The sequence below is a fragment of the Pseudomonas sp. yb_9 genome (assembly GCF_043103635.1).
GTDB lineage: Bacteria > Pseudomonadota > Gammaproteobacteria > Pseudomonadales > Pseudomonadaceae > Aquipseudomonas > Aquipseudomonas monteilii.
Window position 1 is genome coordinate 1 of record NZ_JBICKA010000092.1, and the last position, 56,194, is coordinate 56,194.

The 56,194-nt window shown below is 62.6% G+C and carries 48 protein-coding genes, 5 pseudogenes and 1 riboswitch; of the genes and pseudogenes, 27 read left to right on the plus strand and 26 right to left on the minus strand.

From position 1 onward, the window contains the following. A partial coding sequence (locus ACF8MI_RS22825; RefSeq protein WP_392492907.1) for an acetolactate synthase large subunit occupies nt 1–1,257 on the minus strand: 1,257 nt, incomplete at its 3' end. A gap of 170 nt (nt 1,258–1,427) precedes the next feature. On the opposite strand from ACF8MI_RS22825, the gene ACF8MI_RS22830 reads away from it, so the two are divergent. Further along, nucleotides 1,428–2,309 (plus strand): LysR family transcriptional regulator, encoded by an 882-nt coding sequence (locus ACF8MI_RS22830; protein ID WP_016714070.1) that lies wholly within the window; start codon nt 1,428–1,430, stop codon nt 2,307–2,309. A gap of 15 nt (nt 2,310–2,324) precedes the next feature. Here the strand turns inward: ACF8MI_RS22830 and ACF8MI_RS22835 are convergent. Next, nucleotides 2,325–2,443, minus strand: a pseudogene (locus tag ACF8MI_RS22835) (alpha/beta hydrolase); the annotation flags it as partial. A gap of 254 nt (nt 2,444–2,697) precedes the next feature. On the opposite strand from ACF8MI_RS22835, the gene ACF8MI_RS22840 reads away from it, so the two are divergent. Beyond that, nucleotides 2,698–3,882, plus strand: coding sequence for an MFS transporter (locus ACF8MI_RS22840; protein WP_156866936.1), 1,185 nt, complete (start codon nt 2,698–2,700; stop codon nt 3,880–3,882). 203 nt (nt 3,883–4,085) lie between these two features. Then, nucleotides 4,086–5,051 (plus strand): endonuclease, encoded by a 966-nt coding sequence (locus tag ACF8MI_RS22845; RefSeq protein ID WP_060499921.1) that lies wholly within the window; start codon nt 4,086–4,088, stop codon nt 5,049–5,051. A gap of 49 nt (nt 5,052–5,100) precedes the next feature. On the opposite strand, the gene ACF8MI_RS22850 is transcribed toward ACF8MI_RS22845, so the two are convergent. From ACF8MI_RS22850 to ACF8MI_RS22885, 8 genes are all read right to left on the minus strand, one after another. Beyond that, nucleotides 5,101–6,075, minus strand: coding sequence for a D-glycerate dehydrogenase (locus ACF8MI_RS22850; protein ID WP_156866935.1), 975 nt, complete (start codon nt 6,073–6,075; stop codon nt 5,101–5,103). 10 nt (nt 6,076–6,085) lie between these two features. Continuing rightward, nucleotides 6,086–7,378 (minus strand): MFS transporter, encoded by a 1,293-nt coding sequence (locus ACF8MI_RS22855; protein ID WP_156866934.1) that lies wholly within the window; start codon nt 7,376–7,378, stop codon nt 6,086–6,088. 58 nt (nt 7,379–7,436) lie between these two features. After that, the gene (locus tag ACF8MI_RS22860; RefSeq protein WP_060499918.1) at nt 7,437–8,387 is read right to left on the minus strand and encodes a sugar kinase; all 951 of its coding nucleotides are present in this window, start codon (nt 8,385–8,387) and stop codon (nt 7,437–7,439) included. After that, nucleotides 8,380–9,153 carry a sugar phosphate isomerase/epimerase gene (locus ACF8MI_RS22865; protein ID WP_104834696.1) on the minus strand — a complete coding sequence of 258 codons (774 nt, stop codon included), beginning with the start codon at nt 9,151–9,153 and terminating at the stop codon, nt 8,380–8,382. Before ACF8MI_RS22865 ends, ACF8MI_RS22860 begins: the two co-directional genes overlap by 8 nt. A gap of 66 nt (nt 9,154–9,219) precedes the next feature. Beyond that, nucleotides 9,220–10,239 (minus strand): transcriptional regulator PtxS, encoded by a 1,020-nt coding sequence (gene ptxS, locus ACF8MI_RS22870; protein WP_200929369.1) that lies wholly within the window; start codon nt 10,237–10,239, stop codon nt 9,220–9,222. Nucleotides 10,240–10,459: 220 nt separating this feature from the next. Then, complete coding sequence (locus tag ACF8MI_RS22875; protein WP_060499915.1) at nt 10,460–11,707, minus strand: cytochrome c; 1,248 nt, start codon at nt 11,705–11,707, stop codon at nt 10,460–10,462. Between the two features lie 12 nt (nt 11,708–11,719). Further along, nucleotides 11,720–13,504 carry a GMC family oxidoreductase gene (locus ACF8MI_RS22880; RefSeq protein WP_060499914.1) on the minus strand — a complete coding sequence of 595 codons (1,785 nt, stop codon included), beginning with the start codon at nt 13,502–13,504 and terminating at the stop codon, nt 11,720–11,722. A gap of 3 nt (nt 13,505–13,507) precedes the next feature. Further along, nucleotides 13,508–14,257 (minus strand): gluconate 2-dehydrogenase subunit 3 family protein, encoded by a 750-nt coding sequence (locus tag ACF8MI_RS22885; protein WP_060499913.1) that lies wholly within the window; start codon nt 14,255–14,257, stop codon nt 13,508–13,510. 276 nt (nt 14,258–14,533) lie between these two features. On the opposite strand from ACF8MI_RS22885, the gene ACF8MI_RS22890 reads away from it, so the two are divergent. The 7 genes from ACF8MI_RS22890 (at nt 14,534) to ACF8MI_RS22920 (ending at nt 24,040) form a co-directional block, all read left to right on the plus strand. Continuing rightward, nucleotides 14,534–15,223 (plus strand): histidine phosphatase family protein, encoded by a 690-nt coding sequence (locus ACF8MI_RS22890; protein WP_200929370.1) that lies wholly within the window; start codon nt 14,534–14,536, stop codon nt 15,221–15,223. Between the two features lie 2 nt (nt 15,224–15,225). Beyond that, a complete protein-coding gene (locus ACF8MI_RS22895) occupies nt 15,226–16,044 on the plus strand; it encodes a phosphatase PAP2 family protein (protein WP_060499911.1) in 819 nt (272 codons plus the stop codon). Between the two features lie 246 nt (nt 16,045–16,290). Further along, complete coding sequence (gene icmH / locus ACF8MI_RS22900; RefSeq protein WP_060499910.1) at nt 16,291–17,139, plus strand: type IVB secretion system protein IcmH/DotU; 849 nt, start codon at nt 16,291–16,293, stop codon at nt 17,137–17,139. Between the two features lie 13 nt (nt 17,140–17,152). After that, a complete protein-coding gene (locus ACF8MI_RS22905; RefSeq protein WP_200929371.1) occupies nt 17,153–19,333 on the plus strand; it encodes a type VI secretion system Vgr family protein in 2,181 nt (726 codons plus the stop codon). Beyond that, entirely contained in the window at nt 19,333–20,211 is an 879-nt protein-coding gene (locus ACF8MI_RS22910) for a DUF4123 domain-containing protein (protein ID WP_104834692.1), read from the plus strand. The genes ACF8MI_RS22905 and ACF8MI_RS22910 overlap by 1 nt, the downstream gene beginning before the upstream one ends. 10 nt (nt 20,212–20,221) lie before the next feature. Beyond that, on the plus strand, nt 20,222–22,900 hold the full coding sequence (locus tag ACF8MI_RS22915) for a T6SS effector BTH_I2691 family protein (protein WP_200929372.1): 2,679 nt from the start codon (nt 20,222–20,224) through the stop codon (nt 22,898–22,900). Beyond that, the gene (locus ACF8MI_RS22920) at nt 22,901–24,040 is read left to right on the plus strand and encodes a DUF6708 domain-containing protein (protein WP_164524558.1); all 1,140 of its coding nucleotides are present in this window, start codon (nt 22,901–22,903) and stop codon (nt 24,038–24,040) included. A gap of 3 nt (nt 24,041–24,043) precedes the next feature. On the opposite strand, the pseudogene ACF8MI_RS22925 reads toward ACF8MI_RS22920, so the two are convergent. The 3 pseudogenes from ACF8MI_RS22925 to ACF8MI_RS22935 form a co-directional block, all read right to left on the minus strand. Beyond that, nucleotides 24,044–24,505, minus strand: a pseudogene (locus ACF8MI_RS22925) (OprD family outer membrane porin); the annotation flags it as partial. Continuing rightward, nucleotides 24,506–24,923 (minus strand): annotated as a pseudogene (locus ACF8MI_RS22930) (hypothetical protein); the annotation flags it as partial. A 32-nt stretch (nt 24,924–24,955) separates the two neighbouring features. Continuing rightward, a pseudogene (locus tag ACF8MI_RS22935) lies at nt 24,956–25,126 on the minus strand (LysR family transcriptional regulator); the annotation flags it as partial. 246 nt (nt 25,127–25,372) lie between these two features. Here ACF8MI_RS22935 and ACF8MI_RS22940 point away from each other — a divergent pair. The 6 genes from ACF8MI_RS22940 to ACF8MI_RS22965 all read left to right on the plus strand — a co-directional run bounded on the left by ACF8MI_RS22940 (nt 25,373) and on the right by ACF8MI_RS22965 (nt 32,107). After that, nucleotides 25,373–26,701, plus strand: coding sequence for a hypothetical protein (locus ACF8MI_RS22940; RefSeq protein ID WP_156866928.1), 1,329 nt, complete (start codon nt 25,373–25,375; stop codon nt 26,699–26,701). 32 nt (nt 26,702–26,733) lie between these two features. Then, on the plus strand, nt 26,734–28,965 hold the full coding sequence (locus tag ACF8MI_RS22945) for an Ig-like domain-containing protein (protein ID WP_200929374.1): 2,232 nt from the start codon (nt 26,734–26,736) through the stop codon (nt 28,963–28,965). A gap of 15 nt (nt 28,966–28,980) precedes the next feature. Continuing rightward, nucleotides 28,981–29,454 (plus strand): curlin, encoded by a 474-nt coding sequence (locus tag ACF8MI_RS22950; protein WP_104834689.1) that lies wholly within the window; start codon nt 28,981–28,983, stop codon nt 29,452–29,454. 16 nt (nt 29,455–29,470) lie between these two features. Continuing rightward, nucleotides 29,471–30,916, plus strand: a complete 1,446-nt coding sequence (locus ACF8MI_RS22955) for a curlin (RefSeq protein WP_060499902.1) — start codon at nt 29,471–29,473, stop codon at nt 30,914–30,916. A 109-nt stretch (nt 30,917–31,025) separates the two neighbouring features. Beyond that, nucleotides 31,026–31,673, plus strand: a complete 648-nt coding sequence (alkB, locus tag ACF8MI_RS22960) for a DNA oxidative demethylase AlkB (protein WP_104835455.1) — start codon at nt 31,026–31,028, stop codon at nt 31,671–31,673. A 146-nt stretch (nt 31,674–31,819) separates the two neighbouring features. Continuing rightward, complete coding sequence (locus tag ACF8MI_RS22965) at nt 31,820–32,107, plus strand: hypothetical protein (RefSeq protein ID WP_016714040.1); 288 nt, start codon at nt 31,820–31,822, stop codon at nt 32,105–32,107. Nucleotides 32,108–32,165: 58 nt separating this feature from the next. Here the strand turns inward: ACF8MI_RS22965 and ACF8MI_RS22970 are convergent, their stop codons facing one another. The 4 genes from ACF8MI_RS22970 to ACF8MI_RS22985 form a co-directional block, all read right to left on the minus strand. Continuing rightward, nucleotides 32,166–32,426, minus strand: a complete 261-nt coding sequence (locus tag ACF8MI_RS22970) for a DUF1652 domain-containing protein (RefSeq protein WP_200929375.1) — start codon at nt 32,424–32,426, stop codon at nt 32,166–32,168. Between the two features lie 232 nt (nt 32,427–32,658). Then, nucleotides 32,659–33,546: a pirin family protein gene (locus ACF8MI_RS22975; RefSeq protein ID WP_060499900.1), complete on the minus strand. Its 888-nt coding sequence runs from the start codon at nt 33,544–33,546 to the stop codon at nt 32,659–32,661. 96 nt (nt 33,547–33,642) lie between these two features. Then, the gene (locus tag ACF8MI_RS22980) at nt 33,643–34,515 is read right to left on the minus strand and encodes an alpha/beta fold hydrolase (RefSeq protein WP_200929376.1); all 873 of its coding nucleotides are present in this window, start codon (nt 34,513–34,515) and stop codon (nt 33,643–33,645) included. Between the two features lie 21 nt (nt 34,516–34,536). Continuing rightward, complete coding sequence (locus tag ACF8MI_RS22985; RefSeq protein ID WP_060499898.1) at nt 34,537–35,166, minus strand: LysE family translocator; 630 nt, start codon at nt 35,164–35,166, stop codon at nt 34,537–34,539. 124 nt (nt 35,167–35,290) lie between these two features. Between ACF8MI_RS22985 and ACF8MI_RS22990 the strand changes: the two genes are divergently transcribed. Further along, nucleotides 35,291–35,770 carry a GNAT family N-acetyltransferase gene (locus ACF8MI_RS22990; RefSeq protein WP_104834686.1) on the plus strand — a complete coding sequence of 160 codons (480 nt, stop codon included), beginning with the start codon at nt 35,291–35,293 and terminating at the stop codon, nt 35,768–35,770. Nucleotides 35,771–35,864: 94 nt separating this feature from the next. On the opposite strand, the gene ACF8MI_RS22995 is transcribed toward ACF8MI_RS22990, so the two are convergent. From ACF8MI_RS22995 to ACF8MI_RS23020, 6 genes are all read right to left on the minus strand, one after another. Continuing rightward, the gene (locus ACF8MI_RS22995; protein ID WP_016501425.1) at nt 35,865–36,248 is read right to left on the minus strand and encodes a YkgJ family cysteine cluster protein; all 384 of its coding nucleotides are present in this window, start codon (nt 36,246–36,248) and stop codon (nt 35,865–35,867) included. A gap of 126 nt (nt 36,249–36,374) precedes the next feature. Next, nucleotides 36,375–37,502, minus strand: coding sequence for a hypothetical protein (locus ACF8MI_RS23000; protein WP_164524559.1), 1,128 nt, complete (start codon nt 37,500–37,502; stop codon nt 36,375–36,377). Nucleotides 37,503–37,638: 136 nt separating this feature from the next. Continuing rightward, nucleotides 37,639–38,568 carry an aliphatic sulfonate ABC transporter substrate-binding protein gene (locus ACF8MI_RS23005; protein WP_060499895.1) on the minus strand — a complete coding sequence of 310 codons (930 nt, stop codon included), beginning with the start codon at nt 38,566–38,568 and terminating at the stop codon, nt 37,639–37,641. A gap of 3 nt (nt 38,569–38,571) precedes the next feature. Then, nucleotides 38,572–39,615: an L-glyceraldehyde 3-phosphate reductase gene (gene mgrA, locus ACF8MI_RS23010; protein WP_060499894.1), complete on the minus strand. Its 1,044-nt coding sequence runs from the start codon at nt 39,613–39,615 to the stop codon at nt 38,572–38,574. After that, nucleotides 39,612–40,946 carry an LLM class flavin-dependent oxidoreductase gene (locus ACF8MI_RS23015; RefSeq protein WP_104834683.1) on the minus strand — a complete coding sequence of 445 codons (1,335 nt, stop codon included), beginning with the start codon at nt 40,944–40,946 and terminating at the stop codon, nt 39,612–39,614. Before ACF8MI_RS23015 ends, mgrA begins: the two co-directional genes overlap by 4 nt. Before the next feature lie 70 nt (nt 40,947–41,016). After that, complete coding sequence (locus tag ACF8MI_RS23020) at nt 41,017–43,233, minus strand: TonB-dependent receptor (RefSeq protein WP_200929377.1); 2,217 nt, start codon at nt 43,231–43,233, stop codon at nt 41,017–41,019. A 261-nt stretch (nt 43,234–43,494) separates the two neighbouring features. Here ACF8MI_RS23020 and ACF8MI_RS23025 point away from each other — a divergent pair, with 261 nt between their 5' ends. The 8 genes from ACF8MI_RS23025 (at nt 43,495) to ACF8MI_RS23060 (ending at nt 51,400) form a co-directional block, all read left to right on the plus strand. Further along, nucleotides 43,495–44,541 carry a LacI family DNA-binding transcriptional regulator gene (locus ACF8MI_RS23025; protein WP_060499891.1) on the plus strand — a complete coding sequence of 349 codons (1,047 nt, stop codon included), beginning with the start codon at nt 43,495–43,497 and terminating at the stop codon, nt 44,539–44,541. Between the two features lie 53 nt (nt 44,542–44,594). After that, nucleotides 44,595–44,819, plus strand: a riboswitch (cobalamin riboswitch). A 92-nt stretch (nt 44,820–44,911) separates the two neighbouring features. Next, a complete protein-coding gene (locus ACF8MI_RS23030) occupies nt 44,912–45,100 on the plus strand; it encodes a CbtB domain-containing protein (RefSeq protein ID WP_060499890.1) in 189 nt (62 codons plus the stop codon). Between the two features lie 9 nt (nt 45,101–45,109). Next, a complete protein-coding gene (locus tag ACF8MI_RS23035) occupies nt 45,110–45,796 on the plus strand; it encodes a CbtA family protein (RefSeq protein ID WP_200929378.1) in 687 nt (228 codons plus the stop codon). After that, entirely contained in the window at nt 45,796–46,182 is a 387-nt protein-coding gene (locus tag ACF8MI_RS23040; protein WP_156866923.1) for a cobalamin biosynthesis protein, read from the plus strand. Before ACF8MI_RS23035 ends, ACF8MI_RS23040 begins: the two co-directional genes overlap by 1 nt. A 32-nt stretch (nt 46,183–46,214) precedes the next feature. Next, complete coding sequence (cobM, locus tag ACF8MI_RS23045) at nt 46,215–46,967, plus strand: precorrin-4 C(11)-methyltransferase (RefSeq protein WP_164524561.1); 753 nt, start codon at nt 46,215–46,217, stop codon at nt 46,965–46,967. Nucleotides 46,968–47,032: 65 nt separating this feature from the next. Continuing rightward, nucleotides 47,033–47,275 (plus strand): DUF1272 domain-containing protein, encoded by a 243-nt coding sequence (locus ACF8MI_RS23050; RefSeq protein WP_200929379.1) that lies wholly within the window; start codon nt 47,033–47,035, stop codon nt 47,273–47,275. Between the two features lie 221 nt (nt 47,276–47,496). Further along, complete coding sequence (locus ACF8MI_RS23055) at nt 47,497–48,111, plus strand: response regulator transcription factor (RefSeq protein ID WP_060499885.1); 615 nt, start codon at nt 47,497–47,499, stop codon at nt 48,109–48,111. A gap of 13 nt (nt 48,112–48,124) precedes the next feature. Next, a complete protein-coding gene (locus ACF8MI_RS23060) occupies nt 48,125–51,400 on the plus strand; it encodes a transporter substrate-binding domain-containing protein (RefSeq protein ID WP_104834681.1) in 3,276 nt (1,091 codons plus the stop codon). Here ACF8MI_RS23060 and ACF8MI_RS23065 read toward each other — a convergent pair. From ACF8MI_RS23065 to ACF8MI_RS23075, 3 genes and pseudogenes are all read right to left on the minus strand, one after another. Further along, nucleotides 51,375–51,869 carry a methyl-accepting chemotaxis protein gene (locus ACF8MI_RS23065; protein WP_371105382.1) on the minus strand — a complete coding sequence of 165 codons (495 nt, stop codon included), beginning with the start codon at nt 51,867–51,869 and terminating at the stop codon, nt 51,375–51,377. The two genes, ACF8MI_RS23060 and ACF8MI_RS23065, sit on opposite strands and share 26 nt — an antisense overlap. A 39-nt stretch (nt 51,870–51,908) precedes the next feature. Then, nucleotides 51,909–52,730: pseudogene (locus ACF8MI_RS23070) on the minus strand (PAS domain-containing protein); the annotation flags it as partial. 171 nt (nt 52,731–52,901) lie between these two features. Continuing rightward, nucleotides 52,902–53,921, minus strand: coding sequence for a LacI family DNA-binding transcriptional regulator (locus ACF8MI_RS23075; RefSeq protein WP_060499882.1), 1,020 nt, complete (start codon nt 53,919–53,921; stop codon nt 52,902–52,904). 207 nt (nt 53,922–54,128) lie between these two features. On the opposite strand from ACF8MI_RS23075, the gene ACF8MI_RS23080 reads away from it, so the two are divergent. Both ACF8MI_RS23080 and ACF8MI_RS23085 read left to right on the plus strand, forming a co-directional pair. Further along, on the plus strand, nt 54,129–54,668 hold the full coding sequence (locus ACF8MI_RS23080) for a gluconokinase (protein ID WP_060499881.1): 540 nt from the start codon (nt 54,129–54,131) through the stop codon (nt 54,666–54,668). A gap of 110 nt (nt 54,669–54,778) precedes the next feature. After that, on the plus strand, nt 54,779–56,131 hold the full coding sequence (locus ACF8MI_RS23085) for a GntP family permease (RefSeq protein ID WP_060499880.1): 1,353 nt from the start codon (nt 54,779–54,781) through the stop codon (nt 56,129–56,131). Nucleotides 56,132–56,194 lie beyond the last annotated feature (63 nt).

Sequence of the window (56,194 nt, forward strand, 5' to 3'; positions counted from 1 at the left end):
GTGTGCTGCCATGGCCGATGGCAGGCCGGCACCCATGGTCGCCAGGGCGTTGTCCAGCAGCACGGTGTTTGGCTTGTGCGCCTTGTAGTTACGGGCGAACCAGATCTTGTAGATGCCGTTGTCCAGGGCAACGATGCCTTCGGACGGCAGCACGCGACGGATGTCGGCAACCAGGCGCTGCGGGTAGACCGGGAAGCGGTTGTCGTCGGCGCCTTCGGCGATTTGCGCTTCGTTGGCTTCACGGATGGCCATCAGGCGAGTGAAGTCCCAGTGCGAGGTGTCGTTCAGCGCTTCGCTGATCTGCCACACGGCGTTGGCGATATCGCCGATCACTTCGACCTGCGGGAAGTACACGGCATCGACTTCGGCGGAACGGAAGTTGATGTGGATGACTTCGGTGCCACCACGCACCATGAAGAATGGCGGCTTCTCGATCACATCGTGGCCGATGTTGATGATCAGGTCGGCGGCTTCAACCGCACGATGCACAAAATCGCCGGACGACAGCGCGGCGTTGCCCAGGAAGCGTGGGTGGCGCTCGTCGACCACACCTTTACCCATCTGGGTGGTGATGAACGGGATGCCGGTCTTGTCGATCAGTTGCTTGAGAACCTTGGCGGTCATCTTGCGGTTGGCGCCAGCACCGATCACCAGGATCGGGTTACGGGCGTTGAGCAGCTTCTCGACGGCGGCTTCGATGGCCACATGCTCGGCCAGCGGGCGGCGGTGCAGGCTGCGCGGGATCGGCAGTGCATCGGTCTGCTCGGCGGCGATGTCTTCCGGCAGCTCCAGGTGTACCGCACCCGGCTTTTCTTCTTCGGCCAGCCGGAAGGCTTCGCGCATGCGTGACGGGATGTTGTCAGCCGAGGCGAACTGGTGGGTGTACTTGGTGATGGGGTCCATCATGCCGCACACGTCGATGATCTGGAAGCGGCCCTGCTTGGACTTCTTGATCGGCTTCTGGCCGGTGATCATCATCATCGGCATGCCGCCCAGGTAGGCGTAGGCACTGGCAGTAACCAGGTTGGTGGCGCCAGGGCCGAGGGTCGACAGGCTGACGCCGGTCTTGCCGGTCAGACGGCCATAGGTGGCGGCCATAAAGCCTGCAGACTGCTCGTGACGGGTCAGTACCAGCTTGATCTTCGACTTGCGCAGGGATTCGAGCAGGTCGAGGTTTTCCTCACCAGGAATGCCGAACACATACTCGACACCTTCGTTTTCCAGGCATTGCACAACGACATCGGCGGCCTTGGCCATTTGGGGTACTACCTCAAAATCTTTGTGGGATTGCAGCGTTATTCCACTGCGTGACTGAGATGTTGCAGGATGTCTCAGTGGCGCGCATCGTAGGCCCTCTGGTTAATAATAATAAATATATTGTTATGATGCTTAGCATCACAGCTTGTTATGAATGGTAGAACGCCTCAATGAACCTCAAGGCATTGCGCTGCTGCGTCGAGATCGTGCGCCAGGGCAGCTTCACCAAAGCCGCGCAGCACCTGCACATCGCCCAGCCGGCACTGAGCATGGCCGTAACCCGGCTGGAAGAAGAACTGGGCGTGACCCTGTTCAACCGCACCACGCGCAAAGTGATCCTCACCGCCGAAGGCGAACAGTTTCTGCCGCGCATTGCATCGGCCCTGCGTGAGATGGATGTCGCCCGGCAAGAACTGCGCGACATGGCCGACCTGAAACGCGGCGAAGTGCGTCTGGGTATTCCTCCGATGTTCGGCCTGCACTATGTGCCCGGCTTGATGAATGCCTTTCGCAAGCTGTACCCCGGCATTGCCATGACCGTGTTCGAAGGCAGTGCCGAGGACATTGGCCACCGCCTGGAACAGCGTGAGATCGACCTGGCACTGCTGGAATCCAGGCGCGTGCCGCCCGACAAGGAGTCGATCCTGCTGGGCAGTGACGAGATGCTGGCGTGCATGCACCCCGACCACGCCTATGCCGGCAAAGCCTTCCTCACGGCGGAAGACCTGCGCAATACCGACATGGTGGTGTTCGACCGAACGTTCGTGCAACGTCACCTGCTGGACGCGTTCTTCGCCGAACATGGCATTACTTACCAGGTGGCGCTGCAGAGCAACTTTGTCTCGCTGGTGGTGCAGGCCGCGCTGGACAACATGGGCGTGGCGACCCTGCTGCGCTCGGTACAGCAGCGCACACCCGGCATCGTCGGGGTGCCGTTCCGGCCAGCGCAGCTGATGAGCTTCCGCCTGTGCTGGCGGTCGGGGGAATACCTGTCGCTGGCCAGCAAGCGGTTCATCGATTTTGCCGCGCAGACACATTACCTGGAACGTTGAGGCCAGCCTGTTGCGGGGCTGTGGATGACTGACCAACACCTCCCCTTGGGTGGTCCGGCCGGATGGTCGATCAGCAGTTCGATCTGGCCGACCGGCCCATCGATCAGTAACGAGTTACGTGGTGTATCCGACATCGTTCTTGTCCATGCAAGCCAAATGAAAGGCGGGCCGGATGTCGGCGCACGCAAGCGGCAGTCTAAAAGAGCAGGCACAAGTATTGGAGTACGTTTGTACTCCTGCCGTCCACTCCGGTAAAAAATGGCTGTACGCAGAACCTGCCTGAACCCAACAGACGCGCGAGGAAGCCGGCCGGCTTTCTCGACGTTACGGCCGTAGATTGACTATGATCCCGCCTTGAACGTTTCAGCATGTTTCAGTAAGGATCCCGATGTCAGTCCAGGAACCCCCCCCTCTCCCCAGCACAACCACCGTCGCCAAGATGGAAGCCGCCATGGCGTTGGGCAGCTTCGCCATCGGCACCGGCGAGTTCGCCATCATGGGCCTGATGCCCGACATCGCCAACAACCTGCAATTGAGCGAGCCGCAGGTGGGCCACGCCATCAGCGCCTATGCACTGGGGGTGATGGTTGGCGCACCGACACTGGCGATTCTGGGTGCCAGACTGCTGCGCAAGCACATGTTGTTGCTGTTGATGCTGCTGTATGCGCTGGGCAACCTGGCAACGGCCTTTGCCCCCTCGTTCAGCGGCCTGGTCGCCTTCCGCTTCATCAGCGGCCTGCCCCACGGCGCCTACTTCGGCATTGCCGCAGTGGTGGCCTCGAGCATGGTGGCGAAGGACCACCGAGCGGGTGCCGTTGCCCGGGTGATGATGGGCTTGACCTTGGCCATGTTGCTGGGCAACCCGGTGGCCACCTTCCTGGGCCAGTACTTCGGCTGGCGTTCGGCATTCGTGCTGGTCGGCGCGATTGCCCTGTGCACCATCGCCCTGGTGTGGCGCTTCGTGCCCCAGCGCCACGACGAAGTCCGCAGCGACCCGTGCAAGGAGCTGCAAGCCTTCGCCCTCCCACAGGTATGGATGGCGCTGGCCATCGCTTCGATCGGCTTTGCCGGCATGTTCTGTGTATTCAGCTACCTGGCACCGACCATGCTGCAAGTAACCCAGGTGTCACCACAGTGGATTCCGTTCGGCCTGGCGGCGTTCGGCGTGGGCGGTATCGTCGGCAACATCGCGGGCGGCAATCTGTTTGATCGCCTGCAGTTCCGCGCGGTGGGGCTGGTGCTGGTGTGGTCGATTGCCGTACTGCTGTTCTTCACCTTCGCCGCCCAGGCGCTGTGGAGCCTGCTGTTGGGAATCGGCCTGGTGGGTACCATGATCGCCCTGGCAGCGCCGCTGCAGATCCGCCTGATGGACATTGCCCATGAAGCACCCAGCCTGGCAGCGGCATCGAACCATGCGGCGTTCAACCTGGCCAATGCATTGGGGCCGTGGCTGGGTGGCATGGCGATTACCGCAGGCATGGGCTGGACAAGTACCGGCTTCATTGGCGCGGCGACGGCACTGGTCGGGTTGGGGATTTATCTGGTGGCACGACGGATGAAAGGCGGCCATTGAAATACCCGCGCCCACCGGGTGCGCGAAACGCTGACTGGCGGGGTGATACGCCGGCACTGCGCTCGTTGCTGGCCACAGAGTTGCAGATGCTGGAGCGTTATGGCCAGCGATGACCCAGGCCGACCCCTGGTGTGGCTCCGCGAGCTGGCCAGCCCCGGGGAAACCATTACAATGCGCGCCCCATCCTGAAATATGTTTTTCTCATGAAATCACTGCTTTACGCCGTAACCTTACTGTTTTCCTTTACCCTACCCGCCTTGGCCAACCCGCCGGCAACCTTCACCGAAGCCAAGGTGGTGGCCAAGGAGAAGGTGTACCTGGACCAGGCCAGCAGCGCCATGGGCGACCTGTACTGCGGTTGCAAGTGGACCTGGGTGGGCAAGTCCGGCGGGCGCATCGATGCAGCCTCGTGTGGTTACCAGACCCGCAAGCAGCAGAACCGCGCCGAGCGTACCGAGTGGGAACACATCGTGCCCGCCTACACCTTCGGCAACCAGCGTCAGTGCTGGAAAAACGGCGGCCGCGAGCACTGTGTGGACAACGACCCGGTGTTTCGTGCCATGGAAGCCGACCTGTTCAACCTGTACCCGGCAGTGGGCGAGGTGAATGGTGACCGCAGCAACTTCAACTACGGCATGGTTGCCGGCAATGCCGGCGAATACGGCCAGTGCACCACCAAGGTCGATTTCGTCCAGCGCGCTGCAGAGCCGCGTGATGAAGTGAAAGGTCTGGTGGCGCGTACCACGTTCTACATGTTCGACCGCTACCAACTAAGCATGTCGCGCCAGCAGCAACAGCTGTTGATGGCGTGGGACAAGCAGCACCCGGTGTCGGCCTGGGAAAAAGAACGCGACCGCCGGATTGCCGCGATCATGGGCCATGCCAACCCGTTCGTGAGTGGAGAACGCAAATGGACTGCCGACTACAAGCCGGCGGGCAGTGGTGTGGTGCAAGCGGTGCCGGCTAAAGCGACCAAGGCACAGGCCAAACCGAGCCTGGCCAGCGCCGAGTCAGTCGGGGCTGTGCTTGGCAACCGCAACAGCCATGTGTATCACCTGTCTGTTGGCTGCCCGGGCTACAACCAGGTAGCCGCGAAGAACCAGGTGACCTTCGCCACCGAGGGTGAGGCGCAGGCTGCGGGCTATCGCAAAGCCGGTAATTGCCGATAAGTGCCCGCTCAGCTGCACAGCAACGGGGCCGTATGGCAGCCCCTTGCTCTCACGACCTGCACACCCCATTCACCAGGTTCGCCGGCCGTTCGCCGGCCAGCGCGCTGAGCAGGTTGTCTACCGCGCAACGCGCCATGGCCTGGCGTGTCTCCTGGGTTGCCGAGCCGATGTGGGGAGTCGCTACCACGTTATCCAGCTGCAGCAGCGGCGAATCTGTGGACAGCGGCTCCTGCACGAATACATCCAGCCCCGCACCCCGTATGCGCTTGGCCCGCAGCGCATCGACCAGCGCAGGCTCATCCACCACACGCCCTCGCGAGATGTTCACCAGGATCGCCTCAGGCTTCATCAGCGCCAGCTCCCGGGCGCCAATCAGGCCTTCGGTGCTGGCACTCAGCGGCACGGTCAGGCACACGAAGTCTGCCTGCTGCAACAACTCATCCAGGCTGCACTGGCGCGCGGCATAGCGCGCCTCCACCTCGGGCTTGGGCCGCTGGCTTTGGTAAAGCACGCGCATCCCGAAGCCGGCAGCCGCTCGCCGGGCCAAGGCCTCGCCGATGCGGCCCATGCCGATGATGCCCAGTGTCTTGCCATGCACGTCACAGCCAAAATGCGCCGGCCCCAGGTTGGCCTGCCAGTGGCCTTCACGTACCCAGTTCGCCAATTCCACCACCCGCCTGGCAGTGGCCAGGATTAAGGCAAACCCCGTATCGGCAGTGGTCTCGGTCAGCACGTCGGGCGTGTTGGTCAGCATCACGCCGCGCCGGCTGAGCTCGGCAATGTCATAGTTGTCCACGCCGACCGATACGCTGGACACCACTTCCAGCTGCGGCGCCAGGTCGAGCAGGCTGGCATCCAGGCGCAGGCTGGCACCCAGCAAGCCATGCGCGCCCGGCAACGCGTCGCGCAGGCGGGCCAGGCCGTCGGGCCGGGCGGTATCCACCCAGGTGACCTCGACGCGATCTTGCAGGCGGGTCATCAAGTCGTCAGACAGGCGTTTATACAGGACGATTCGCTTCTTCATTGCAGGTTTCCTAAGGGTTCATGGCCAGCCGCGTGCTGTTGCGCTTGGCCCGGCCGGATGTCTGTGACGTATTGAGTGCGGCGGTAAGCGCCACGGCGGTCAGCAACGCGCCGCACATGAACAGGTAAGAAGCGCCCGGCCCGCCGGTGGCGCCATTGAGGTAGCCCACCAGCCACGAGCCGCCGAACGAACCCAGCGCGCCCATGCTGTTGATCAGCGCCATGGCCCCGCCTGCGACGTTCGCCGGCAGGATCTCGGGCACGATTGCGAAGAACGGGCCATAGGGTGCATACATGCAGGCGCCGGCCAGCACCAGCAACGCGTACGACAGCCAGAAATGCTCACTGCCCAAGGCGTACGAGCCATAGAACGCCACCGCGGCCACCAACAGCGGCGGCCAGACAAAGCGCTTTCGCTTTTGCAGGCGGTCCGACGCCCAGGACACGCCCACCATCGCCAGTACCGCCGCCAGGTACGGCACCGAGGCCAGCCAGCCGGCCTGCACGATATCGACATTGGCCGCCTGCTTGAGGATCGACGGCAGCCACAGCACAAAGCCATAGACGCCGATGCTCCAGCAGAAGTACTGCAGCGCCAGGATGATTACCTGCGGCGAACGGAACGCTTCGCGGTAGTTCTTCACAGGCTTGATGCCCTGCTGCTCGGCAGCCAGTACCTGCTGCAGGGCTTCTTTTTCCTGCTCGCTCAGCCAGTTCACCTGGGCCGGGCGGTCGTCGACCAAGCGCCACCAGAAGAACGCCCAGATCACGGCTGGCAGGCCTTCGATGATGAACATCCAGCGCCAGTCGTAATGCTTGATGAGGTAACCCGACACCACCGACATCCACAGAATGGTCACCGGGTTGCCCAGCATCAGGAAGGTATTGGCACGCGAACGCTCGGCACGGGTAAACCAATGGCACAGGTACACCAGCATCGCCGGCATGACGGCGGCCTCCACCACCCCGAGCAGGAAGCGGATGCCAATCAGCATGTAGACGTTGCTGACCATGCCCGTGAGTGTGGCAAGGCCACCCCAGAGGATCAGGCAGACGAAAATCAGCTTCTTCACACTGCGCTTTTCGGCGTAGATGGCGCCAGGTACCTGGAAGAAGAAGTAACCGAGGAAGAACAGTGCGCCCAGCAGCGAAGACAGCACCGGGGTGATGTGCAGGTCTTCGGCCATGCCGGACGCGGCAGCGAAACCGTAATTGGCGCGGTCCAGATACGCCAGGCTGTAAGTGACGAACACAATCGGGATGATGTACCACCAGCGGCGAGGTGCCAGGCTTTGGCTTTGCATGGTTTGTTTCTCCTGAGCTTGTTGTTTTTGTTGCAACAGGTGATTCGGGGTTAAGAGGTCACGCGCTTCTGCGCAGGTCGAAGGCCTCCAGCTCGTGGCGCAGCGGCAGCCCTTCCATGTCGCCTCGTGACTGCACGGCACGGCTGCCGCACCAGTTGCCGCGCGCCACCGCCTCGGCCACTGCGCGGCCCTCCAGCAGCGCGCTGAGCACGCCGACGGCAAAGGCATCACCGGCGCCGACGGTGTCCACGACACGGCTGACGGGCACGGCTGCTACCTGGCCTTCCCCTTTGGCACTGCGCAAGTAGGCACCGGCGTCGCCCAGCTTGACCACCACCAACTCAACCCCTTGGTCGAGGTAGAACGCGGCGATATCTGCCGGGGTGTGCCGGCCGGTCAGCAACCGGCCCTCTTCCAGGCCCGGTAAAACCCAGTCGGCCTTGACCGCCAGGGCATTGATTTCGCGCACCATGGTGTTTTGATCAGGCCATAACGAGGGGCGCAGGTTGGGGTCGAACGAGATGCTGCGACCGGCTGCATGCATGGCGTCAACCAACGCGTGGGACAGAGCCCGGCAGCTGTCCGACAGCGCCAGCGGAATGCCAGTGGCGTGCAGGTGACGCGCTTGCAACAGTTCTGCACGTAGCCGTTCGGGTGACAACTTGCTGGCCGCCGAACCACGGCGGAAGTACTCCACAGCCGGGTCGCTGCCGTCATCGCAGCGGGCCTTGAGCTGAAAGCCCGTAGGGCAGTGGCTATCCACTTCCACGCCGGAGCAGTCCAGGCCTTCGCGTTGCAGGCTGTCGAGCACGAAACGGCCCAGTGAATCGTCACCGACCCGGCTCAACCAGCGCACATTGAACCCCAGCCGCGCCAGGCCGATCGCCACATTGCTGTCTGCGCCGGCAATGCGCTTGCCAAACTGGCCGACACTGGCCAGGTCGCCGGTTTGCTCGGCAACGAACATGGCCATGGTTTCACCAAAACACAGCACGTCATGCTCATGCATGGGCCACCTCCGCACCCAGCGCAGACAGGCTACGCACCTGGGCACGGGTCAGCGCCAGCAGGTCGTCGCCAACCAGGGGGTATTCGACAGCGCGCACCACGCCGGGGGCGAACTCGGCCATCAGCGTTGCCCATACTTGCAGGTCAGCTGCTTGCGGCGGTATGGCAACCCGTCGGCCATCGGCCCGGCGCTCCACAGCCTTGCAATGCACATAGCGCACCCAGCGGCCCAGTTGACGCGCGGCTTGCCTTGCAGACTCGTCTTGCCATTGCCAGTTGCCAATATCGAAGGTCATGCCCAGGCGCAGCCCAAGCGGGTCGGCATGCCGGAAGAACTGCAGCAGGGGTTCGATCCTGCCACCGTGTTCCGTCTGGTCGTTTTCCACCAGCAACAGCGGCCCTTCTGCGGGCAGTAGCGCTGCCAGGGCGGCGACATCGCAACGTGCGTTGAAGTGCCCCAGGGACACCTTGAGCGCTACCGCGCCAAACGCACGGGCGAGCGCCAGCTTCTGCACCACAAGCGGGTCGGGTACGCCTTGCGCGGTCCACAACTCCAGGGGTGTCGAGTACAGGCATTCCAGGCGCAATGCGGCAATGACAGCACCCAGCGCTGTCGCGTCCGGCGCACTGGCAAACAGTTCTTCGCGCAACTCCACACGGCTAACGCCAGCGGCTGCCAGCAGGTCAAGGAACTGCTCCTGACCACGTTGCCGCACGAAGTCGGCGCCGTAGCTGGAGAGGCTGATGGAAACGGGGTTCGTGTGCATTGTTCTTGTCCTTATGAAACCGGTTTCATTTTTAGTCGACAGCAGCAGGCGCCAGCCTGCCGTTGCTTATTGGGGTTGGGTTGAACCTCGGATGATCAGCTCGGCCTTGAAGTCGATGCGCCGGGCCGCCCCGCTGTCGCCACGCAGGCGGCCAAGCAGGCTTTCGAAAGCCGCCACACCGATACGCTCGGTGGGTTGCGCCAGTGCAGTGATGCCATTACCGACCAAGGGGTACCAGTCAAGGTCGTCGAGGGCGATCAGCCCGACGTCGGCAAACAGGTTGCGCCCGGCTTCGTGCAAGGCCCGGGTCACTGCCAGGGTTGCAACGCCGTTGAAGGTGAAGATGGCTTGCGGGCCATGGCCACGGCTGGTCAGGAATGACGCCAGTTGCCCCTCCAGCCCGGCATCGATTTCCAGCACCTGCTGGCGCATGCCGGCACGACCGCTGACCGACGTGCTGAATGCCTGCACCCGCTCCAGGCGTGAGCTGGTGCCATCGAGGGGTTCGCTGACCGCCAAAATATCGCGGTAGCCCTGTGCCTGCAGGTGGTCGAGGGCCTGCTCGACCGCATCGGCATTGTCCAGGCCAACCAGGTCGACATTCAGCTCGGGCAATTGGCGATCGACCAGCACCATGGGGATGTCACGCTGCAGGTTGAGCAGTTCGCCGGGGTGATGGCCAAGGGTGTTCACGATCAGCCCTTCGACGTTGTAGCTCTGCAGGGCCACCAGGTGGTGACGCTCCTGCTCGTCGTCGCGGTTGGTGTTGCACACCACCAGGCTGTAACCGTGCTGACGGCAGGCGGTTTCCACGCCATGCATCACGGCCACTGAATAGGGGTTGAGAATATCGGCTACCAGCATGCCGATCAGTCGCGTCTGGCCGCGCTTGAGGCCTCGGGCCATCTGGTTGGGGCGATAGCCAAGCCGCTCGATGACTTCTTCCAGGCGCTTGGCCGTGGCGTCGGCCAGCAACTGACGGTCACCACCGATGTAACGGGAAACGGTGGCTTTTGAAACGCCAGCGACACGCGCTACTTCGCTGATGGTGACCCGTTCGCGGGCATGGGCAGGCGCGTCGGTCATAGGCAGTCCTTATGATTGTTGTGGTTGCGATGAAACCGGTTTCAATACAGCAAAACTGCGGCAGTTCGTCAACCTTCCGTTGGTCGGCAATGTTGAAACAAACATAATATTCGAGGTTAGATAAGTAAATTAACTGATTGATGCAAATGCAATTTCAACCAAAAAACTGTGGGAACGGGTTCACCCGCTCCCACAGTGGATCTGGGTGCAGCTAGAGGAGTCAGCGAAGCGACTTCACATCACCGGCCGTGACGGCGCTTCCCTGGTTGCCCCAGCTGCTCCTGATGAAATTCACCACCTCGGCAACCTCCTGGTCGCTCAGGCGCCAGCCAAACGCCGGCATGGTGAAATTCGAAGGCGCCGTGTGCGTCGCCGGTACCGTGCCCCCTGCCAACACCACATGGATCAGCGACGTGGCATCCGCCGTCTGCACCACCGGGTTGCCGGCCAAAGCCGGGAACACGCGGGTGTAACCCTGGCCATCGGTACGGTGGCAGGCTGCGCAATTGTCGATGTACACCGCCGCCCCTGGCTTGCTGTCATCGCCCTTCCACAGCGCATCTGCCACCTGCTTGTCATAGACGTGCGGCCGGTCTTCAGGGTTGCTCGGCGGCAGGGTCTTCAGGTAACGGGCGATCGCGGTCAGGTCGGCATCGCTCAGGTACTGCATGCTGTGCTCGACCACGTCGCTCATGCCACCGAACACGGCGCTGCGATCACTGCGCCCAGTCTTGAGAAACTGCACCAGCTGCGCTTCGCTCCAGCTGCCCAGGCCGTCCTTGTGGTCGCCACGCAGGTTCTTGGCAATCCAGCCTTCCAGCGGAGCGCTGCCGGCCAGAAACTGCTCGCCATCTGCCGGGCTCAGCGCCTTTTCCTGCATGGTCAGCGCCCGCGGTGTATGGCAGGCACCACAGTGGCCAAGGCCCTCGACCAGGTACGCACCACGGTTCACCACCGGGTCGGCAGCAGCCATTGCCTGCCACGGCTTGGCCTCGGGCGCGAAAAGGCCGCGCCAGGCAGCCAGCGGCCAGCGCATACTCAGCGGCCAGGGGATGTCGCTGGCCTTGTTCGCCTGTTCGACGGGCACCACGCCCTTCATGAAGTAGGCGTACAGCGCCTGCATGTCTTGCTCGCTGACGCGCGCATAAGACGGGTATGGCATGGCTGGGTATAGGGTGCTGCCGTCCTTGCGGATGCCCTTGCGCACGGCCTGGTCGAAGTCTTCGAAGCTGTACTGGCCAATGCCGCTGGCCGCCGGGGTGATGTTGGTGGAGTACACCGTGCCGATCGGCGTTTCCATCGGCAGCCCGCCAGCGAAGGGCTGGCCGCCCTTGGCGGTATGGCAGGCCACACAGTCACCGGCACGGGCCAGGTACTCGCCCTGGCGCACCTGGGCATCATCATTCGCGGTGGCTTGCACAGCCGTCGTGGCCCCGAGCAGCAGGGTTGCGATCAACATTGTCTTCATGCTCATCGCTCCTCAAGCCTGGACCAGCGGGCCGGGGTTTTTCAGGTACTGCTCGCGGATGGCGCGGGCCGACCAGTAGGTCAACGCGGCCACCAGCCCGGTCGGGTTGTACCCCAGGCCCTGAGGGAACGCCGAAGCGCCCGGGACAAACACGTTATGCACGTCCCAGCTTTGCAGGTAACGGTTCAGTGCGCTGGTCTTGGGGTCGGTGCCCATGATCGCGCCGCCGTTCAGGTGGGTGGTCTGATAGCTGGCGGTGTTGAAGTGGTCTTTGACCTTCTTGCCCAGTACCGCAATGGACTTGGGATTCATCGCCTGGGCGATCTTGCTCAGCTTGTCGACCATGAACTGGTTCATCCTGATGTCGTTTTCCTGCCAGTCAAAGGTCATGCGCAGCAGCGGTTGGCCATAGGCGTCGCGGTAAGTCGGGTCCAGGTCCAGGTAATTGCCGCGGTACGACTGGTGGGCGCCATGGGCGTCCATCGATACCTGGTGGGTGTAGTAGTCGGCAGTGGCTTTCTTCCACGCGCTGCCCCATGCCGGCGTGCCCGGCGGGTTGGCGGTGCCGGCAATCGGCCGGCTGCCAGCCTGGTTCACCCACATCGGTGAGCCGCCGACGAAGCCGTGCGGGCCATGGTCGAAGTTGTCGGCGTTGAAATCGTCGATGGCGATGCCGTTGCCACCCGCGCCGATGAAATTATTGGTGTAGGTGTCCTTGTCGAAGAACGCCTTGACCGTGCCCATGTTCTGATAGGCAAAGTTACGCCCGACCACGCCTTCGTTCTTCACCGGGTCGTAAGGCTTGCCAATGCCGGAAAGCAGCATCAAGCGAACGTTATTGAACTGGAACGCCGCCAGGATCACCAACTCCGCAGGCTGCTCTACCTCGCGCCCCTGGGCATCGATGTAGGTGACGCCGGTGGCCTTGCGCTTGCTGTCGTCCAGGTTCACCCGCAGCACATGGGCATTGGGCCGCAGCTCGAAGTTGGGCACTTGGCGCAGCGCCGGCAAAATATTCACGTTGGGCGAGGCTTTGGAGTACATGTAGCACACGTACCCGCTGCAAAAACCACAGAAGTTGCACGGCCCCATCTGTGCCCCGTAAGGGTTGGTGTATGGCCCGGAGGTGTTGGCCGATGGCAGGTTGTAAGGCTTGTAGCCCAAGCTGGTGGCGGCCTTTTCGAACAACCTGGCCGACACCACGTTCTTCTGCGCAGGCAGCGGGAACGGGCTCGATCGGTCCGGCGCATAGGGGTTGCCGCCCTTCCCTTCGCCCACGACCTGGCCGTTGACGGTCCAGGCCTGGCCAGAGGTGCCGAACACCTTCTCAGCGAAGTCGAAGTACGGCTCCAGCTCCTCGTAAGTGACGCCAAAGTCCTGGATGGTCATGTCGTCGGGGATGAACTTTCGCCCGTATCGCTCTTCGTAATGGCTGCGCATGCGCAACTCGACCGGGTCTACCCGAAAGTGCACACCCGACCAATGCAAGCCCGCGCCGCCCACACCCTTGCCCGGCAAGAAAGCGCCGAGCTGACGATTGGGCAGTGCCACATCGTTCATGCTGTGGCGGACAGTGACGGTTTCTTTAGACACGTCGACGAACAGCTTCTTGCGCACGCTGTAGGTCAACTCGTCGATCACCTGCGGGTAGCTGCCTTCCGGGTAGGTGTCCTGCATCGGCCCACGTTCCAGCGCCACCACCTGCAGCCCGGCCTCGGTCAGTTCCTTGGCCATGATCGCACCGGCCCAGCCGAAGCCGACGATCACCGCATCCACTTTGTTCAACACAGTCGCCATGCCTCAGGCCCTCTCGCCGCGGATCGATACAGCCGGGAACGGGTAAGGCTCGTTGCGCTCGACCCAGTCCATGAAGTCGGCGCGGGCGCCGGGGAAGCCGATCTGGGTCCAGCCGACCATGCCTTTGTTGCCGCCATGGATCGGGTCGCAGAAAAACCCTTCGCGGGTGTTCTGCACCAGCAAGCTGAAAAACACCTTGGCCGGCACGGTGTCGAAAACCAGCTCTCCGGCCTCGATCTTGCCGAGAATACGGTCTCGGGTAGCGCTATCTTGCTCAGCAAAAACTTGCCCGGAATTGGCCTTGCACCAGCCGTCCACGGCAGCGATGCCCAGGCGGTAGATTTGCTGCGGGCTGAGCTGCAACTGATAGCCCAGCTCTGGCGCTGCGTCGGCGTTGAAAGGGCCTTGCATGTACCACTGTGCGCCAGTGGCGTACGGCGTGTTCATCTGCCGGTCGATGAATTCGGCAGCGCCGGCTTCCAGCGCGCCGGGGCCAAGCTCGTCGGCCGGAATGATGCGGGACACGGCGGCTTGCAGAAACGCCCACTCTTCGGCGCTGAAAAATGTCGGCTGATAGTTACCCGCCGGTGGCGTGGCCGGCACTTTCGCTGGCTGTTGCTGCGGTTGCGGGGCCGCAAGCAGTTGGCTGGCACCCACGCCCAGCCCTGTGCTGGCCACGGTAACGACAGGGATCAGGGTCAAGGTCTTGCGCAGAAAATCCCTGCGCGGGTTGTCTGGGGCATGCTCAGGCATTGGGAATCCTCATCGGCTTTGGGGCGGCCTTGATAAGCGCCATCTGATTTTCATTGGAGAGGTGATCTTGATAGGCCATCAAGAAGACAGCCGAATAATCTAGCGCGTTCAGAAATGTTTTGAAACCGGTTTCATGGTTGACTTCTCATCTCTGCAGCAACGCTAGAGATCTGTCGGGCCAAGGCATTTTTCACATCTGCCTCACTCTCTACCGACATCCTGCTACCTACAGTGCCGACGCTCTCGTAATGGAGCGAGCTGACTGGAGTGGCAAACATGCTGCAAAGCGTTATCGACAAATCCCCCGCCTCACACCGTGTGCAGGTATACCGGTTACCTTGGGGTACAGCGCTATTCGCAGTCTTGTGCCTGCTGTTCATCCTGGGCGTGGCAGCAGCCTGGGCGCATGCCCGCACGGCCGTCCCCAACCTGAGCAACCCGCACCACCTGCAACGCAGTGCGCTGGAGGCCGCTTGGGCAAAAGGCTCGGTGATTGTGGTGCTGCGCCATGCCGAACGCTGCGACCGGTCCAGAGGTGCCTGCCTGGGCGACCCCACCGGCATTACGGTTGCGGGCAGCCAGGTGGCCGCCGCTGTAGGCCAAAGCCTGCAACACCTTGGCCTGGCGTCATCCGACGTGTGGAGCAGCCCGGAGGTGCGCACCCGACAAACCGCACAAGCCATGTTTGGTAAAACCGTTGCCACGCAAGGCTGGCTTAACCAGTGTGACGGGCACTTTGCCGATAACGCCTTTGGCCACAAGCGGGCCGGCCACAACCTCGTGCTGGTCAGCCACAGCGGTTGCCTGGAGCAGCTGGAGCAAGCGCTCCAGGTGCCCGCCAGCGCGACGTCGAACAGCTATGCCAGTGCCCTGTTCATCACCCAGGGCAGCGATGGCAAGACAACGCTGCTGGGCCAGATGGCTGCCAGTGAATGGCGCAAACTCGTTGATGCCAAGGAAATGTGAACATGCCCTCCCGCGCCGCGTTCTACCGCAATAACCTGCTACTGCCGCTGTTGCTGGCCGCTATCGTGTTCATGGCATTCGACCTCACCGAGCTCGATCGCTGGATCAGCAACCTGCTGCTCGACCCCGCCACCGGTCAGTTCCCGCTGCTGCACAATCAGTGGTTCGAGAAGGTCACCCACAAGTGGCCGCGCATCCTGCCGGACTGGACAGGTGAACTGGCCGTCATCGGCAGCTTGCTGTCGTTCATCTGGCCGCGCCTGGCCAACCGCCCCCAACTGGGCCTGACCCGGGCGCTGGAAAAAGCCCGTATCGCACCCGTGCTGCGCTTCACCACCCAACACCGGCGCGACTTGCTGTTCGTGGTTGTGGCGTTTGCCCTGAGCACGACCGTGATTCATTACCTGAAAAGCCATACCAGTGTGTATTGCCCGGTGGAGACCACACTGTATGGCGGTACGCAGGCCCGCGTTGAATGGTTCGAGAACTTCTCCTGGTGGAACAAGGCCGGCGATGGCCGCTGCTGGCCGGGCGGCCATGCCTCCAGCGGGTTTACCTTGCTGGCGCTGTATTTCGTGGCATTGCGTCATCGCTGGGCACAGGCGCGCAAGTTGCTGGCGGTCATTCTGCTGATCGGGTTCGTGTATGGCACAACACGGGTACTGCAGGGCTGGCACTATATGTCGCATACATTCTGGGCGGGGATCTTTGTCTGGCTGACAACCTGGGTAACGGCGTTGTTCTTCTATGGCCGCACCGCGTTGCAGGCGTCAGAACACAGCCCGGTCATTCATGAAGCTGCCATGGCGCAGCCCTTGTAGAGCGGCCTTGTCTCCCAGCCACGGGGATAGTGGAATCTGACAGGCACCTGTCATCCACTTAGTTGCTAATAATACTTGTAAAATAAAACTTAGCGAAACTTCCTACAGCGCTTTAGGAAGTTTCAATCTCCCCTGCCTATTGAATCCTCGTTAGTCTTCAGGCTTTCGCAAGATACTTGTGCGCGACCGCATGGAAAGTGCGGGGTCATTGCGTGAGCCTGATCTGTTAACTGACGAGGATTAAGGATGTCCAGACAGTCCGACGGCACTGACAAGCCTGTGCCCGCCATGAAAAAGCCAATTCTGCTCGAGGATATAGAGGCTGTCCAGGAGCCTCACAGCGGGGCAGGCCCTGAACACGCCACGGAACCGCTCGGCTACCCCGCCGACCCGCAGTTCCAGCTACGCGGCGGCTTTGAGAACCTGATGCTCGACGCCGCCACCCCGCTGTTCGGCCTGGCCATTCGCCTGAACACACTGGATGACCTGCCCAACATCGCCTACGTGCACAAGACCGTGCAGAACCAGGTCCGCAACATCCGCGAAGAAATCCGGCAGCACGGCTACCCCGTTGCCCAGCAGGAAGTCTACTCCTACGCCCTGTGTCTGTTCCTGGACGAGGCCGTGATGAGCCGCCCCTGGGGCAACAATTCGTGCTGGAGCCACGAGCCCCTGCTCAGCATCTTCCACGACGAAACCCAGGGCGGCGAAAAAATCTTCGTGCTGCTCGAGCGGGTCATGCAGTCGCCCAAGGAATTCCAGGATGTACTGGAGTTCCTGTACTTCTGCATTTGCCTGGGCCTGCGCGGCAAGCACGCCCTCGACCCCAAGTGTGACGACATCATCAAGGCCCTGATCTCGCGCATGCACAAGGTCATCCGCGAACTGCGCGGTCCCACCCCCGAAGCCGTCTGCGATCCCTACACCAACGTCGTCCATCGCCCCTACCGCGGGCGGCGCTGGGAGTGGCCCTGGTGGAGCCCGCTGGTGCTCTCGGCCATCGCCATGGTCTGCACCTACAGCTACTACAGCTACCGCCTCGACCTGATCACCGCCGAAGTCCTGCAATCGCTCGACGCCATCTTGCAGCAGTAGTGGGGGACGCCACATGCCTAGCCAAACCGATTTGCGTTTTACCTTCCAGCCGCTGGTTGGCCGCAGCGAGTTTGAGGTGGTGTCGTTCGAGTTGGACGAGGCCATCAGCACGCCATTCCAGTTGCAGCTGGAACTGATCAGCTTCGAAGACGATGTCGACTTCGGCCAGTTGCTCGACAAGCCGGTGCTGTTCACGATCTGGCGTGGTGAGCGCCCGCTGCGCTATGTGCATGGGCTGGTCAGCACCTTCAGCCAGGGCGAAACGGGCTTTCACCGCACCCGTTACCGGGCTCTGGTCGAACCCGTGCTGGCCCGCGCGGGGCTGCGCTCGAACTGGCGCATCTTCCAGCAGAAAACCGTGCCACAGATTCTGCAGATCATGCTCGAGCGCCAGGGCATCACCGGCTACACGCTGAAGAGCATCGACAAACACGAGGTGCGCGAGTTTTGCGTGCAGGCCGGTGAAACCGACCTCGACTTCATCGCCCGCCTGGCTGCCGAAGAGGGCTTCGTCTACCGCTTCGAACACACGCCCAAAGGCCACACGCTGATCATCACCGACCGGTTGCTGGCGCTGGGGCAGATTAGCCGGGGCGCCATTCAGGCCGACGATGATGACGGCGGCTTCTTCGAGCCGGACGACATCGACCCCAACCAGGTGCTGTACCATGCCACCAGCGGCGGCAATCAGCCCAGGCCTTGCCTGCGCCGCCTGCGCTACAGCGAACAGGTGCGTACCGCCCGCCAGGTGCAGCGCGACTACACCTTCACCCACCCGGCGTACCGCCTGGAACAGCGTGCGCAGGGCAACGACCTGACGCACCAGTCCACCGCCTACGAACGCTTCGACTGTCCCGGTCGTTACAAGCGTGAGGCGGTCGGCGTACCCTTCACCGCCACCCGCATCACCGCCCTGCGCCATGACGCCCGTATGGCCGAGGTGGAAGGCGACGATGTACGCCTGCAACCGGGCCTGAGTTTCACCCTGATCGAGCACCCGCGCGAAGACCTGAACCTGCATTGGCGGGTCAACCGCGTGCACCACGAAGGCGTCCAGTTCACCAGCTTGCAAGAGGAAGCCGCAGCTGCCCGGCAAGGCACACGCTACAAGCAGGACGCCGTGCTGGTCCCCGGCAGAACCGAATGGCGGCCGGCCCCGTTGCCCCGGCCGCGCATCGACGGGCCGCACATGGCCACGGTGGTCGGGCCGAAGGGCGAAGAAATCTACTGCGACCAATGGGGCCGGGTGAAAGTCAGCTTCCCGTGGGACCGTGAAAGCCAGAACAACGAGTTCAGCTCCTGCTGGGTACGCGTGTCGCAGGGCTGGGCCGGTGGCAGTTGGGGCTCGATGGCCATTCCGCGCATCGGCCAGGACGTGATCATCCAGTACGTCAACGGCGACCCGGACCAGCCGATGATCACCGGGCGCACCTACTGCGGTGATCAGTTACCGCCCTACGACCTGCCCGAACACAAGACACGCATGACCATCAAGAGCCAGACCCATAAAGGTGATGGTTACAACGAACTGCGTTTCGAGGACGAACTGGGCAAAGAGGAAGTGTTCATCCATGCCCAGCGGGACCAGAACAACATCGTCAAGCACGACGAGACCACGCAGGTGGGCAACGATCGCACCGAACGCGTCGAACGGGACGAAACGATTTCGATTGGGCAGGACCGTCTTGAAGACGTTGCCCGGAACGAGACCGTAAGCATCGGCCAGAACCGGACACATGAAGTTGGCAATGACGACAGCCTGAGCATTGGCCGCACCCACACCATCACCACAGGCAAGGACCGAATCGAACACGTCGGCAATCACCGGCAGGACCTCACCAAGGCCAACCACACGGTAGAGATCGGTGGCCATCTAGAACAAGTCGTGGCCGGTCACAGCACATTGCAGACCGGCGAGGGTATTCGGCATACCACCAAGGTTTACGACATCCAGGTCAGCGAAAGCCTGACGATCAGAAGCCCGGCAGGTCTTCTGCGAATCGACGGCGCCGGCATCACGCTGGACGGCCTTGCGCTGGACTTCAAGGGGCCGATCAGCCAGCAGGCCAAGGGCAGCCAGCGCATGACTGCCACTGCGGGCGTACCTGAGCCTGGGGAGCCGATTTGTCTGAGTTGCTTGCTCAAAGCCATCGCCGACGGCCACAACATGATTCCCATGGAGGGTGCCAGCTGATGCCCAGCCCATTTATCAGAGCAATGGTAGAAGTGCTACGCACATCCGACCGCTATCGCCTAAGTGCCGTCGTTGAAATGGCCAACCTTTCACCCCGGGCCCGGGAAACGCTGACCCAACATTACACGGGGCGCTGCTGGCCTTTGTTGCAACAAGCTCAATTCAGCAATTTACGCGCGGTAGGCCCCTGGTTGTTCGGCTCCAGGCCAGGTTCCGATGTCTCAGGCCAGTACGATTTCCAGTGGCAGCTGGAGCAACGTGCAACGGGTGCGGTGAGTGGCTGGATCGTCAGCGCGCTGCCAGCCGCCCAGCTTGTACAGCACTTGAGCCAAGCCAACTCCGTTACCGGGCCGGATGGCCACGCTTACCTGTTGCGCTACCACACCGCAGCCGTCCTGCAAGTGTTGGATACCTGCCGCGAGTTGCCTGGCGTGGCCGAGTGGTTGGCGCCCATTCATTGCTGGTGGGCCCCGGTGGCGCATCCGCACAAGAGGTTGTGGGTGCAAATCGCTGGCGGCGACCAGCCTCGCATGATCCCTGTCCCGCCCATCACCCTGAGCGAAGACTGCTGGGCAGCCTTGGCCGGCGACCCGCTGAGCTATCAACTTGCCGAAATGCTGAAGCACGAGCCGTCCTGCCCGGCCTTGACGGCTGTCTGCCACGGTACGCGGGTTGAGCTGATTCAACACCACATGAATCAGGCCCGTGAACAAGGGCTGGACCGCGAGCAGGACTTGATCAGCTATGTGCTGATGATGGCCCGCAACGGTGAACAACTATCTGAAACGCCTGCCTGGCAAGACGCAATCGCGGCTACCCGCACGCAGCAAACACCCCTGATCGACAACGTGCAGCGATGCTTGCACGCCAAGGACTGAGGTACACAACATGGACTCGCTTACCGAAACCCTTGAGCTGTGCCGGCGCATCACCACCGGCTACCGCCCTGCCCTGCGCAACAGCCCGGTCGCCGACTGCACCCGTCGCTTCGAGCTGCTGCCCCTGCGCTACGCCGCTGTGGGCGGCAACCCGGCACAACGCGCCCGCCTGCCCAAACTGCCGGGTTATCTCAGCCCGTTCCAGGACGTGGGCGAGATGACCCACTCCAGCTACGCTATCCGCCCCTTGCGTGAAGGTTTTCTTTACCTGCTGATCAAGCGCCACAGCGCAGATGCCTACGAATGGCACAGCCAGTACCGCGTGGCACCCAACGGGTCACTGCAGTACATCAGCGCCGACGCACCGTGGGCGCCCGCTCCCCTCACTGGTAATCTGGATGAGATCATCCGCAGCTTCGGCTGGACCATCACCCTCTACGACCTCGACGACATCCAGGAACTGCGTCCGCTGTTCAGCCCTTCCCCCCTCACCCCGCGCCTGCTCGACAACTACCGCCTGCTCGAAGACGAATACCGCAACAGCCTGCCCGCCATTGATATCGCCCGCTTCATCCAGCCCTCCGACGCCCCGCCGCAGCCCCATGTGCTCAAGCACGACCAACTGAACTGGGTAGCCGACTTCAAGGCCCGGGACGATGCCGACCTGCAGGCGCTGCTGGACCGGCAACCCTTCAACAACGACCAGATCGTCTCACCCCACGCCTCACGCCAGGCCCTGGCGCCGCCAGTGAACCAGACCAAACCCCGTGGCGCCGCCATCGTGATCGAAGACGCCATCGGCATTACCCAGGAGCTCAACGCCTGGCGCAATGCCGCGGTCGATGATGTGAAAACGAAATGGCTGGAACGCACCGTGGAACCCGGCGTGGACAACGAGCGCAAGCTGCTGGTGGCGCAATCGTTTCTGGAGATCGAAAAGCTCTACCCGCAGATGGTGACCGAGCAGATCGTCAAGCGCGAAGTCATGGCCGAGAAAGTGCGCAACCAGCCTCACCTGCATGCGGAGATCTACGCTTTTTCCGAACGGGCCAGGCAGCAAGCCGACGCCCATGACGAACGCATGAAGCCGCACATGGCGCAGTTCGAGCGCGACATCCGCGCCAAGGTCCAGGCGCGCCAGGACGCCGGCGAATTCAGCAAGAAGTTCGACCAGAAATACGGCCACCTGGTAGACCGCCAGGCCATGCACGATCAGCTCGACGCGTTCGAGCAGGCCATGCAACAGGCCCAGCAAGCCGCCGAAGACCGCGCCAAGGACCACGCCCGCTGGGTGATCAGCGAACGCTTGCTGCAAGCCCTGGACCGCTATGACAACGTCGACCTGATCAGCGGCCTGGCCTTTGCCGAGCAGACCGGCCAGTGCGTGATCGGCATGGAACTGAGTGACTGGGGCACGAAAGTGCTGGACCACTGGTGGCGCAGTGACGTGGCGGACCGGGGCAACCTGGCGATGCGCGGCATCAGCTACAACCAGGACGACATCCGGGAAGAGCTGGCGGCGCTGATTGAGGCCGCCAAGGCGGAACCGCCCTCGGAGTTCAACTACACGCTGGCCGAAGGCCTTGCCAAGCGCGCACACGCGGCAACGAATGCCTTCGGGCGTATCAACTCGCTGTACGAGGAACTGCAAAAGCAGAACAACAGCGCCAGCATCGGCTTGTATGGATGGTTCGTCGCGCTTGGGCGACAGGTCCTGCGTAGCGGAGCCCCGAACAGTGCAGACCGAGCGTTGCACCATGGCCTGCGCCTGGCGTTGTTTGCTTCGGTACATGAAACCGCTGTCGACGTACGCCTGAGTGAAGCTGCACGTAGCGGGCAACCGATTAGTTCTCAACGCAGCGGTGGCCAGATTGCACGCTTTCTGGACCAGGCCTGGGCTGAAAGCCTGATGCAGGCAGACGGCAAGAAAAGTGACTTCTACAAAGTGCGTGCCGCCAGCTTGGTCTGCCTGCTGGAAGGCATGCTGATGGCATTCAAGGCTCGCGAACTGCCCGACAGTGATGCGCGGGTGAAGACTGAACTGTTGGCGGCCGCGATGACCACGGCAGCGGCAGGCTTTGAAGTCGGAGCCAGCTATGTGGACCAGGTGGTAGCCCGATACGGCGCTAAGAGTGTGACCGGGAAAGGGGCAGCAGCGACATTGGGAAGGTTGAAACTATGGGGCGCTGGATTGGCGGGTATCGGAGGTTCGCTGCTAGCGTGGTGGGATTTCACTGATTCAGTTGAGCATTTCAATAGTAGCCAGAGTGGCGCTTCCAAGCAGGCTGAAAAAAAATCCAGACTCTTAGCCGCTACGTATTTTGTAAGAGGGATGGCCACAATAACCCTTTCGCTGGCAGAGTTAGGGACAGCAGTTGCGATTGCAAAGCCTCTCTTCGACTACCTCTCTCAAAATGCCAAAACCAAGCTGGCAAGGATGGTATCCACGTCCTTGGGAGCGATCGCAGAAAAACTCGGCACACAAGCTGCTCGTTTATTACTCGCTCGTCTAATTCTTGGCACTTTCTGGGTCAGCCTGGCTCTGACTGTAATAATTTACATATTTGAGGACGATGCTTTGGAAAAGTGGTGCAAGCGCAGCACGTTCCGCCTTGCAAAAAACTCAAAGCCTTTTGAAGATCTTGAAGAACTGAAGACCCTGCACTCGGCATTCAGCGAGGTATTGTAAATGTATTTGATCGAATGGGGTTTTTGGAGAATGACCAAAGAGTCCAAGGCTGAGCGAGAAGCATATGAAGCAGAACTGACATCGAAAGAAAAGCGCGGAAATAAAGACTTCTATGAGGGCGATTTGCAGGAAGAAATGCATTTCCAGTCCGTCAGTGAAAAGCCTTGCGCAAGAGGCCCCGTGTTCGCTTTTAACGACATCTTCTTGGAAGTTCGCTGTGGCGGTTCAGAAGAAAAACGTGGTCTAATTACGCTCGCAACGCTCGGCGCTATCGCCCCGGCCATTGCTGTCGGACTATACATCACCCTTGGTTTTATATGGATGGATATTACGGATCCTGAGGGGCGATCCGTAGTCACGCTCCTCAGCACAGTTATAATGCTCTCAGTTTCCTCGACCATACTCTACCTTTACTCGAAGTATGGAATTCATCTAACCCGACTGGAAATGCTTACGAGCCGCCACCTACTCATTCGCTTCAATCGAGTAACTCAACAAGTTTACCTCCATAGACCGAAATACTGTGGCGGAATCGTAACCTTCCCATGGAGAACAACCGGAAGTACTGCCATTGACCCAGAAGATGACTCACTCAGCGTGGGCATGCGACTCGGCCTGGTCTGGCACCCCAGCCGCACGGGCCTCCCGCATATGGAGATGGCCCTGCTCGGCAAACAAGGCCAAGGCGGCAGTGAACTCCGCGACGAGTGGGAGTTCATCCGGCGCTACATGGAAGAAGGCCCGCACGCCGTCCCCCGCCCTCGCCTGAGTACCCAGCTACCCTCACCCATCCAGGCCTTCAGCGCCCAGTTCGAAGGCCTTGGCCGCTTCTTCCGCAAGAGCAGCTGGCTGTTCAAAGTCGTCCTGCTCATGGTCTGGCCCGCCTTCGTCATCGTAGGTACCGGCCATTGGCTCAGCCTGCTGCTGTGCTGGCGACCACGCTGGCCAAAGGTGATCCGCGAGGCAGGTATGCCTGGCAAACCCGTTCCACCGGTGACGACCCTCAGCGACTACCCGCCCGCCATTCAAGAGCGCCTGCTCGCCAACGCAGATCGCTGGCAGCTCAAGCCTGGCAAGCGTCCGGAGAAAAAACCACGCAAACCGCGTACGGCGAAGTCAAAGGGTGCTCCGACCCCATGACGTTCAAAATTCGAACGTGTACCCCACAATCACCCGGTTCTCATCCGCCGCATCGGCAAAGTTCGAGCGCATGCTCGCATTTCGCCAACGTAGCGACACATGCCTGAGTGGCCCCGACTGCACCACGTAGGTGATATCCGTGGTGCGCTCCCACTCCCGCCCTTCTCCATCGCCTGCCGCCAGCGCCCTGCCCTTCGCGCTGGTTATACGCTGAGGCTTCACCTGATCGCCCTTCACATAGCGCACATTGAGCGTCAGCCCCGGGATACCCAAGGCGGCGAAGTTGTAGTCATAGCGCAGCATCCACGCACGCTCGTTGGCCAGGGCAAAGGTGCTGACCTGCTGTTCACTGAACAGGTAGGTATCGGTACCGCCCACATAGGCATACGCCGTGTCACCGCTCACCTTCTGATAACCACCGCTGAACGTGTGGCCCTGAATGCTGTAGCCGACGTTGGTGCTGAGGGCGAAGTCGAGCGGCAATCCGGCGCGGGCAATGCAACCGTAAAGTGGTTCGTCCGGCAGCGCTTCGCTCAGTACCCGGCGCGACGCGATCAGCGCAGGCAGGTCGATCCCCGTGTCGTAGCCCATGCCCTGCAGCATAAACACCAGGTCTTCGGTGACGGTATTACCAGACGCACCAGGGGCAAACGGGCAGCCTCCCAGGCCAGCCAGCGAGGCGTCCAGCTCGCGGATGCCCTGTTGCACTGCAACCAGGCTGTGGCCAGGCTGTGTGCCATGCTGACCGATACCGGGGCGACGATGCGGTGGGCGCCGGACTCAAGCGCGTCCGGCGCACGCCAACGACGTAGGCGGCGTCGATCCAGCGGCGCTTGGCGGCCGTCGGCATGATTGTCTGCAGGCTCTGCAAGCCATCGCGCATGTCGACTTCTCAGCCTGGATCAGCGGGTTTTACAGCATGAACGCCGAGGTTTCTTCGGGCAGGAACTCCATGATCGAGGACACGTTTGCCAGTACCCGCACATGGCCACGTGCCCCTTCGGCGTATTCGCTAAGTTCGCTGTCCAGGCGCTCCATGGCGCGGGTCATTTCCCGGGCATGTCGCAGCAGGGCCAGCCCTGCCGGGGGAAGGCCGGTGCACTGTAGCAAAGTTGGGACTGCACCCGCCTATCGGGTCGCAAAGGCCTCCCCCCAATCCCCAATCCTGGGGAAGGCTGCCCACCGTCAACAGCGTGTGAAATGCCCCGCTTAGATACTGGATCCCTTGTGCCGTAAGGCCTGCAAGGCAGTTTCCAGCTTTTGGCACAGCTCTTGCCGATCTCCTCCCAGACGCCCCAAGTTCATGGGCCCGTTTGCAGGAGGAATAGACTCATGCACCGACCGATACCCCACCCGCTGGCAGTGGCGATTTTCGCCGGCATGCTCCAGCTACCGGCGCAGGCTGCCCTGAACGCTGTCGACCCAGGCGCCTACGTCCCCGCCAACGGCGGCTTCCCTGCCTGGTACCAGGACAGTCACGGTCGTACCCTCGACCTGTGCCTGACCAAGGCGGTCAGCTCCAGGGTTGCCGGCGCACCCGGCGCACCGGCGTACATGTGTACGCTGCTGCCCACGCCGGGCGTGTTCGACGATACGCAACCTATTGTCTTCCCCACCAACTTCCCTGACGAAGCGTTCTGGTTCACTGCAGACGCCGCCATCGTCGACGCCGCCCGCGGCATCGACCTCAGCTACGGTACCGCGATCGAAGCGGCATTCGCCGCCGAAGAGCCGGTCGAGGGTGACCAGGTCAGCTTCGCTCGGGTGCGCATCCGGGTCGATGTACCTACCGCTGGCACCTACGTGGTCACCCACCCCTACGGCGTCGAAGTGTTCGACGTGCCCGCCGCCGGCCGCCGGGCGATCAACATGACCCGCGACATCGGCATTGCCGGCGCAGGCGATTTCACCGGCGCGCTCAAGGGCGATGTCGGGCCGTTCCTGCGCAGTGTCAACGGCCCCTACACCGAAGGCAGCGAGCGCTTCATCGGTGACCCGAACCTGGATGAACGGGTAACCGGCAGCCCGTTCAATACCAACTTTGTACGCATCGAAGGTCCCGGTGGCATCGACCTGCGTACCGAGCTGTTCTCGATATCCGGCAAGCTCTCGACCGTCGCCCTGCCAACCCCGCTGATGCCACAGCGCAGTACCTATTCGCGGCACACCGAAAACGGCAACCTGCGCGCCCAGCAAGACATTTTCGTGATGGCCCCGCCACCACCGGCCAGCGTCAGCCTGACCAGTCAAACACCCAGCCTGAACCTCACCGAGGCCAACGGCACCGGTGCCTGGTATGCACAGTCGGCCCTCAACCCGGCGGCAGGCAGCATCCTGACGCTAACCGCCGACAACAGCGTGGCGATCCCGACCAGCAGCCTGACCACCCGCAATGTGCCGCTGACCGACCTGGTGACCATTACCCAGGCCCAATACCGCCTGTCCACGGGCGAACTGACCCTGGTGGCCAGTACCAGCGACGAAACCACCCCGCCAGTGCTGACCGCACACACCGGCAACGGCACGTTGATCGGCAACCTTGGCGGCACCGGCGCCGTGAAAACGTTAAGCATGACCCTCTCGCCCATCCCGCCGGCCAAGGTGCAGGTCACCAGTGCCAATGGCGGTAGCGACACCGAAGACGTGGTGCTGGTGCCATGAACAGACAAAGGCTCAGCCTTCAAGGAGGCCGCATGAACACTTGGTCGCGCCGTGCGCTGTTCGCCGCCGGTTTTTCCCTCACCGTTACCAGCGCCGCCTTCGCTGCGCTGTCTGAAGTCGACCCAGGGCCTTACACCTTCGCCACGGGCGGCTACCCCATGTGGTACAAGGACAGCCTCAACCAGTCGCTGGAGCTGTGCCAGTCACGCGCCACCAGCACCCGGGTACCCGGCACCCCCGCCGCGCCATCCTACATGTGCACGCTGCTGCCAGAGCCCGGCATCTACGACGATGCACTGCCGCTGGTATTCCCCGACAACTGGCCGCCAGAGATGTTCTGGTTCCTGGCCGAGGCCACCATCCCGGCAGTCGGCAACAGCGGCTATGAACTGGATGCCTACGTTGCCGGCCTGGAAGCGGCCTTTGCCGCCGAAAACCCGGTAGACGGCGACCAGCAGAGCTTCGCCCGCATTCGTATCCGCGTCTCGGTGCCACGCGCCGGTACCTACACCATTACCCACCCCTATGGTGTGGAAACGGTCAACGTCACCACGCCAGGCCGGCGGGCGATCAACATCACCCGCGACATCGGCATCGGCGCACCGGGCAACTTCACCGGGGCACTCAACGGTGCACTCGGGCCATGGCTGCGCGGGGTTGGCGGCCCTTATACCGAGGTCAACCCGGATACCGGCGCCACTGAAACGTTCATCGGCGACCCGAATCGCCCGGAAGCCGTGGTCGGCAGCCCGTTCAACACCAACTTCATCCGCATCGACGGCCCGCCCGGGCGCATCGAGACCGCACTGTTCACCGTTTCGGGCAAGGTGCTGGACCAACGCGCGCAAACGCCGGTCACGCTGGAGCGAGCCACCTATTCGCGCAACGGTGGCGGCACCCGTGTAGAAGTGTTCGCCAAGGCTCCGAGAGAGGCCAGCCTGTGCATGCGCAATGGCCTGGCCTTGATCGGCACGCCCCCTTCGCCTTGCGAGTTCAATCTGACGGCGGACAACAACGGCCTGTTCTTCAGCCAGCAACTTAGCCAGGCCGTACCGCCTGCGGTGGTGGTGGTTACCGCCAGCAACATTGCTGGCGGCACCCAACCGACCGCGCTGTCGAGCAAGCTGACCGATGTGGTCAAGGTCAGCACTGCACGCTATGACTGGGCCAACAAACGCCTGCTGATCGAGGCCAGGTCCAGTGATGAGGTCGTCATCCCCGACATGCTCGCCCAAGGCTACGGCCGCATGTCGAAAGCAGGCACGCTGCAAAGCATCACGGTCAACGATGTGGCGCAACCGCCGGCCACCGTTACGGTCAAGTCTGCCCACGGGGGCAGCGATGTAGAACCGGTGATCGTGGTCGGCAACGCACCGGTTGAAGCGGCCAACCAGCCGCCGCTGGCCCAGGCCGATGTTGGCAGCACCAGTGTCGGTGTGCCCATTACCCTCAATCTGCTGCAAAACGACAGCGATCCGGACGGCAACGTGCCGCTGACCATCAGTGACCTCACCCAACCAGGCACCGGCCTTGGCGGCGTGGTGCTCAACGGTACCACCTCGGTCACCTACACCCCGCCAGCCGGGGCTACGCAACCACTGGTGGCCACCTTCAGCTACCGCGCGGTGGACGCCAAGGGCCTGAAGTCGGAACCGGCTACGGTCACCATCAACGTTGCACCCAACCAGGCACCCACCGCCAACCCGGAAACGGTCGCCACCCTGGGCGTGCCTTTGACCATCAACGTGCTGGCCAACGACACCGATCCGGAAGGCAACGTGCCGTTGGCTGTTGCGGCCGTCACACAACCGGCGGTAGGCCGAGGCACTGTCAGCACCGATGGCACCACGGTGACCTACACCCCACCGGCCACGGTAACCGCAGCCTTCACCACCACCTTCACCTACCAGGCAAGTGACTCGCTGGGGGCGCTGTCCACCCCGGGTACGGTCACCGTCAACGTGTCGCCACGGCCAGCCGCCGAAACCTTCACGGTTACGGCAGCCACCGTCACGGCACGCTCCAACAACCGTTACAACTGGGATATCAGCGGTACCTCATCGGTTACCACGGGCAACGTTGTCACGGTCCGGGTCACCACCACCACCGGGGTGCAGACGCTGGGTACCACCACAGTGCCGGTTAACGGCCGCTGGCGCCTGGCCGTCAGCAACAGCACCACGATAGTCCCGACCGCCGCGCCGACGGCAACCATCACCACCAGCCCGGGTACTACCCGCACCGTCAACGTGGTTGTGCAGTAAAGGCGGGGAAACGCCATGAAACGCCTGTATCCACTGCTTCTCAGCCTGGCCCTCGTGGGCCAGGCCAGCTGGGCCGACGACCTGATGGACAATGCCGACCTTGCGCCCGGCAACGACCTCGGTGACCCGGTGATCATCCGCCTGCTACCGGTCGGTGCCGGTCAGGCTGCGGTGATCGAGCAGCAAGGGTCGGGCAACCGCGCCGCCCTCGACCAGAACGGCCAGGCCCTGCTGGGCCGCATCGTCCAGGCCGGCGGTACGCAGGAAGCGTACATCTTGCAGGAAGGCAGTGACCTGATGGCCAGCATCAGCCAACAGGGAAATGGCAACAGCGCATCGATCCGCCAGAGCGGCAGCAGCAACAGCGCAGCCATCGAGCAGATCGGCAACGACAACAGCGCCAGCATCGTGCAGTCCGGCTCGGGCCTCAACAGCTCCGTGACCCAGACCGGCAATGGCCAGCATGTTCAGATCACCCAATACCGATAGACCTGGAGGCACCACCATGTACAAGCTCGCTCCGTTAAGTGCCGCTATCGTCCTGGCCCTCGCTGGTCAGGCCATGGCTGCTGACAGCACCTCGTCCCAGACCCAGGACGGCAAGGAAAACATCGCCGAAGTCAGCCAGACCCAGGCGTCTTTCGCTTCGGCCACCCAGAACCAGACCGGCAAGGGCCACAATCACCTGGCCGTGCAAACCGAAAGCACCAGTGATATCCAGCAGAGTGCCACCGGCCAGTACAACGCCGGCTATGCCGAGCAGTTGTTCGAAAATGGCAGCCGGATCAAACAGCAAGCCGCAGGCAGCTACAACGACGCTTTCGCCAGCCAGTCGGTGGGGCTGAACAACGAATCGCTGCAAACCCAGCAAGGTGTCGGTAACAAATCCACCGTGTGGCAGGACAGCCAGGAAGGCAGCAAAGCCACCACCTGGCAATCCGGCCAGCGCAACGAGGCCTTCATCGAACAGACCTTCGGTGGCAGCAACAACCGCAGTACCGTCAACCAGACCGGCCAAGACAACTACGCCACCGCCGAGCACCTGAACCATGCCGACGGCGACATCCAGGTCTACCAGGATGGCCACGACAACTGGGCTTACGGCGACCAGCGCGAAGGTACCGGTGGCACCATTGGCATTGGCCAATACGGTGGCGGCAACTCGGTTGAAGTGTGGCAGGACACCCAGATTGGCAGCCAGGCTTCCGTGGTCCAGACCGGCCAGTCCAACGAAGGCTATATCGACCAGAGCTTTGGCATGAGCAACAAGGTCAGCCTGTCGCAGCAAGGCAACGCCAACGCCAGTTGGTCGGACCAGTTCGAGACCAACAACTCGACCACCACCATCACCCAGACGGGTAACAACAACCTGCATTTCACCTATCAGAATGGTGAAAACCTCAACCTGACCATCAATACCAAAGGCAATGGCAACAGCATCACCGCCAGCAACTGGAAAGGCGCCAAGATGGGCGGCCAGTTCGGCACCAATCAGCACGCCACCATCAACCAGAACGGCAACGGCAACGGCGTCAACCTGACCCAGAACGGATCTGACCATCTGGCCACATTGACCCAGACGGGTAAAGGCAACCAGATGCAGACCAAGCAGGCCGACAGCAACAACGAGCTGTATTTCGATCAGAACGGTACGGACAACATCCTGATCGCCGACCAGCGCGGTACCGACAACTACGCCTACGGCAACAGCCAGGGTACTGGCAACACCATCACGCTGGACCAGTCCGGGTACAGCAACCAGAGCTATACCAACCAGCTGTACGGTAGCGGCAACGAAGCCACCATCAAGCAGACTGACAGCATCAACGTCGCTTACGTGACCCAGGGAGGCCAGGGCAACAAGGCGTACGTCGACCAGAGCGGTATCGCCCAAACCGCCACCATCACCCAGCTGGGCAGCGCGAACCTGGCCACCGTGACCCAGAAGTAAACGACTCCCCCCTTGAACCGCGGTGCTCCTCTCCCTGGTGCCGCGGTTCCTTTTTCTCGATTGCACATGCCGGGATACAATGCCGTAACCCTTGAACCTGTGCAGTGCCATGATCCAGTCCGACCTCGACCTGTTCGGCCCTCAGCCACAACGCCTGGCCAGCCATACCGTGCTGCTGCCCGGCTTCGCGCTGGGCGAAATCGAACCCCTGCTGGACGCTTTGCGCCCGGTACTGCGCGCCGCGCCGTTCCGGCACATGCGCACACCGGGAGGCCTGCACATGGCCGTCGCCTTGACCAATTGCGGCGCACTGGGTTGGGTAAGTGATGAACACGGCTATCGCTACAGTGCCACCGACCCGCTCAGCGGCAGGCCCTGGCCCGCCTTGCCCCCGGTGATACTGAGCCTGGCCACCCGCGCTGCGGCAATGGCCGGTTTCGAGGGTTTTGTCCCCGACGCCTGCTTGGTAAACCATTATCTGCCCGGCACCCGCCTGAGCCTGCACCAGGACCGCAACGAGCAGGACTTCAGCCAGCCGATCGTGTCGTTGTCGCTGGGGTTACCGGCCGTTTTTCTGCTGGGGGGCCTGCAGCGCGCCGACAAGACCCAGCGCGTACCCCTGAGCCATGGCGATGTGTTGATCTGGGGCGGCGAAGACCGCTTGCGCTTTCACGGGGTGCAGCCCATCAAGCCCGGCGTGCATCCGCGCATGGGCGAGCGGCGGATCAACCTCACGTTGCGCAAGGCCGGTAGCTGACACAAACACGATGAACGTGCATGAAACACGTTGAACATCTTGGTCTGGCAAGCTTCAAACAATAAGCCGCGTTCTCACACCCAGGAGCCTGCCATGCCGTACTTGCCTTGCCCGATGCCCCCACACGACTCATCAGCCGCACGCTCATGAAAATGCCCGGCCGTGCACCCAATGCCTCGCTGCAACTCGATTACGTGCGCGACACCCTGTTTGGCCCGGTGGCGCAAAGCGTGGAGTGCCAGTGCCAACTCGCCGCGCTCAACCTGCAGGGCCGGCCAGCGTTGCGTTTGCACATTTGTCCGCCACTGCCCGACAAGGTCGACCGAGCCCACAGCGTGGCATTCGTTTGGGACGGGCGCAGTTACCACGGTGTCGTACGTGACCAAGGCAAGTGCGGGGATGGGGGTTTGAACCTGTTGCTGGAGCTGCAGTAGGCCGGATAACGCAAATAAACCCGGCCAGCTCAAGCCGGCCGGGTATACATCGGCTCACTCAGGCAATGGCCTTAAGTGGCACCGGGTGGCTGTCACGCAGCGCGTGCAGCTGCCCCACCAGGTGGACCAGGTCACGGCAGCTGTTGAGGCTTTGCAGCGGGACCCCGCTCAGGGTCACGCCGTCGTCGAGACTCTGACCCTGACCCAGGCGGATGGTCAGGTTGGTGCCATCCAGGCAGCTGACTTCACAGCGATCAGGCAAGCAGGCCTGCTCGATCAACTGCCGCATCTCTAGCATCGAAACTCCAATCAACGACATGGTACGACCCTCTCTGTGGGATGGTCTGTTGTGTGGAATTACGCCTTTGTGAGGCGAGGCGCCAATTGATATTGCGCATGCCGGGGCGGGCGTCCATGCGCCGGGGCAATGATGATGCGGGGAATCCCTTAGCACCTTAGTGGAAGATTGCCAGCAGGGGCCGTGTGTTCGATCGCAATCGCACACTAGGCGACGAGTGGTCTTGGCAGCGTTCAGTATGGCGGGCTACCGCTCAGTGCGCCGCATCACGACGCGCATCCTGCATCTGCCCAAACCGCCCGGCATGGAAGTCGTCGAACGACTCGGCAATTTCCGCCTGGCTATTCATCACGAACGGGCCATAACCGACGATCGGCTCATCGATAGGCTCGCCACTGAGCAGCAGCACGCTGGCACCTTCCAGCGCTTCGACCGTTACATCCTCGCCACCCCGGTCCAGCAGCACCAGGCTTGAGGGCCCGGCTTCGCGCTCACCGTTGACCTGCACGCTACCGCGCAACACCACCAGCGCCGCGTTGCACCCGGCGGCCACCGGCAGTTGCAGGGCTACACCGGCGTTCAGCCGCAGGTCCCATACATCCATGCGGGTGAACGTCCGCGCAGGGCCGGTATGCCCACGGTAGCTACCGGCAATTACCCGTAAGCTACCGCCCTCGCCGTCCAGCGTGACTTCAGGGATGTCCTGCGCCAGCAACGTCTGGTAACCGGCCGCTGCACGCTTGTCTCGCGCCGGCAGGTTGACCCACAGCTGCACCATCTCCAGCGTACCGCCACTGCGGGCAAAGCCCGGGGAATGGAACTCTTCATGGATGATGCCGTTGGCTGCGGTCATCCACTGCACGTCGCCAGGGCCGATCAGGCCGCCAGCGCCCGTGGAGTCACGGTGCTCCAGTTCGCCCTGGTAGACGATGGTGACCGTCTCGAAGCCGCGGTGCGGGTGCTGGCCAACGCCACGCCGTGCGTTGGTGGGGCTGAAGTCATGGGGCCCGGCGTAGTCCAGCAGCAGGAATGGGCTGATTCGGCTGGCCAGGTTGTCGTAGGTGAACAGGCTGCGCACCGGGAAGCCGTCACCCACCCAATGGGCGTGCGGGCTGCGGTGGATACCCAGAATCTGTTTCATGAGAAGGCTCCTCTCTTGGCTGAGTTAACCTTATCAATGACGACAATCTGGCGGTAGCCAGCTGAATTGGCATGCATCGTTCCATGCATGGAACAGTTAGCCCTGCAAGAAAGCGAGCACCTGCTGAGCCGCCGCAGCCGGATCTTCCTGCATGAAACAATGCCCACCTGCAACTTGATGTGCAGTCACGGCGCGGTTGAGCGCCGCCAGACGGTTTACTGAGTGCGGCACGAAGGGATAAGTCTGCTCGCCATACAACACCCGCGTCGGCGTTCTGATTGCGGTCAGGCTTGCCCACATGCGTCTGGGGAACGAACTGAAAATTTCCACTTCCCGGCTGGGCCGGCACTTGAGTACTACCGCATCACCGCAATCGCCGATGGCATGTTCGACATAGGCCTGCAGCGCCGCATCGGCCCAGCCCTTGAAAATGCCCCGCCCTTTCAGCGAGGCCAGCGCTGCCTCGCGATCGGGCCAGTGGCTGCGACGGCTGGCAGCCTTGCGCGCCAGGGCATGGCGTTGGTGCAGGCCAACCAGAGCAGCCGCCCCCATCACACCGATCATGCGTCGGCTGAACAGTACCGGGTCAAGCAGCACCGCGCGGGCAAACAGTTGCGGCTCACTGGCTAGGATCAGCCCGGTGAGCACGCCACCAAAGCTGTGGCCCACGGCAAACCGGGGAACATCGCCATACTCGCCACGCTCGGCCTGAAAAGCCTCCACTGCCAGCTCGGCTGTACGGTTCCACCCACGAAACACGCCACCGTGATCGCTGTCGCCGTGCCCCTGAACGTCGCAAAGCCACAGGTCGAAATGCTCGCCAAGGCCCATCAGCAATGGCTGGTAGGCCAGGCAACAGAAGCCGTTGCCGTGCAAGAAATGCAGCAGCGGCTTGCCACTGGCCGGGGTTCGCCAGCCACGCAGGGTAAAACCTTCGGCGCATTCGTGGGACCAGGGAATCAACTGCATCGGTTTGCTGTACTCGCGGGGCTAGGAAAACGCTGATTCTACAAACAGCAGCGGGTACAGTGAAATCACCAGCAACAAGGCCATCAGGACATTGAACAGCATCAGCCAGCGGGGGTTCTGCAACAGAGTGCGCAAGGCGCTGCCAAACATCACCCACACGCCGACGCTGGGCAGGTTGACCAACGCGAACAAGGCCGCGATCACAATCACGTTCGTCACATAGCCTTGCGCAGGCGTGTAGGTGGTGATCGCCCCCACCGCCATCACCCAGGCCTTGGGGTTGACCCACTGGAACGCCGCCGCCCCCCAGAAACCCAGCGGTTTCCGGGCGCTGGACGAGGCCGTGCCGACCGGCCCGGAGGTGGCGATTTTCCAGGCAAGGTAAAGCAGGTAGGCGGCGCCGGCGTAGCGCAGTACCGTGTACAGCGGCGGCCAGGCCTTGAACACCTCACCCAGGCCCAGGCCGACGGCCAGCACCATCACCATGAAGCCGACGCTTATGCCCAAGGCGTGAGGGATAGAGCGGCGCACACCAAAATTCACCCCCGAGGCCAGCAACATGGTGTTGTTCGGGCCAGGGGTGATAGAAGACACGAAGGCAAACAGCACGAAAGCGGTCAGCAGGTCGGCAGAGGCAAGCATGGCGGGCATTCCACTTTCGTTACAGGTGCTGTCACACTAGCGGAGTCGCCCTTCCCTGCGACCTGTACAGTTGCATTAAATTTTGTGAATACACATCACTGTACTGCAAACCTGGATCAAGGAAGCCGTTACCATGAGCCTCACCATTCGCCCTGCCGTTCGTTCCGATGCCGAGCAGATTCTGGCCTTTATCACCGAGCTGGCCGAATACGAACGCGCCCGCCACGAGGTGGTTGCCACCCTCGCCGACATCGAGCACAGCCTGTTTGGCGAGGGCAGCACGGTGCACAGCCTCATGTGCGAGCGCGATGGCCAGGCAGTCGGCTTTGCCGTGTACTTCTACAGCTACTCGACCTGGCTCGGGCGCAACGGCATTTACCTGGAAGACCTGTACGTGACGCCTGAGCAGCGAGGCGACGGTGCCGGGCGGCAACTGCTGCGGCACATTGCCCGCGAAGCGGTGGCAAACAACTGTGGCCGCCTGGAATGGAGCGTGCTGGACTGGAACGAGCCGGCGATAGGCTTCTATGAGAAGCTCGGTGCCGAGGCGCAGGATGAGTGGGTGCGCTACCGGCTGGATGGCGAGAAGCTGACGGCGTTTGCCCAAGGGTGATCCCTCGGGTTTACGCGATCAATTGCAGCAGCAGTCTTGCGTCGCGATGGGCCGCAAAGCGGCCCCGAACGCTGCCAGGCACCGATGCAGCCGATCAGGCCACCTCTGCCCCGTCATCCGGCCAATGCGGTTCATTCGCCCCTGGCGGCGTCAGTGGCGGCAGCCCATACGCCGCCCGCGCGTCGTCACAGCTGGGGTTGTGCACCCCACCCTCCCACGACGCCTCGAACTCGCGACAAGGGCTGGAACGGTTGGCATAAATGGTACAAGCCACCTCTTTGCCGATCTCGCCTTCAAGGCTGACACAGCGGCATGGCTTGGCATCGGTGCCGATCATGGCAACGCGGGTGGGGTTGATCTGCACCACCAGGTCATCTGGCACGACCCCCCCGGCAGACTGGCATTCGCCCCAGAAGAAGGACACACGGAAGTACCCGCAGCAGGCGCCGCAGTCAAGGCAAGGGTTATATTCAGACATGATGTCACGGAGGGAAGGTTGTTGTTATCGGGGCTGGCCCGCGGCGCCATTTTCAATCGAACTCGGGGCGGTTGGATAGAGGGACCATGCAAAATATTTTTCCGCTGATCCGGCCGCCCGCATCGGCTACCGCAGCGCCTTGTAGGTAGTCGCGTCCCAACGCGTCAAAGCCAGGCCTTCGGTCGGATCATAGTCATCACCGCACACCTTGCTGAAGTGCGTGCAAGCCTCGCCGCAATGCACCAGCCGATCATCTCGCTCACCCTCGGTCAGCACCGTGTAAGACTGGCTGCGCATGGCGTGGTACTGCCTTTCGGCAGCGGTCATCGCCCGGTGATACTCCATGAGCTGCCGATCGCTCAAGGCCAGTCGCTTGTCCAGGGCAACACCCCAGCGGGTAAGGCAGACTTCAGCGAAATGACGAACGACCAGCCCAGGTTCCTTGAACGCCTCGCCACCGCTCGCACCATCGGCCGACGCGTTGCCCACCAGCGTGGCATGGCGACCCGACATCGGATAAATGGAGATCTGCGTACGGCTGTCCACGGACGGGATCACGCAGGCAAACCCTTTGGAACGCTCATCCCGCGAATAGAAGCCGACATATTCACGCACGTTTGCCGCCAGTGTGGTGCGTTCGGTTTGCACATTGCCAATCCCGGGTACCGGGTCGATAGCAAATATGTTCACCGGTATGTCCCGCAGCACCGGGTCTTGTGCCATGGCGTTGGCCAGCATGTGGCAACTGATCCCTCCCCGGCTCCAGCCCACCAGGTTGACCTGAAGCGGAAGGCGCGGTTTGCGGAACATGCTGATGATGCGCTCTTGCAGTTCCTGCGGTGTCGGGTGGCGGTTACCGTAGTCGTAGGTACGCCAGAACCAGGAGGCTGTGGCGGAAGCATCCGGGATAGGTACGCCAGCGTCCTTCAGTCGCTCGTACCCTTCTTGGCTCAATTGGGTGCGCTGCCAGCTGCTTTCGCCTTTGATCACCTGCAACACATGGTTGACGTTTTCTTCCCAACCACGACCGAACAACTGGCCGGTCCAGTTGAAATAGCCGCCGGGTTCGACGAACAGGTTGTCATCCTGAAGGTTACCGCTGCCGGGACCGTCGACGGCGATCCAGTGGGCGAATTCGCGACCCTGATCGTTGCTGGCCAGGGTCGAGACCAGTTCGCCGTTCCAGAAATCGGGGTTGGCGTTGTCGAAGCGGTGGGAGCCGGTGCCGCAGAAATAGGCGGTAAATACACTCATTTGTAAATCTCTGAAGTTAGAAATGAGTGCTGAAAATAGACGGGTAGATCGGGAAGAACGCAGGCGGAAAGGTAACCTGTGAGGCTGTCGGGGGCTGCTTTGCAGCCCCTTCGCGACGCAAGGCCGCTTGGGTAACTTACTCCCGTTGCCACACTGCCCCGGCAATGTCGACCCGTTTGGGCAGGATCTTGTTGTCGAAGAACAACGCTGCAGTGCGCTGCTGCGCCGCCACGATTTCATCACTCACCGGCAGCACCGGTGATGCCGGCCGGTGGCTGAAACTGCGCTGCACCACCGCCTCCGGCAAGCCCATGAACTGCGCCAGCAAGCGGATGCTCCCAGCCTCATCGCTGCGGGTCAGCGCCTCGGCCCGGCTGATTTCATCGAGCAACTGGCCGACAAAGGCGCCATGGGCTTCAACATAGGTCCGTGAGCCCAGCATGAACGGCCCGATCAGCCCCAACCCTTGGCCGTCGGCCAACAGCCGCGCCTTACCCTCCAGGTCGATGGCAGAGTAGAACGGGTCCCAGATCGCCCAGGCATCCACACTGCCCCGCTCGAACGCCGCCCGGGCATCGGCGGGTGCCAAGTACACCGGCTGAACATCGCGAATTCCAAGCCCCGCCTTGGCCAAGGCACGCAACAGCAGGTTGTGTGCGCTGGACCCCTTCTGCAGGGCAATGCGCTTGCCCTTGAGCTCGCCCACCGCGCTGATCGGGCTGTCTTTCGGCACCAGGATCACCTCGGCCTGGGGCTTGGCTGGCTCGGCACCAATGTACAACAGGTCGGCACCGGCAGCCTGGGCGAAGATCGGCGGGATATCACCGGTCGAGCCGATGTCGAGGCTGCCGATGTTCAATGCCTCCAGCATCTGGGGGCCGGCCGGGAACTCGATCCACTCAACGCGGGTACTGGCAAATCGCTGCTCCAGCAGACGATGCTGCTTGGCCAGCACCAGGCTGATCGAGCCCTTCTGGTAGCCAATCCGCAAGGTAGCCGGGTCTGCAGCCTGGGCCACTCCGGCCAGGGCCACCCACAACAGCATGGCAAGGTGTAGCACGCGCATCGGTCACTCCTTCCAGTCGGTCGAGGGTTTTTCCCACAGGTTGATCCCGCCTTCCACGGCGTACTGGTCGATGGCAGCCAGCTCCTCGGCGGTGAACGCCAGGTTGTCGAGCGCCGCAACGTTCTCGGTGATCTGCTCGGGCCGGCTGGCACCGATCAAGGCAGAGGTAACCCGTGGGTCACGCAGTGTCCAGGCCAAGGCCAGTTGGGCCAGGCTCTGGCCACGCTGACGGGCGATGTCGTTCAGGGCGCGTGCACGGGCGATGTTGGTTTCCGACAAGTGCCGGGGTAGCAAAGACCCGCCGCCCGCGCGGTTCACCCGGGCGTCGGCCGGGATGCCATTCAGGTATTTGTCGCTGAGCAGGCCCTGCGCCAGCGCTGTGAATACGATCACCCCGGCACCCAAGGCATCCGTGGTGTCGAGCAGATCGCGCTCGATCCAGCGGTTGAACAGGTTGTACGACGGCTGGTGGATCAGCAGCGGCACCTTCAGCTCATCGAGCAATGCGGCAATTTCTGCGGTTTTGCCGGCGGAATAGGACGAGATGCCGATGTACAGCGCCTTGCCCTGGCGCACGATGTCGGCCAGCGCGATGGCCGTTTCTTCCAGCGGCGTGTCGGCATCGAAGCGGTGCGAATAGAAGATGTCGACGTAATCCAGCCCCAGCCTTGCCAGGCTCTGATCCAGGCTGGAGATCAGGTATTTGCGCGAGCTGCCGCCCTGCCCGTATGGCCCCGGCCACATGTCCCAGCCGGCCTTGCTGGAAATGATCAGCTCGTCGCGGTAGCTGCGCAGGTCTTCACGCAGCAGCCGGCCGAAGTTGATCTCGGCGCTGCCATAGGGCGGGCCATAGTTGTTGGCCAGGTCGAAGTGGTTGATGCCGGCATCGAAGGCGGTGTGCAACAAGGCACGCTGCGTGGTGATAGGCGTGGCATCACCAAAGTTGTGCCACAAGCCCAGGGACAGGGCCGGCAGCACCAGGCCACTGCGGCCTACACGTCGGTAAGGCATGCGCGCATAGCGCTCGGGGTTGGCGGTGTAGCTCATGGTTGGTCTCGTTCGGCAAAGTAAGGGTTGGCTGGGCGCTGCAAGCCCAGGTGTTCGCGCAGGGTGTGGCCCTGGTACTGGCGGCGGAACAGCCCACGCTGCTGCAACTCGGGCACTACATAGCGGGCGAAGTCTTCCAGGCCCAGGGGCAGGTGCGGCACGAGCACGTTGAAGCCATCGGCGGCACTGCCTTCGAACCAGGCTTGCAGCTCATCGGCAATCTGCACCGGGGTACCGACCAGGCTGTAGTGCCCTCTCCCACCGGCAATGCGCCGCCCCATTTGGGCCAGGGTCAGCTGATCGTTGCCTGCCAGTTCGGTGAGCAACTGCTGGCGGCTGCGCTGGCCGTCTTCGGTGGGCGGCAAATCGGGCAGCGGGCCATCCAGCGGGTAGCCGGAAAGGTCGAAGTTGCCGAGCATTCGCCCAAGCAGGCCAACCCCGACACGCGGGTCGACCAGCGCCTGGAACTGTTCGTACTTGTCCTCGGCCTGCGCCTGGCTTTGCCCCACTACCACGAACACGCCGGGCATGATCTTCAGCGATTGCTCATCCCGCCCATGGCGGGCCAGTCGGCCCTTGAGGTCGGCGTAAAAGGCCTGTGCGCGTGCCAGGCTGGGCTGGGCGGTGAACACCACTTCGGCGCTTTGGGCCGCCAGCTCGCGGCCGGTTTCGGACGAACCGGCCTGCACCAGCACCGGTCGCCCCTGTGGCGAGCGGGCGACATTGAGCGGGCCTTTGACACGAAAGTGTTCGCCGACATGGTCGATAGCCCGCACGGCTTGCGGGTCGTGGAACAGGCCGCTGGCCTTGTCACGCACAAACGCATCATCGGCCCAGCTGTCCCACAGGCCTTGCACCACTTGCTGGAATTCCCCGGCACGGGCATAGCGTTCGCCGTGCGGGATATGCGCCTGGCGGCCAAAATTGCCGGCTTCGGCGGCAGCGTCGGAGGTGACCATGTTCCAACCGGCACGGCCTGCGGACAGGTGATCCAGCGAGGCGAATTTGCGTGCCACGTGATACGGCTCGTTGTAGCTGGTGGTGGCAGTGGCGATCAGGCCGATGCGTTCGGTGACCGCACTCAACGCCGACAGCAGGGTTAGTGGCTCGAAGTACACCGAGCGGGCGCTGTGGCTGGCCAGCGGGTCACTGGGCGCGGCAACGCTGTCGGCGACGAACAAGGCATCGAAGCAGGCCGCTTCGGCGATGTGTGCGGTGCGCTTGTAGGTGGCGAAATCCAGCGGGTCGGCGGGTACGGCCGGGTGGCGCCAGGCGGCCACATGGTGACCGGTGGCCATGAGGAAGGCACCCAGGTTCATTTGGCGGGGCATGTTGTTCTCCTTGAAAGCTTGATTGGGGCCGCCTTGCGGCCCATCGCCGGCAAGCCACAGGTATCGCTACTCAGAAATCCTTGCGCAGCTGCACGCCGAAGTAGCGTCCGTCATCCCGTGGTACCGAGCGGTAGATGTAGTCACCGCCACTGGCCAGCATCTGCGCATACGACTTGTCGCCCAGATTCTTGCCCAGCAGCGCCACGCGCCAGCCGTCGTTGTAGTCGGCCAGGGCGATGCTGGCGTTCCAGATGCCGTAGGCGCCCTGCACGGTGTCCGGGTTCTGGTCGAGGCTGAACTGCACCGCGTCCTGCCAGCTGTAATCGCTGCTCAGTTCCACATCCAGGCCATTGTCCAGCGGGATTACATAATCGGCGCGTAGGTAGGTCTTCCAGTCCGGCGTGAACGGCAAGCGGCCGCCATCGATGTTGCAACTGGCCGCCGCACCCGCCGGGCAGTTGAAGTGATCGACGCGCGCCTTGGTGTAAGCCACGGCGGTCGACAGCTTCAGACGCGAGGTGGCCTGGAAGCTGGCATCCAGTTCCACCCCCTGGGTCTTGACCTTGCCGGCGTTGACCAGGCGGGTCACCACCTGGTTGGCCACGGTGTCGTAGAAGTTGGCCTGATAGTTGTCGTAGTCGGTGTGGAACACGGCCAGGTTGGCGGTCAGGCGATTGTCCAGCGCCGTGCTTTTCAAACCGATTTCATAGGCATCGGAGGTCTCGGGCTTGAGCGCCTCGGTATCGCGCGGCTGCATGTTGAAGAACACGTTGTAGGCCGGGCCTTTGTAGCCGCGCGAATAGGTGACGTAACCGGTCAGGTTGTCGTTGAAGTCGTATTGCAGGCCGGTCCGCCCGCTCCAGCCGTTCTCATCCACCGAACCCGAGCTGGCGGTAGAGGGCTGAATACCGGCCACAGCAGTGGCCGAGGTGGAGACGCGGCGGTGGTCGTATTCGAGGTCGTCGTGGGTCCAGCGCAGGCCCAAAATGGCACGCAAGTCGTCAGTGAAATTGAAGGTGTTCTCGCCAAACAGCGCGACACTGTCGTTGGTGGTGGAGTAGTCGGCACGGCCACTGTTGGCCACACCGCCGTTGACCGACAGGCGTTGGTAGGTCTCTTTGGACGTGCCATGCATGTAGAAGGCGCCCAGCACATATTCGTTGAACTGCCCTTTGGGCGAGGTCAGGCGAAACTCCTGGCTGTACTGGTCATAGTCCACCGTGCCTTTGTCGTGGGACGCGGTCAGTGGCAGTAAGGCGCGGCGGTCGCCGTCCTGGTACTGGGTGTTGTCCCAGCCGCGCCAGGCGCTGATCGACGTCAGGGTGTAGTCGCCCAGCTGCCAGTCCAGTTGCGCCGACAGCCCCTGGTTCTCGTCCTCGACGTGGGTCTTGAAGTCGCTGTTGATGTCGCGGTTGTGGGCGCTTGGCGTCACCGGACCCAACTGGCTGGCGAAGGCGGCGCTGGCGCTGGTGATCACACCGCTGGGCAGGGTGTCTTCGCCTTTCATGTAGTCGGCGATCAGGGTCAGGCGCACGTCTTCGTTGGGCTCGAACTCCAGTTTGCCGCGGGCGCCTTTGCGCTCGTAGCCATTGACGTCGTGGCCATTGGCAACGTTCTCGACATTACCGTCGTAGTCGCCCCACAAGGTGCTCAACGCCCCCTTGAACTGCTCGCTCAGGCGCCCGCCAATGCCAAAGCGCAGGCGGTTCTCGTCGCCACCACCAAAGTGCGAATAGTCCACATAGCCCTGGGTCTGTTCAGGGATGGCCTTGCTGACCACGTTCAGCACGCCGGCCGAGGCGTTTTTGCCGAACAGTGTGCCCTGCGGCCCGCGCAGCACCTCGATACGTTCCAGGTCGAGCAAATCGAGGGTCGACTGGCCCGGGCGACCGAACACCACACCATCGACCACCGTCGCCACCGTTGGCTCGATGCCCGGCGAAGTGGAAATGGTGCCAACGCCACGGATGAACAGCGAGGTGTCCTTGTTCGAGGCCCCGGCGCGATAGTTGAGGGTAGGCACCTGCTGGACGATGCTGGCCACGTTGTTGCGGTTGTCTCGCTCCAGCTGCTCGCCATCGATCACCGACACTGCCACCGGCACTTCCTGCAATGTGGCTTCGCGGCGTGTGGCTGTCACGGTAACCGCCCCCAGTGCAGTGGCCTGCGCAGCCCCCGTTTCAGCAGGCTCGGCTGCTTGGGCGCCCTGGCCGAAAGCGGCCAGCAGGATGGCTGCGGCCAGCGGCCGGCGTTGCGTAGCGGGAAAAGGTGTACGGTTTTTCTGCATGGTGCTCACTGCCTCGGGAAACCAGACCAGGCCCCCATTTGACGGGGCCGACACGAAGTTGCTGTGGTTGTCTGGTCTCGCTCGTGCGAGTGGCAGGCGCTTGCCAACAGCAGCGCTTGGTAGCGCTAACATGAACAAGTATCTGCGGCCACCGTTTAGCACGTCAAATACTTAAAAGTCAGATTTATATGCGATATAGCTATTTGCCAATCGCGCATCCGTTAGCGCTACCATCGCGCCATTTCCACAGGAGGCAGCCCGGTGAGCCAAGCCAAGGATCCCCCCCGCAAGCGACGCGGCGCAGGCCGTGTCACCCTCGCCGAGGTGGCGCGGGCTGCTGAGGTTTCAGCCATCAGCGTGTCGCGCTACTTCAACCAGCCAGACCAGGTGTCACCGCCGTTGCGTGAACGTATCGAGGCCGCTGTACAGGCGCTGGGCTATGTCCCCAATCTGGTCGCCGGGGGATTGGCCTCGGCGCGCGGGCGCATCGTGGGCATGGTGATCCCGAACATTTCCGGGCCGATCTTCGCCCAGACCATCCAGGCGTTCAGCGATACCCTCAGCCGGCATGGTTACCAGTTGCTGTTGGCGTCCAGCTACTTCAGCGAAGCGCAGGAAGAAAGCGCGGTGCGAGCGTTTCTTGGCTGGTCGCCGGCAGCGTTGGTGGTGACCAGCCATTTCCACAGCCCGGCCACGGAAAAGATGCTGGCCGACGCAGATGTGCCCGTGGTGGAAATATGGGATTACCGCCCGGAGCGGGCGCCCTTGCAAGTAGGTTTCCTTCATCATCAGGTGGGTGTGCAGGCCTGCCGCTACTTGCTGGACAAGGGCCACCGGCGCATCGCGTTCGTGCAAAACAGTGCAGCCGGCGACCTGAGTGCGCTGGAGCGGCGCGACGGCTATGTCGAGGCACTGGGTGAGGCCGGGCTGGAGCCTTGGGTGTTCGTGCCCTCGGCAGACTGCGCGCCGTTCGAGGCGGGCAAGCAGGCGATGGAAACATTGATCCGCCGTAATCCACGGCCCGAGGCGATCATCTTCGCCAATGACAACCTGGCCGCCGGCGCCCTGTTGGCCGGCCAGCGCGCCGGCTTACGCCTGCCAGAAGACATGGCCATTGTCGGCTTTGGTGACTACCCCTTTGCCGACATGCTGCTACCCAGCCTCACCACCCTGCGCCCGCCCTCCCGGGAGATTGGCGAAGTGGCGGCGCTGCGGGTGCTGCAGCACCTGGGTGTGCTGGCGTGTGACGGTGAGGTCCAGCGGCTGAACCTGTTGGCGTGCAAGTTGATTGCCCGCGAGAGCGCGTGATTCAGGGTGCGGCCACCGAGGGTGGCATTGACGCCAAGGCCGCCCCATGCTCTCCTTATGCCTCACGTTCAGGTGCCCCCTAGGGGGTGAAACGGGAAACCGGTGCGTCGCAGGCTCTCCAACAGGGCCGGACAATCCCGGTGCTGCCCCCGCAACGGTAAGCGAGCGAAGCGTCTGTACCACTGTGCCCTTGTAATGCGGCATGGGAAGGTGACGCTTTCCAGGAGCCCTGCTCTTCCTCGCAAGCCCGGAGACCGGCCTGGCGTTCATGAACACCCCGCGGTGGGCGGGCGCTGTTGCATTCCCCTGGGCGACTACGCTCGGGGCTGCCGCGCTTGCCCATTGCCCAAAAAAAGCAGAGGAACGCGTCATGCCCGTCACCAGCGCCAAGCAACACAACCTTGCCACGCCTGTCACCCTCAGCCAGCGCATCGTCATCGCCGTCGGCGCCAGCCTGCTGGGCCTGTGCCTGGTGTACTTTGCCGGCTTCTCGCACATTGAGGCCGTGCACAACGCCGCCCACGACACCCGCCACAGCGCCGCCTTCCCCTGCCACTGAGTACGCCTGATGATCACGCGCATTGCCCGTACCGCGGGCTTCAGCGGGCTGCTTGCGGCCCTGTTGCTGACCTTGCTGCAAAGCTTCTGGGTCGCCCCGCTGATTCTTGAGGCGGAAACCTACGAGTCCTCGGCCCCTGCCGCCCACCACGAGCATGGCAGCGATGTGCCCGCCCATGAGCACAGTGCCGAAGCCTGGTCGCCGGAAGACGGCTGGCAACGTGTGCTGTCCACTACGGGCGGCAACCTGGTGGTCGCGGTCGGCTTTGCCCTGATCCTCGCCGCCCTGTACAGCCTGCGCGAGCCGACGCGCGCCGGGACGGGTGCATGGTGGGGGCTGGCCGGCTTCGCCGTCTTCTGCCTTGCTCCGACCTTGGGCCTGCCACCCGAACTGCCCGGTACGGCAGCGGCCGACCTGGGGCAACGCCAGGCCTGGTGGATCGGCACAGCCAGTGCCACCGCACTGGGCCTGGCCTTGCTGGTGTTCGCTCGTCACTTGCTGCTGAAAGCGCTGGGCGCCGTGCTGCTGGTAATCCCCCATGTGATTGGCGCACCACAACCCGACGTGCATGAAAGCCTGGCCCCCGAAGCACTGGAAACCCAGTTCAAAGTGGCCTCCTGGCTGACCAACGCCGCCTTCTGGCTGGCCTTGGGCCTGCTCAGCGCCTGGCTGTTCCGCCGTTCCAGCCGGGCCTGATGCCGCCCCTCTACGCCGGCTTCGGCTGCCGCCGGGGTTGCCCGGCGGATACCCTGCAACGCTTGCTGGACCAGGCCCTGGACAACCAGGGCCTGGCATTGGCCGACCTGCGCGGTATCGCCAGCATCAGCCTGAAGGCCGACGAACCTGGCTTGCTACAGCTGGCCGAACGCCTCGGTTTGCCCTTGGTGCTGTACCATAGCGTGCAACTGCAACCTTACGAACCCCTGCTCAGCCACCGCTCCGCCGCCGCCCATGCCCACAGCGGCTGCTGGGGTGTGGCCGAGAGCGCGGCACTGGCCATCGCCAGCCAGCACCTTGGCACGGCCAGATTGCTGCTGGCCCGCCAGGTACTGGGCCCGGCGACCCTCGCCCTCGCCGGCTGAGCGCTTCCCCCTCTTTCCTGCAAGGACTTTCCATGACGGTCTATTTCATTGGCGCCGGTCCCGGCGACCCGGAACTGATCACGGTCAAGGGCCAACGGCTGATTCGCCAGTGCCCGGTGATTATCTATGCCGGCTCACTGGTACCCGCCGCCGTACTCGAAGGCCACCAGGCCGAGACCGTGATCAACAGCGCCGAACTGCATCTGGAACAGATTGTCAGCGCCATGCGCACCGCCCACGAACAAGGTAAGGATGTAGCCCGTGTACACAGCGGCGACCCTGGACTGTACGGCGCCATCGGCGAGCAGATCCGCCACCTGCAGGCGCTGGGCATCGATTACCGGATCATCCCCGGGGTCACCGCCACAGCAGCCAGCGCCGCCCTGCTCGGCTGCGAACTGACCCTGCCGCAGGTGGCGCAAACGGTGATCCTCACCCGTTACGGCGACAGCTCGCCCATGCCGCCCGGCGAGCAACTGGGTGACCTGGCGCGCCATGGCAGCACCTTGGCGATTCACCTGGGGGTCAAGCACCTTTCGCGCATTGTCGAAGAGCTGTTGCCGCACTACGGCGCGCACTGCCCGGTAGCGGTGGTGCACCGGGCCACCTGGCCTGACCAGGACTGGGTGCGTGGCAACCTGGGCGACATTGTCGAACGCGTCGCGGCCAAGGCTTTCCGGCGCACAGCATTGATCCTGGTGGGTCATGTGCTGGGGGATACGCCATTCGCCGAGTCGGCCTTGTACCGTGCCGGGCACGCCCACCTGTATCGCCCTGCCGACTGAGCATTGCCAGCCTTGCCGTGGCGTAGCAGACTCCAGGTTCCCGCCTGCCAACAGGAGTTAGGCCCGTGCTGGAATTACGCCCCAACTGCGAGTGCTGCGATACCGACCTGCCCGGCGACAGCCCCGATGCGCTGATCTGCTCCTTTGAATGCACCTTCTGCCGCACCTGTGCCGAAACCCGCTTGCAGGGCCTTTGTCCGAACTGTTCGGGCCAGCTGGTAGCCCGCCCGACGCGTGTCGGCAAGGCATTGGCCAACAACCCCGCCTCGGCCAAGCGCGTGAACCAAGCGCACACTGCCTGCGCCTGACCGACCGAAGAAAACCGGCATCACCGCTTGGACAGGGTGATGTATTTCCTGTTTTTTGTAGGATTCTTCAACAACAAGAGCAGGGACTTTCAACACTTCTATACTCGCCATTACCAAACTTCGGGATTGGCCGTATCTTGCAGCGCTTCCGATTAACCCACTTGCAGACGTATTCCTGAGTGATCCAGGAAGCGGACCACATCCTGACAGGAGTTTTTCTCATGACAACCGTGCTGATCGTCGACGACCACCCTATCGTCCGGCTGTCCTTGCGCATGCTGCTCGAACGCGAGCGCTTCCACGTCGTCGGCGAAGTCGGCAATGGCAGTGAAGTGGCGCAGGTGGCCCGCGACCTGCGCCCGGACGTGGTCATACTCGACATCGGCCTGCCGGGGCTGGACGGCATGGAAGTCATCAAGCGCCTGCAGTGCCTGGAACCGGTGCCGAAGATCATGGTACTGACCGGCCAGGCCACCGACCTGTATGTACGTCGCTGCCTGGATGCCGGTATCGGCGCTTTCGTCACCAAAGAAGAAGACCACGAGGCGCTGCTGTTTGCCCTCAAGGCCCTGACCAAAGGTTATTCGACCTTTCCGCAGATGTCGGTCAACAGCAATTCGTTGGAAAGCGAGCCCGTGCGCCTGGCCAGCCTCTCCAACCGGGAGATGGAGGTACTGCGACGCCTGGCGCGCGGCGAGAACAACAAGAATATCGGCACTTGCATGAACCTCAGCGCCAAGACCATCAGCACCTACCGGGGCCGTATCATGGAAAAGCTCAAGACTGAATCACTGGTGGAAATGGTCGACCTGGCCAAACGCAACAGCGTGTATTGAGCGTTTGCACACCATGAAGCACCTGCTGGCGAGCGTCTTTCTGGCTACCGGCTTACTCGCCTCGGCCGAGCTGTTGGCCAGCAGCGAGCCCCGCCAGTTGCTGGCGCGCTCGGCCAGTGCCGCCGCCCCCCTGGCGTTGTCCAGCGAAGACCGGCAATGGCTGCAGCGCCGCCAGCACCTGGTGCTGGGCAGCTCTCGGCCCGACTATCCACCGTTTGAAATCAACGTCAGTCAGCACGAATACGAAGGCCTTAGCGCCGATTACGCCGGGATTATCGCCGAGCAATTGGGCATTCCCGTCGAGGTACGGCGCTACGACAGCCGCCACGAGGCGATCATCGCCTTACGTGAAGGCAGCATCGACCTGCTGGGCAGTTCGAATGCCTTCGAGGCGGCTGACGCTCAGCTTAGCCTAAGCACCCCCTATGCTGACGACCTCCCGGTCATCGTCACCCGCAAGGGGCACAGCCTGAAAGGCACACCTGACCTCGCCGGCCTGCGCCTGGCCATGGTCGATCATTATCTGCCCGCCGCTGCCGTTCGAACGCTGTACCCCAAAGCGCAACTGAGCCTGTACCGCTCGACCCAAGCCGGGCTGGCAGCCGTCGAGCTAGGTGAGGCGGATGCGTACCTGGGCGATGCCATCAGCACTGACTTCCTGATTGGCAGGAGTTACCAAGGCACGCTCAAGATTGACCACTTCTGCCAGGTAGCCCCAGGGGCTTTCGCCTTTGCCCTGGCCAACGACAACCCACGCATGCATCGGCTGGTCGACAAAGCGCTGGCGCGCATCAGCGAAAGCGAACGCCTGAACATCCTGCGCCGCTGGAGCAGTGGTAACACCAGCCTGCTGCTGCAGCGCCATCTCACGGCCTTGAGCGCAGAAGAAGAGGCCTGGATCGCCGCCAACCCCACCATCCGCGTGCTGGTCAATACCTCGCTGGCCCCCTTGACCTTCAACGACGCTCAGCATCGCCCCAGTGGCATAACCCTCGACCTGCTCAAGCAGATCTCGCTGCGCACAGGGCTGCAGTTCACCCCCGTCGACAGCGCTTCAGCACAGGCCATGGTGGACCGCCTGGCCCGCGGTGAAGCACAAATGATTGGGGCACTGGGCTACGGCGCTGACCGCTTGAAGCAACTGCGCTTCACCCGCCCCTATCTGGTCAGCCCACGCGTGCTCGTCACCCGCAGCGACGTCGAATCTCCCGCACAAGCCAAGGCCATGAACGGCAAGCGCATCGCCCTGGTGCGTGGTTCACCGCAACGGGCCCTGATGCAACAGCGCTATCCGCAGGCAAAGATAGTCGAAGTGGATAACCCGCTCGGTCAGATGGAGGCCGTGGCCAACGGTACCGCCGACGTTGCCCTTAGCAGCCATATCAATGCCGCCTACTACATCAGCCATGTGTTCAAGGACCGCTTGCGCATCGCCAGCGTCCTCGACGACGAACCGGCCATCGCCGCCTTTGCCGTCGCCGCCGACCTGCCCCAGCTACAGGCCATTCTCGACAAGGCGCTGCTAAGCATTCCGCCCGAAGAGCTCGATCAACTGATCAACCGCTGGCGTACCAGCACGCTGGTGAGCGACAGCCCCTGGCGCGACTACCGCACATTGGCCTTGCAGGTGCTGGTGCTGTCGGCCCTGCTGTTGGCTGGCGTCATATTCTGGAACAGCTACCTGCGCAAGCTGATCAACCAGCGCACAGAGGCCCAGCACGCGCTTCAGGCACAGTTGGCGTTGAGCCGCGGGCTGCTTGAGCAATTGCGCCAGGCCAAGGACGACGCCGAACAGGCCAGCCAGACCAAAAGCACGTTCCTGGCCACCATGAGCCACGAAATCCGTACCCCGATGAATGCCGTGATCGGCCTGCTGGAACTGGCACTGGAGGACAGCCGTGGCGGCCGCTGCGACACCCAGCTTTTACAGACCGCCTACGATTCGGCAACCGGCCTGCTTGAGCTGATTGGCGACATTCTCGACATTTCCCGCATAGAATCCGGCCACATCAGCCTGCAGCCAGTACCCACCGATCTGGTAGAGCTGGTGCGCGCCACACTGCGGGTATTCGAGGGCAATGCACGGGCCAAAGGCTTGCACCTGCACGGCGAACTGCCGGCAGAGCCGGTCTGGGTGCTGGCTGACCCGCTGCGGTGCAAGCAAATTCTGTCCAACCTGGTCAGTAACGCCATCAAGTTCACCGATCGCGGTGAAGTGCAGGCGAGCCTGCTACTGCCCAAAGTTGCCGGCCAGGGCATTCTGGCAATCGAGCTGAATGTGCGCGACACCGGTATCGGCATCAGCCCTGTCGACCAGGCCCGGCTGTTCAATGCGTTTGTTCAGGCCGACGGCCCAAGGGCCCGCCAAGGCGCAGGCCTGGGGTTGGTCATCAGCCGCACCCTCGCCGAATTGATGGGCGGCGCCTTGAGCCTGCAGAGCGTGGAAGGCGTCGGCACCCGCGTGCAAGTCTGCCTGCAGCTGCCCACCAGTGCTGCACCGGTACAGGCCGAGCAAGACCCGCCAGCTCATGAAGGCACTAGCGGCCCGCTCAACATTCTGGTGGTCGACGACTACCCCGCCAACCTGTTGTTGCTGGAGCGGCAACTGCATACCCTGGGTCATCGCGTGACCCTGGCGGAAAATGGCGAAATCGCCCTGGCACGCTGGCAGGCAGCGCGCTTCGACCTGGTGATTACCGATTGCAGCATGCCGGTCATGGACGGCCACGAACTGACCCGGCGCATTCGCAGCCTGGAGGGTGAGCGCAGCCTGCCAGCGTGCAGGATTCTCGGCGTGACCGCCAATGCCCAGGCCGAGGAGCGCGCCCGCTGCCTGGCCAGCGGCATGGACGAATGCCTGTTCAAGCCGATTGGCCTACGTTCGCTAAAGGCCCATCTGCCCCAGGTCCGCCCTCAGCAACAAAAAACACCGACCACACGCCATAGCGGGTTCGACCTGGCTGAACTGCGCCACCTGACCCAGGACGACGAACAGCTGACGCGGCATTTGCTCGAACAACTGTCGGTAAGCGTCGCCGAAGACCTGGCCGACTTGCGTGCCCTGGCACCAGACGCCGCCGACGAGGCCGTGCGGGCCCTGGCCCATCGCATCAAGGGTGGCGCCAAGATGATCAGGGTGCGCACCGTGGTCAAGGACTGCGAAGCCATCGAGCTCGCCCACGCACAGGGGCTGCCGACGGTCGAGCAGCGCGCGCTGCTGCAAACCAGCCTGCAAGCCCTGCTTGACGAAATGCGCGATGCGCTCAGTGCAATTGCAGCGTCGAGCTGATCTGGCTGATGGCATCCACCACGTGCCGTGAGCCTTGCTGGATTTCCATGATCACCGTACCTGCTTCGTTGGCCAACGCCACCCCGTGACCGGTGCGATTCAGACTCGACTGCATGCTGGCTACCGCCAGTAGCGACAGGTCGTGGTTTTGCCGCACCACATCGACAATCTCCAGGGTGGCCTTGCTGGTTCGCGCCGCCAGGTTACGCACCTCATCGGCCACTACCGCAAAGCCTCGCCCGTGCTCGCCGGCACGGGCGGCTTCGATCGCGGCATTCAGGGCCAGCAGGTTGGTCTGGTCGGCGATGCCGCGAATGGTCAGCACGATCTGCCCGATCACATCCGATTGCTTGCTGACCGCATCGATGCTGCGTGCGGCATCGTTAAGCTCCTGGGAAATCTGTTCGATCACCTGCACCGTCTGCTGCACCACTTCTGTGCCCTTGCGCGCGCAGGCGTCGGTCTGCATGGAACTGGCATGGGCAGCATCGGCGGCGTTCTGCTGGGTGCAGACCTGGCGGGTAATGTCACTGGCGAACTTCACGACCTTGTTCAAGCGCCCCTTGCTGTCGAAAATGGGGTTGTAGGAGGCTTCCAGATAGACCATTTGCCCCTGCTTGTTGATACGCTCGAAACGGTGCGAATGGTATTCGCCACGGTTAAGCGACGCCCAGAACTCGCGGTACTCGGCCGACTCGCGTTCGTGCGGTAGGCAGAACAGACCATGATGACGGCCAACCACCTCGTCGAGGCGATAGCCCATGGTGTCGAGGAAGTTCTGGTTGGCTTTGATCACCCGGCCCTGGGGGGTGAATTCGATCACCGCCATGGAGCGGCTGATGGCCTTGAGCAGGTTTTCGCTTTCATGCTCCTGCACCACCCGCTGGCTGATGTCGGCGGCCACCTTGATCACGCTGGTAACCTGACGCTGCTCGTCCAGCACCGGCATGTAGCTGGCCTCAAGCCACACCTCGCGCCCGGCCTTGTCAAGGCGCTCGAAGGTACCGCTGATAGCCTTGCCCTGCCCCAGTTCACGCCACAGCTGTTGGTATTCGGCACTTTTTGCGTAGTCTGGCTCGCAGAACAACCGGTGGTGCTTGCCACGCAACTCGTCAACGCTGTAACCCATGGCCTGGCAGAAACGCTCATTGGCATCGAGAATGGTGCCATCGGGAGCGAATTCGATCATCGCCATGGAGCGGCTGATAGCGGCGAGTTTGGCCTGTGCGGTGGCCAAAGCCTTTTGGCTGCGCTGGATCTCGACCAAATCGGACTTACGGTGGAAATCGAACATGACGCCGGGCTCCTTTATGCGCGGTTTCATGAGCATAGATCGCCATCATTAGCATGCAAGCACAGTGCTATCACTTTGTAATTACTACATTCTTTAAATTACCACCATTCCTGTGGGAGCGGGTTCACCCGCGAAGAAGGCAACGCGACATATGGCACCGGCTGCACCGGTGTTCGCGGGTAGACCCGCTCCCACAGGGGGTAGAAGTCAGGAGCTCTCCCGCACCATCAACTCAAAGCCCAAGTCCTGCTGCGCGTTCGGCACCCGCTTGCCATCGAGCAACGCCAGCAACGCCTGCGCCGCCCCACGCCCCACAGCAGCCCGAGGCGTGCGAATCGAGGTCAGCCGCGGCACCATGTGCGCCGAGGCCGGCAAATCGTTGAACCCGACCATTGCCACCTGGCGTGGTACCTCCACCCCCTGGCGCAAGGCCTGCAGCACCGCGCCTTGGGCCAGGTCGTCGTTACAGAAGAAAATACCGTCGACATCCGGCGCCTTATGCATCAGTTGGCTGAACAGTGCACTGCCCAGTGCAATCGATGAAGGTTCCGGCGCCAGTACCTCCAGCTCGGTCGCCTGCAAACCGGCCTCGGCCAGCGCCTGGCGGAAACCTTCGGCCCGCTGCATCACCCGTGGGTCAAGCTGCGCGGCAATGAATGCCAGGCGCTTGCGACCGCGCTTGATCAAGTGCCGGGCAGCAGCACGCCCGGCCTGCTGTTGCGAAAACCCGACCGACAATGCCCCAGGCTCGCCGTTGAGCTCCATCATGTGCACACAAGGCACACCACTGGCGGCCAGCATCTGGCGCGCCGCATCGCTGCGCTCGAAGCCGGTCAGCAGCATGCCGCAGGGCTGATAGGCCAGGTAGTTACGGATCAGGTTCTCTTCTTCGGCAAGGTCGTAGTGATAGTTGCCGATCAACACCTCAAGCCCACGCGGGCGCATGACCTCGTGGATGGCTTCCAGGGTATCGATGAACAGCTGGTTGGACAGTGAAGGGATCAACACCACCACCGACTGGCTACGCGCCGAGGCCAGCGCCCGGGCCGCCGGGTTGGCGACATAGCCAAGGGTTGCCGCTGCGGCGATAACCTTTTCCACCAGCTCCGGCGCAACCGTGCTGACCCCGCGCAAGGCGCGCGAAGCGGTAATCGGGGAAACCCCGGAAAGCCTGGCAACTTCTGCCAGGGTGGGACGACCTGTAGTGCGGGAGCCGGTGCGGGACATGGATGTTGTAATTTTACTACTTGCAAGGAGAAGGAACGGCCACTAAGGTAGCGCTGTCTCAGGACGCAGGCAATGTAATCTTTGGTAGCAGCCATCACGCGCTCGCCACCAGGCGTCCATACTGCGTAGGGACAAGACCAATAACACCGGGGAGGTGGCTGTTCGTCGATGACGAGACAGCGCTATCTCACCCCGCAGGAGGTACTGATGAATTCTCCCCTGTCCGCCATCGTGGTGATGGGCGTGGCCGGTTGCGGCAAAAGCTGCATCGGCGCCGCCATCGCTGCCAGAAGCGGCGGCCGCCTGATCGAAGGCGACGCTTTCCACCCTGCCGAAAACATCCGCAAGATGAGCGCTGGCATCCCGCTGGACGATGGCGACCGCGCCGGCTGGCTGGTACGCCTCGGTCAGGAGCTGCAGGCCACCACCCAGGCTGGGGAGCGCCCGATTCTGACCTGCTCGGCACTCAAGCGCCGCTACCGCGACACCCTGCGCGATGCCATGCCCGGGCTGGTGTTCGTGTTCCTCGAACTGTCACCGGCCGAGGCGGAAAAACGCGTGCGGGCCCGCCCCGGTCACTTCATGCCGGCCAGCCTGATCGACAGCCAGTTCGCTGCCCTGGAATCGCCACGCGGCGAGCCACTGACCCTGCCACTGGATGCTACCCAACCCGTCGAAGCGCTTGCCGAAGCGGTGGACCGCTGGCTAAAGCGCTGCGGTGAGCAGGGGCTGGCGCAAACCGCCTGACCCTGGCGGTTTTCCGGCTCACCAAAGACAGCGCTACCCCAACCTGCAAACGCGGGAAAAGTTCCAAAAAGCTACGCCCAAAACAACGATAAGACCGAGGCCTTCAAACCATGTTCGGACTGGCTACTGATACCTTCCTGCTGCTCGACGCGCTGGTTACCATCGTCGGGCTGATCCTGCTGATCACCCACTTCAAAGTGCACCCCTTCGTCGCCCTTACCCTCGCGGCCGGCTTCCTGGGCCTGACCTCCGGCATGCCGGTGGCCAAGGTCATGAAATCGTTCCAGGACGGTTTTGGTGGCGTGCTGGGCTTTGTCGGCATCGTGCTTGCCCTGGGCACTATGCTCGGCAAGCTGATGGCCGACTCCGGGGGCGCCGACCAGATCGCGCAAACCCTCATCCGCGCCTTCGGCAAGAAGAACGTGCACTGGGCCATGATGTTCGCCGCGTTCCTGGTGGGCATACCGCTGTTCTTCGAAATCGGCTTCGTGTTGCTGATTCCGCTGGTGTTCATCGTTGCCCGCCGCTCCGGGGTGTCGCTGGTGAAGATCGGCATTCCGCTGCTGGCCGGCCTTTCCGTGGTACACGGCCTGGTCCCGCCACACCCGGGCCCGCTGCTGGCGATCGGCATTTTCCACGCTGACATCGGCAAGACCATCTTCTACGGTCTGATCGTCGCACTGCCCACCGCGATCATCGCTGGCCCGCTGTTTGGTAACTTCATTTCCCGCTACATCCCGGGCAACCCGTCGCAGGAACTGATGGACCAGATCGCCAAGGACTCCGACCAGGGCAACCTGCCCAGTTTCAGCATCACCCTCATCACCGTACTGCTGCCAGTCGCGTTGATGCTGCTGAAAACCTTCGCCGACGTGGTGCTGCCGGCCGAGCACATCGTGCGCCAGTGGATGGACCTGATCGGCCACCCGATCACCGCCCTGCTCGCCGCCCTGTTGCTGGCCTTCTACACCTTTGGTTCGGCTCGCGGCTTCAACCGCCAGCAGATCATGAAGATGCTCGACCAGAGCCTGGCCCCCACTGCAGCCATCGTGCTGATCGTGGGTGCTGGCGGTGGCTTCAAGCAGATGCTGGTGGACACCGGCGTGGGCAACGTGATCGGGCAGATGGCCGTGCAGGCGGAAATTTCACCCATCCTGCTAGCCTGGCTGGTGGCTGCGGTGATCCGCATCGCTACCGGCTCCGCCACGGTGGCCACCATTACCGGTGCGGGCATCGTTGCGCCGGTGATCGACCTAGTGCCGGGGGTGAACCGTGAGCTGTTGGTACTGGCCACCGGTGCCGGCTCGCTGATCCTCTCGCATGTGAACGACGCCGGGTTCTGGCTGGTGAAGCAATACTTCAACATGACCGTGGCAGAAACCTTCAAGACCTGGAGCATGATGGAGACCATTCTCTCGGTGGTCGGCATCATCTTCATCATGCTGTTGTCGCTGGTGGTGTAACCGTTGATCGGGGCAATGGCACCTGGATGCGTCGGGTAGGGCCGAAGGAAGGTATGAGCCCTA

What these genes read in the sequence shown, in the direction of transcription:
- ACF8MI_RS22830 (WP_016714070.1), top strand. Translation starts at nt 1,428, where the DNA reads ATGAACCTCAAGGCATTGCGCTGCTGCGTCGAGATCGTGCGCCAGGGC.
- ACF8MI_RS22840 (WP_156866936.1), top strand. Translation starts at nt 2,698, where the DNA reads ATGTCAGTCCAGGAACCCCCCCCTCTCCCCAGCACAACCACCGTCGCC.
- ACF8MI_RS22845 (WP_060499921.1), top strand. Translation starts at nt 4,086, where the DNA reads ATGAAATCACTGCTTTACGCCGTAACCTTACTGTTTTCCTTTACCCTA.
- ACF8MI_RS22850 (WP_156866935.1), bottom strand. Translation starts at nt 6,075, where the DNA reads ATGAAGAAGCGAATCGTCCTGTATAAACGCCTGTCTGACGACTTGATG.
- ACF8MI_RS22855 (WP_156866934.1), bottom strand. Translation starts at nt 7,378, where the DNA reads ATGCAAAGCCAAAGCCTGGCACCTCGCCGCTGGTGGTACATCATCCCG.
- ACF8MI_RS22860 (WP_060499918.1), bottom strand. Translation starts at nt 8,387, where the DNA reads ATGCATGAGCATGACGTGCTGTGTTTTGGTGAAACCATGGCCATGTTC.
- ACF8MI_RS22865 (WP_104834696.1), bottom strand. Translation starts at nt 9,153, where the DNA reads ATGCACACGAACCCCGTTTCCATCAGCCTCTCCAGCTACGGCGCCGAC.
- ptxS (WP_200929369.1), bottom strand. Translation starts at nt 10,239, where the DNA reads ATGACCGACGCGCCTGCCCATGCCCGCGAACGGGTCACCATCAGCGAA.
- ACF8MI_RS22875 (WP_060499915.1), bottom strand. Translation starts at nt 11,707, where the DNA reads ATGAAGACAATGTTGATCGCAACCCTGCTGCTCGGGGCCACGACGGCT.
- ACF8MI_RS22880 (WP_060499914.1), bottom strand. Translation starts at nt 13,504, where the DNA reads ATGGCGACTGTGTTGAACAAAGTGGATGCGGTGATCGTCGGCTTCGGC.
- ACF8MI_RS22885 (WP_060499913.1), bottom strand. Translation starts at nt 14,257, where the DNA reads ATGCCTGAGCATGCCCCAGACAACCCGCGCAGGGATTTTCTGCGCAAG.
- ACF8MI_RS22890 (WP_200929370.1), top strand. Translation starts at nt 14,534, where the DNA reads ATGCTGCAAAGCGTTATCGACAAATCCCCCGCCTCACACCGTGTGCAG.
- ACF8MI_RS22895 (WP_060499911.1), top strand. Translation starts at nt 15,226, where the DNA reads ATGCCCTCCCGCGCCGCGTTCTACCGCAATAACCTGCTACTGCCGCTG.
- icmH (WP_060499910.1), top strand. Translation starts at nt 16,291, where the DNA reads ATGTCCAGACAGTCCGACGGCACTGACAAGCCTGTGCCCGCCATGAAA.
- ACF8MI_RS22905 (WP_200929371.1), top strand. Translation starts at nt 17,153, where the DNA reads ATGCCTAGCCAAACCGATTTGCGTTTTACCTTCCAGCCGCTGGTTGGC.
- ACF8MI_RS22910 (WP_104834692.1), top strand. Translation starts at nt 19,333, where the DNA reads ATGCCCAGCCCATTTATCAGAGCAATGGTAGAAGTGCTACGCACATCC.
- ACF8MI_RS22915 (WP_200929372.1), top strand. Translation starts at nt 20,222, where the DNA reads ATGGACTCGCTTACCGAAACCCTTGAGCTGTGCCGGCGCATCACCACC.
- ACF8MI_RS22920 (WP_164524558.1), top strand. Translation starts at nt 22,901, where the DNA reads ATGTATTTGATCGAATGGGGTTTTTGGAGAATGACCAAAGAGTCCAAG.
- ACF8MI_RS22940 (WP_156866928.1), top strand. Translation starts at nt 25,373, where the DNA reads ATGCACCGACCGATACCCCACCCGCTGGCAGTGGCGATTTTCGCCGGC.
- ACF8MI_RS22945 (WP_200929374.1), top strand. Translation starts at nt 26,734, where the DNA reads ATGAACACTTGGTCGCGCCGTGCGCTGTTCGCCGCCGGTTTTTCCCTC.
- ACF8MI_RS22950 (WP_104834689.1), top strand. Translation starts at nt 28,981, where the DNA reads ATGAAACGCCTGTATCCACTGCTTCTCAGCCTGGCCCTCGTGGGCCAG.
- ACF8MI_RS22955 (WP_060499902.1), top strand. Translation starts at nt 29,471, where the DNA reads ATGTACAAGCTCGCTCCGTTAAGTGCCGCTATCGTCCTGGCCCTCGCT.
- alkB (WP_104835455.1), top strand. Translation starts at nt 31,026, where the DNA reads ATGATCCAGTCCGACCTCGACCTGTTCGGCCCTCAGCCACAACGCCTG.
- ACF8MI_RS22965 (WP_016714040.1), top strand. Translation starts at nt 31,820, where the DNA reads ATGAAAATGCCCGGCCGTGCACCCAATGCCTCGCTGCAACTCGATTAC.
- ACF8MI_RS22970 (WP_200929375.1), bottom strand. Translation starts at nt 32,426, where the DNA reads ATGTCGTTGATTGGAGTTTCGATGCTAGAGATGCGGCAGTTGATCGAG.
- ACF8MI_RS22975 (WP_060499900.1), bottom strand. Translation starts at nt 33,546, where the DNA reads ATGAAACAGATTCTGGGTATCCACCGCAGCCCGCACGCCCATTGGGTG.
- ACF8MI_RS22980 (WP_200929376.1), bottom strand. Translation starts at nt 34,515, where the DNA reads ATGCAGTTGATTCCCTGGTCCCACGAATGCGCCGAAGGTTTTACCCTG.
- ACF8MI_RS22985 (WP_060499898.1), bottom strand. Translation starts at nt 35,166, where the DNA reads ATGCCCGCCATGCTTGCCTCTGCCGACCTGCTGACCGCTTTCGTGCTG.
- ACF8MI_RS22990 (WP_104834686.1), top strand. Translation starts at nt 35,291, where the DNA reads ATGAGCCTCACCATTCGCCCTGCCGTTCGTTCCGATGCCGAGCAGATT.
- ACF8MI_RS22995 (WP_016501425.1), bottom strand. Translation starts at nt 36,248, where the DNA reads ATGTCTGAATATAACCCTTGCCTTGACTGCGGCGCCTGCTGCGGGTAC.
- ACF8MI_RS23000 (WP_164524559.1), bottom strand. Translation starts at nt 37,502, where the DNA reads ATGAGTGTATTTACCGCCTATTTCTGCGGCACCGGCTCCCACCGCTTC.
- ACF8MI_RS23005 (WP_060499895.1), bottom strand. Translation starts at nt 38,568, where the DNA reads ATGCGCGTGCTACACCTTGCCATGCTGTTGTGGGTGGCCCTGGCCGGA.
- mgrA (WP_060499894.1), bottom strand. Translation starts at nt 39,615, where the DNA reads ATGAGCTACACCGCCAACCCCGAGCGCTATGCGCGCATGCCTTACCGA.
- ACF8MI_RS23015 (WP_104834683.1), bottom strand. Translation starts at nt 40,946, where the DNA reads ATGCCCCGCCAAATGAACCTGGGTGCCTTCCTCATGGCCACCGGTCAC.
- ACF8MI_RS23020 (WP_200929377.1), bottom strand. Translation starts at nt 43,233, where the DNA reads ATGCAGAAAAACCGTACACCTTTTCCCGCTACGCAACGCCGGCCGCTG.
- ACF8MI_RS23030 (WP_060499890.1), top strand. Translation starts at nt 44,912, where the DNA reads ATGCCCGTCACCAGCGCCAAGCAACACAACCTTGCCACGCCTGTCACC.
- ACF8MI_RS23035 (WP_200929378.1), top strand. Translation starts at nt 45,110, where the DNA reads ATGATCACGCGCATTGCCCGTACCGCGGGCTTCAGCGGGCTGCTTGCG.
- ACF8MI_RS23040 (WP_156866923.1), top strand. Translation starts at nt 45,796, where the DNA reads ATGCCGCCCCTCTACGCCGGCTTCGGCTGCCGCCGGGGTTGCCCGGCG.
- cobM (WP_164524561.1), top strand. Translation starts at nt 46,215, where the DNA reads ATGACGGTCTATTTCATTGGCGCCGGTCCCGGCGACCCGGAACTGATC.
- ACF8MI_RS23055 (WP_060499885.1), top strand. Translation starts at nt 47,497, where the DNA reads ATGACAACCGTGCTGATCGTCGACGACCACCCTATCGTCCGGCTGTCC.
- ACF8MI_RS23060 (WP_104834681.1), top strand. Translation starts at nt 48,125, where the DNA reads ATGAAGCACCTGCTGGCGAGCGTCTTTCTGGCTACCGGCTTACTCGCC.
- ACF8MI_RS23065 (WP_371105382.1), bottom strand. Translation starts at nt 51,869, where the DNA reads ATGCAGACCGACGCCTGCGCGCGCAAGGGCACAGAAGTGGTGCAGCAG.
- ACF8MI_RS23075 (WP_060499882.1), bottom strand. Translation starts at nt 53,921, where the DNA reads ATGTCCCGCACCGGCTCCCGCACTACAGGTCGTCCCACCCTGGCAGAA.
- ACF8MI_RS23080 (WP_060499881.1), top strand. Translation starts at nt 54,129, where the DNA reads ATGAATTCTCCCCTGTCCGCCATCGTGGTGATGGGCGTGGCCGGTTGC.
- ACF8MI_RS23085 (WP_060499880.1), top strand. Translation starts at nt 54,779, where the DNA reads ATGTTCGGACTGGCTACTGATACCTTCCTGCTGCTCGACGCGCTGGTT.